Raw genomic sequence first — 57,241 nt, 5'->3', positions numbered from 1 at the left:
CGCTCGGGTGCCAGCGTCGCAATCAGTGACGTCAACACCGAGGGACTGGCACAGACCGAGGAACAGCTGAAAGCAATCGGGGCGCCGTACCTATGCGACCGACTCGACGTGACCGAACGCGAGGCCTTCCTGGCCTACGCTGACGCGGTCAACGCCCACTTCGGCAAGGTGAACCAGATCTACAACAACGCCGGCATCGCGTTCACCGGCGACATCGAGGTCAGCCAATTCAAGGACATCGAACGGGTGATGGACGTCGACTTCTGGGGAGTCGTCAACGGCACCAAGGCATTTCTGCCGCACCTGATCGCTTCCGGTGACGGCCACGTCGTCAACGTGTCGAGTGTGTTCGGGCTGTTCGCCGTGCCGAGTCAGGCGGCGTACAACGCGGCCAAGTTCGCGGTCCGCGGCTTCACCGAAGCGCTGCGCCAGGAGATGTTCGTGGCCGGCCACCCGGTGAAGGTGACCACGGTGCACCCGGGCGGCGTCAAGACCGGGATCGCGCGCAACGCCACCGTCGCCGAAGGACTCGATGCGGCCGAACTGGCCAAGGTATTCGACAAGCGGATGGCCAGCACCACTGCAGAGAAGGCCGCGCGCGTCATCTTGGAGGGGGTTCGCAAGAACAAGGCCCGGGTGCTGGTCGGCACGGACGCCAAGGTGCTGGATGCGCTGGTGCGGCTGATGGGCCCGGCTTATCAGCGGCTGTTTGGAACCGTCACACACCGGCTCACTTCGTTCAGCAACCGCTAGGTCCCTCAGCGGCCCAGCGGGTGTTCGGCGAGCCACCCGCCGGCGACCGCCAATGCATCGGCGCCTGCCGCGACTTGGCGGCGCATGTCAGCTAACGCCGCGGTGTCCAGCACACCCGCTACTTCGTTGATCGCCAGCACCTGCCGATCGCTCAGCACATTGCGGCGGTAGAGCGGCACCACATTCTCCGCCCGGATCAGCGCGGGTGTGCCGTCGGCCAGTGGCACCAGATCACCCGGCATCGCGGGGTCGGCCGTGGTAGTCCATCCCGCCGTCAGCTGTCCGGCCCGCACTGCCGCGAACATCGTTGTGCTATCCGGGAATTCGCGCGGGGCGGGCAGCCGGCAGGTGCCCACCAGCGACGGCGCTTGACGGCCGGTAACGATACCGACGGTCAGCCCGCCGCAGTGTTTTCCCAGCGTGGAAAGATCCGCGCTGCGATCCTGACCACCCCAGGCCTTGGCGGTGGGTTGCGCGACCAGCAGGACGGGTTTGTCCTCGGCGGCCGTCGTGTAGTCGCCGGCGGCGATACCTTCGGGCAGTGCCGACACCATCGCACGGTAGACCGGCGCATCGGAGGTCGCCGTCGCGCCGGGCTGCAAGGTCTGCAAGGTCTGGCCGGTAAAAGCCGGCGTGACGGTGAAGGCGCCGGAGTCCAGTTGCGCCATCGGGTCGTCGCCGCTCTGAGCTTGCGCGGCGAAACCGTACGATCGCAGCGCCGCGAGGTACACGCCGGTCAGCAGCCTCGACATGGCGTCATCGCGGGAACCGACCACCAGGGCGGGGGCGCCACGATGGTCGCCGGTGCCGGCCGCACAGCCGGCGCACAACGGGGCAGCGAGCAGAAACGCCGCGAGCCTGCCGATTTTCACTCCGTGCTGTTCGCAGCCCGCGCCACGGCTTGCGCCACTGCCTCACCGACGCCTGGGTCCAGTGGGCTGGGCACGATCCGGTCGGGTGCCAGGTCGTCGCTCACGACGGAGAAGATCGCCTCGGCCGCGGCCACCATCATCTTTTCGGTGATCCGCCGCGCCCCGGCATCCAGCGCGCCGCGGAACACCCCGGGGAACGCCAGGACATTGTTGATCTGGTTGGGGAAGTCGCTGCGGCCGGTGGCCACCACTGCGGCGTACTTGGCCGCGACGTCGGGCGCGATCTCCGGGTCCGGGTTGGACAGCGCGAACACAACGCAATCGGACGCCATCGTGGCGATGAGCTCCTCGGGGACCACGCCGGCCGACACCCCGAGAAAGACGTCGGCTTCCTTCAGCGCTTCCACCATGCCGCCGGTCAGACCGCGCGGATTACTGCTGCGCGCCAGATCGGTCTTGACGATGTTCATGTCGTTGCGGCCGGTGTGCAGGATGCCCTGCGAGTCGAGCACCGTGATGTCCGAAACGCCCATTGCGAGAAGAAGTTTCGAGCAGGCAACGCCCGCTGCCCCGGCACCCGAGACCACTACTCGCATCGAGCCCATGTCGCGGCCCAGCAGCTTGCTGGCGCCCATCAGCGCGGCCAGCACGACAATCGCGGTGCCGTGCTGGTCGTCGTGCATCACCGGGCAGTCCAGCGCCTCGATGACCCGCCGTTCGATCTCGAAGCAGCGGGGCGCCGAGATGTCTTCGAGGTTTACCGCGCCGAACGTCGGCCGCAGCCGCACCAGCGTCTCGACGATCTCGTCGGGCTCCTTGGTGTCCAGCACGATCGGGATCGCGTCTAGATCGGCGAACTGCTTGAACAGCGCGCTCTTGCCCTCCATCACCGGCAGCGCCGCGGCCGGTCCGATGTCACCCAGGCCCAGGACGGCGCTGCCGTCGCTGACGACGGCCACCAGCCGGTTCGCCCACGTATAGCGGTCGGCCAGAGTGTGGTCCGCGGCGATCGCCCGACTGACCTGTGCGACACCCGGCGTATAGGCAATCGACAATGCGCGCTGCGTGTCCAGCGGAGCCTTCATCTCGACCGAAAGCTTCCCGCCTACATGGGCCTCGAAGATCTCGTCGTCCCCGATGACGATCTGTGACGGCACGATTTCGGACACGGGCCCAGGGTACTTACTACCCATTAGTAGCCCTAATCGACTGCCTCAGATCAGCTTCAGTTCCGTGACGGCGGCGCGCTCGTCGACCAGCTCGGCGGTGGTCTTGTCGATGCGGCCGCGGGAGAACTCGTCGATCTCCAGCCCCTGCACGATCGACCAGTTGCCATCCTTGGTGGTCACCGGGAACGACGACACGATTCCCTCCGGGACGCCGTAGGAGCCGTCGGAGAGGACCGCCATCGACACCCAGTCATCCTTCGGGCTGCCCAGCAGCCAGGAGCGGGCGGCATCGACGGTCGCCGACGCGGCCGACGCGGCCGAGGAGGCGCCGCGTGCGTCGATGATCGCCGCACCGCGCTTGGCGACCGTGGGGATGAAGTCGTTCTCGATCCAGTTCTGGTCGTTGACGACCTCGACCGCGTTCTTGCCGCCGACCTCAGCATGGAAGATGTCGGGGTACTGCGTGGCCGAGTGGTTGCCCCAGATCGTCACCTTCTTGATGTCGGTGACGTCGGCGCCGGTCTTGCGGGCCAGCTGCGAGATCGCCCGGTTGTGGTCCAGGCGGGTCAGCGCGGAGAACCGCTCCGTGGGGATGTCGGGGGCGTTGCTCAGCGCGATCAGCGCGTTCGTGTTGGCCGGGTTGCCGGTCACTCCGATGCGGACGTCGTCGGCGGCGACCGAGTTCAGCGCCTTGCCCTGCGCGGTGAAGATCGCGCCGTTGGCCTCCAGCAGGTCACCGCGTTCCATGCCCGGGCCACGCGGCCGCGCACCGACCAGCAGGGCCAGGTTGACGCCGTCGAAGATCTTGTTCGCGTCCGCGCCGATCTCGACACCCGACAGCAGCGGGAACGCGCAGTCATCGAGCTCCATCACGACGCCCTCGAGCGCCTTGAGCGCGGGCTCGATCTCGAGCAGCCGCAGCTCGATCGGGCGGTCGGGCCCCAGCAGCGAGCCGGATGCCAGGCGGAACAGCAGGCTGTAGCCGATCTGGCCGGCAGCGCCGGTGACGGCCACCTTGAGTGGACTTGCGCTCACGTCGGTTTACTCCTTATGGAGAAGGTCAAGCGGTCGCCCACGAAACTAGCGCACCGCTGGCCGCGCGAAATCTCCGGTCCGAATTCGCCGCGGCGCACCGGGCAACCGTTGCCGGCCGCTGGCCGCGCCATTTCACGCCGTGTTTTACCTGCACGCGTAGCATGAGCACCGCTCTGCGGTGACCTGCGGTGCGATAGGAGGTTGAGGTGTTCGAGGGTTTCGACGCATTGCCGGAAGCGCTTCGGACGATCGCGCACGAGCCGCAACCACAACCCGCTCCCGAACCCCCCGCACCCCACGAGGCCCTGGTCGACTGCGCCGTCTACGTCGGAGGTAACCGGCTGCCCGGCAAGTTCAGCTACCCGGCCGCATGCAGCAAAGTGCACCAGATCGAGATGCTGGGGCACGACGCCTTCGTTTGGGTCGGCTTGCACGAGCCGAACGAGGCCCAGATGAAAGAGGTGGCGGACGTTTTCGGCTTGCACCCGCTGGCCGTTGAAGACGCGGTGTGCGCACATCAGCGACCCAAGCTGGAGCGCTACGACGACACGCTGGTGCTGGTGCTCAAGACGGTCAAATACGTCCCACACGAGTCGGTCGCGCTGGCGCGAGAGATTGTGGAAAGCGGCGAGGTGATGGTCTTCGTCGGCAAGGACTTCGTGGTCACCGTCCGCCACGGCGAGCACAGTGGGCTGGCCGAAGTGCGCAAGAGCATGGAAGCCGATGGTGAGCAGCTGCGACTGGGGCCGTTCGCGGTGATGCACGCGATCGCCGACTACGTCGTGGACCACTACCTCGAGGTGACCCGGCTGATGGAGGGCGATATCGACAGCATCGAGGAGGTGGCGTTCGCCCCGGGCCGCAAGCTCGACGTCGAACCGATCTACCTGCTCAAACGTGAGGTCGTCGAGCTACGCCGCTGCGTCAACCCGCTGTCTGCGGCATTCCATCGAATGCAGATGGAGAACAAGGATCTGATCTCCAAGGAGGTGCGGCGCTACCTGCGCGATGTCGGCGACCACCAGTCCGAGGCCGCGGACCAGATCGCCAGCTACGACGACATGCTCAACTCGCTGATCCAGGCGGCGTTGGCGCGCGTCGGCATGCAGCAGAACAATGACATGCGCAAGATGGCGGCCTGGGCCGGTATCGCGGCGTTGCCCACCGCGGTCGCCGCGATCTACGGGATGAACTTTCATTTCATGCCCGAGCTGGACTGGACGTGGGGCTACCCGGGGGTCATGGCCCTGATGACCCTGGCTTGTTTGGTCCTGTACTTCCAATTCCGCAGGAACAACTGGCTTTAGCCACATTGAGTGTGCGGCCTTGGCTCAGTTAGGTTGTGCCGCACGACGGTTCGGATCCAGCACGTCGACACCGTCGCTCTCCCAGGCCTGCCGCATCGCGTCGGCGCCTTTGAGCCGCACCCACGCCGCCTCGGTCGCGGTGATCGGAGTCGCCGAGAGAAACACCACCGGGTCGCACGGCGGCTGTAGCGACAGGTCCGGAATATCGCTGTCGCTCAACAGAACAGCGGTGAACGGCACTCGTCGCGACGGCCAGGACCACAGTGGCGACCCGAGGTCTACCAGCGCGCCGGGGGCAAGCACCACACCGTCGACAGCCGGCGAGGCCGCCAGCATCGCCAGGCTGCGGGCGATTCCGGTGGCCGGGCCGGGATCTCGCAGGCACAGCGCGACTTCGGCACGCGGGCCGCGCAACGGGTCGACGATGATTTCGCTGGGATCACCCATCGGATGCCGCGAGCACCCCAGCGACACGTACTGCACCACTGAGTCGGTGGCACGGAATCTCAGCATCTCGATCGGTTCGGTACCCAGAAATGTCACGCTCGCCGAATCGGGCTCACCCCACGCCCCCTCACCCGCCTTGGCGAAGTAGTCGCGCAGGTGTGCCCTTACCTGGTCCAGGATTTGTGTCACTGCGCGGCTTGCGCCCCGGCGATGGTCAGGTTCACCCCGGAGTCGGCGTCGAAGACCGCGAGTTTCCCGGTGTCGAAAGCCAATTCGACGGACTCGCCGATGACGGCTTTCGACTCGGCGGGAACCCTTGCCACGAACTGGTTTTCGGCCACCTCCGACTCGGCGGCCAGCTCGTCGAGCTGGACGGAATGGACGTCGCATCCCGCGGTGGTGAAGTACACGTACTTGTCGGCCCCGAGCGATTCGACCAGGTCGACCTTCACCTGGAAGGTTGTCGCCGCGATGCGCTGGAAGCCGTCGATCAAACCGGCATCCAGCAGATGTTCGGGCCGCACCCCGACGATGACGCTCTCGGGCTTCGGATGCGCGGCGATCACCTCCTGGACATCCGGGCTCAGCATCACCTCGCCGAACGGCAGCGTCAGACCGTTCGGCGTCAGTGTGCCGGGGAAGAAGTTCATTGGAGGCGAGCCGATGAACCCCGCCACGAAGAGATTCGCCGGACGCGCGTAGAGCTCCGCGGGGGTTCCGATCTGCTGGGCGACGCCGCCGTGCATCACCACCACGCGATCACCCAGCGTCATCGCCTCGGTCTGGTCGTGGGTGACGTAGACCGTGGTGGTGCCCAACCGGCGCTGCAGCCGGGCGATCTCGCCGCGCATCTGCACGCGCAGCTTGGCGTCCAGGTTGGATAGCGGCTCGTCCATCAAGAACGCCTTGGGATGACGCACGATGGCGCGGCCCATCGCGACCCGCTGACGCTGCCCACCGGACAACTGAGAGGGTTTGCGGTCCAGGAGTTCGCTGAGGTCAAGGATTTTGGCGGTTTCGGCGACCTTCTGCGCGATGTCGGCCTTCGGCATCTTCGCCAGGGTCAGCGGGAAGGCGATGTTCTGCCGAACCGTCATGTGCGGATACAGCGCGTAGGACTGGAACACCATCGCGATGTCGCGGTCCTTGGGCGCCTTCTCGTTGACTCGTTCACCGTCGATTCGCAATTCGCCCGACGAGATATCTTCAAGTCCGGCAATCATATTCAGCGTGGTGGTCTTGCCGCAGCCGGACGGGCCGACCAGGATCAGGAATTCACCGTCGGCGATGGTGAGGTTCAGGTCCTGCACCGCCGTATGACCGTTGGGGTAACTCTTGTTCACGTGTTCCAGCACAATATCGGCCATCGCGCTATCCCTTCACGGCGCCTGAGGTCAACCCGGCGACAATCCGTCGTTGAAAGATTAGAACAAACACGATGATCGGAACCGTAATCACGATGGCACCGGCCGCGATCGATCCGGTTGGTTCCTCGAATTGCGAACTGCCTCCGAAATTCGCAATCGCCACCGGCGCCGTGATCGCCGCCTTGGTGGCAGTCAGCGACAACGCCAGCAGCAGGTCGTTCCAGGCGAATATGAATACCAGGATCGCCGCAGTGACCAATCCGGGCGCCGCCAGCGGGACGACGATCTTTCGGAAGGCCTGCGCCGGGGTGGCGCCGTCCATCTTGGCCGCCTTCTCCAGATCCCACGGGATCTCCCGGAAGAAAGCCGACAACGTGTAAATGGCAAGGGGCAAAGCAAAGGTGATGTAGGGCAGAATCAGCCCGGGCCAGGTATCGAAAAGCCCAATCCAGCGTTCGATTTCGAACAACGGCGTCACCAAAGAGATCGCCGGGAACATGGTAATCAGCAGGGTCGAACCAATCAGCAGTCGCTTGCCGGGAAAGTTCAGCCGGGCGATCGCATAGGCCGCCATCGCGCCCAGCAGCACCGCGATACCGGTGGCGATCAACGCGATCCCGATGGAGTTGATCAGCGCCGAGGCAAACAAGTCGCCACGGAAGATACCGCGATAGTTTTCCAGTGTCACCGCCGACGGAATCAGCTTGCCGTCCTTGACAGTTGACGTCGGCTTGAGCGACAGGCTGAGAATCCAGAGCACCGGCAGCAGGGCGTACACCACGACCGAGGTATTGATGACGGCCCACATCGCCGTGCGCCGTGCGCCCGTCAACTCAGCGTCCATCTACGTCACCACCCGGTGCCGCGGCACCGAATACCTTGATGAAGATCAGCGCGATGATGCCGACGCAGAGAAAGATCAGCACGCTGATCGCCGAGCCCAGCCCAACGTCGAAGCCTTCGAAAAGGTTGTCGTAGCCCAGGATCGACACCGACCCGGTGTTGTTGTTGCCCTCGGTCAGCACGTAGATGTTGTCGAAGATGCGGAAGGCGTCCAGGGTCCGGAATAGCAGCGCGACCACGACCGCCGGCTTGATGATCGGCAACATGATTCTGGTCAGCCGCCGCCAGGCACTGGCCCCGTCGACCTGCGCAGCTTTCAGCAAATCCTCTGGGACCAGCGCTAATCCGGCGAGCAACAACAGGGACATGAACGGCGTCGTCTTCCAGACTTCGGCGATGACGACAATGCCCAACGACGGAATCTGCTCGGTGAGCGGCGCGCTGCCTTGTGGCAGCAGGTTGGCCAGATAGCCGGTGCCCGGCGTCCAGGCGTAGTACCAACTGTAGGAAGCGACCACCGTCACGATGCCGTACGGCACCAGCACCGCGGTGCGAACCAGGCCCCTGCCGAACAGGGTGTGGTGCATCGCCAGCGCCAGCGTCAGGCCCAGCACGAACTCGATCGACACCGAAACCACCGTGATGGCCAGCGTCACCGCCAGCGCCGTCCACCAATACCGGTCGGTCAGGACCGTTTGGTAATTGCCCAGTCCAATGAACCTGGTGTCGTTCGGGGTGGCTAAGTTGTTGTGCTGCAGACTCAGCCAGATGGAGTAGGCGATCGGATAAGCCGTCACCGCCACCATGAGCGTTGCCGCCGGCGCGACGAGGATGAAGGCCAGTCGCTGCTCGGGCGGACGGTTCCAGAATCGGGGCACCGTGGTACTCACGGCAATAGCCCTTTACCGTCGATGGCCTTGCGCACCTGCGTGGTCAGTTCGTCGGCCGTGCGCTCGGGGTCGATGTCGGTGATGGGGCTCAATGTGGTCGCCAGCCGGATCCCCACCGCCTGGTAGGCCGGCGTCACGGGACGCACCGCGGCATCGGTCAGCTGCTGGCGAATGATGGTGTACATCGGATACTTCGCCTGGAATTGCGGGTCGGAGTAGAGCGACGTCCGCACCGCGGGCAGACCGCCGTCGATCGAAATGTACTTCTGATTCTGCAGGCTGCGCAGGCATCTGATCGCTTCGAACGCTTCAGCTTTATGACGGCTCGTGCTGGCCACCGCCAGGTTCAGTCCCCCGATCGTCACCTTGGCCGGCCGGCCCGGCACCACAGGGGGGTAAGGCGCGAAGCCGAACACCGACAGGGCGGCCTGATACGCGATGCGGAACTGCTCGTCGTTGGGCACGAAAGTCCCGAACTGGTTGACGCTGCCGGCCAGCGCCGGATTGCGGTTGAGCGGAAGGAAGTTCACACCACCCTTGACCGCGTTCTGAAGCATCGACGCCAGCACATACGGCCAGTTGACTTCCAGTGCGGCTCTGCCCTGTTCGACCGCCAGCCGCGCCGTGCTCTCGTCGGTGCGGGTGATCGACGGGTCGGCTCCCGGCGCGGTGGCCACCGACTTGAGGATTCGCAGCGCGTTGACGGTGGCGGCCCGGTGCGCGGGAGTGTCGGTCAGGGTGACGTGCTGGCCGTCTTCGGAGAGCACCTGGCCACCGGCGCTGACCAGCAGCGTGTTGAACCACACCACCAAACCCTCGCCCTGATTGGCCTGCACGGCGATCCAGCTGGGCTGTCCGGCGGCGTGCAAGCGGGCCGCCTCGGCGACCATGTCATTCCAGTCGTGCGGCGGTTGATGCACCAAATCTGATCGATACCAAAGCAATTGGGTGTTGGTGGTGAGGGGCGCGCCGTAGAGTTTGTGCTTCCAGCCGGCGGTCGCAAGCGGACCCGGCAAAGTGTCGACGGCCACGTCGGCCTCCGCCCGTCCGGCCGGATCGTCGGAGAGCGGTAGCACCCAGCCCGCTTCGGCGAACTCCGCGGTCCAGATGACGTCCAGCGACATCACGTCCAGCGTGCGGTCATGACCGGCGAGCCGGCGGGCGTATTGCAGCCGTTGCGCACCAGGGGCTCTGGGAAGACTGACGTGTGCGACGGTGTACCGGCCACCGGAGTTTTGACTGCAGCGCCGGGCAACTTCGGCGAACGTCGCCCCATCGGCCGCCGGGGAGTAGAAGGTGATCACCAGCCCGGTGTTCACCGCCCCGCAAGCCGGCAGCATCGACACGACAGTCAGAATCGCCAGCACGACGGCGCCCACTCGGCGCACGCGTGCCCGGCGACTCACCACCAATTCATCCGGCCGTCAGATCGCCAGGCGCGCAAGTAAATCCCGGGCCTTCTCCGCGTTCTGCGGATCGCAGAGTACGTCGTAACGGCCGGCGACCAACTGCATGGTCGAACTGAAATCCCTGGTGCCACGTGCCATTGCATACGGAACAGCGGATGTGATCAAGCCAAAGAACACCCCGGCGACCAACCCGGTCGCCAGCGCACCCCACGGGTTCGGGCTGAAGAAGCCGAGCACCAACCCGATGAACAGCCCGAGCCAGGCCCCGCTGAGCACACCGCCGCCGAGCACCTTGGGCCATGACAGCCGGCCGGTAACCCGTTCAACCTGCATCAGGTCGACGCCGACTATGGTCACCTGCTGCACCGGGAACTGCTGCTCGGATAGGTAGTCCACGGAGCGTTGCGCCTCGGCATAGGTGGGATAAGAGCCCACCGGCCAGCCCTTGGGCGGAGTCGGCAACTGCGGCACCCCGCGGCGCCCGGAGGCCGCGCCCGTGGGCGTCGCGCCGGGGACTTGGCCAGGCTGGAACGGACTAGTCATTTCGGCTCATTCTCCTCTGCCGAGACCATAGTTTCACCTCGGCCCTCCCACCCTATCGAGGCAGCCTGCAGGCTAGGTTGAACACCATGACAGCTCCCGGCGGTGCCAGCGGCGAGGATGCCGCTGAGCCGCACCCGGCCGGCGGGCAGCACCCGCAACAGCCGGGTTGGGCAGGGCCCTGGGATTACCCGGCATCACCGCCACCAGCCGACCATCCGCCCCCGCCGTACTCGCCCGGCGTTCCACTCGACTACCCACCGGGCACCCCGCCCTTCGGATACCAGCAGCCCGGCCATGGCGGCCCGGCCTACCCGCCGGGCCCGCCGCAATTCGGTGGCCCGCCACCCGGCTACGGCGCTGCGCCCTATCCCGGCGGCTATTACCCGGCGCCGGGATATCAGGGCGATTACTGGTCCGCGGAGGTCGCGGCGCCCGGGACGAACGGGATGGCGATCGCGTCGCTGATCGCGTCGTTTACCGGCCTGTTCTGCTGCATCGGCGGAATCGCGGCCATCGTGCTGGGCATTATCGCGATCGACCAGATCAAGCGGACGCGCCAGGACGGCTACGGCACGGCCGTCGCCGGCATTGTGATCGGCGTCGCAACCCTGATCGTGGGTCTGATCGTCATGATTTTTGCGGTGCATTCGCATTAGCGGGGCTCACCAGAGCGGGTTCGCTGCCGTCACGCGCCTAGCTGCCTAGGCTCTTTCCCATGGCATCGGTCAACAGGGTGTACATCGCGCGGCTGGCGCGGATGTTGGTGTTGGGGCCAACGGGCGAGAACTTCGGGCGTATCCGCGATGTCGTGATCAGCATCAGCATTGTTCGCCAGCAACCGCGGGTGTTGGGGCTGGTTGTCGACTTGGCGACCCGCCGCAGCATCTTCATCCCGATTTTGCGGGTCGCCGCGATCGAGCCCAACGCGGTGACGCTCAACACAGGAAGCGTGTCCCTGCGTCACTTCGAACAGCGTCCGGGCGAGGTCCTGGCGATCGGACAGATTCTCGACACCCCGGTCGCGGTCAACGACCCGCAACTACCGGAGCTGGTCGGCCGCGATGTCGTGATCACCGACCTGGGCATCGAGCAATCCCGGACCCGTGACTGGCTGGTGACCAGGATCGCCGTGCGCAGTCACCGTCGACTCCGACGGCGCGGGCCGGCCCACGTGGTCGACTGGCAGAGCGTGCACGGATTGACGCCGTCGGCATTGGCGATGCCCGGTCAGGCGGTGGCCCAGCTGCTCAACCAATTCGAGGGACGCCGCGCCGTCGACGTAGCGGACGCTATCCGTGGGCTGCCGGCCAAGCGGCGCACCGAGGTGTTCCGGGCCCTGACCGACGAGCGGCTGGCCGACATCCTGCAGGAGTTGCCGGAGTCGGACCAGGCCGATGCGCTGTCGCAGCTGGGCACCGAACGCGCCGCCGACGTGCTCGAGGAGATGGACCCCGACGACGCCGCCGACCTGCTCGGCGAGCTGAATCCCACGGATGCCGAGCTGTTGTTGGCCCGGATGGACCCCGACGAATCCGCCCCGGTGCGAAGGCTTTTGAAGCACTCCCCCGACACCGCTGGCGGCTTGATGACGTCGGATCCGGTGGTGCTGACCGCGGACACCACGGTCGCCGAGGCCCTTGCGCTGGTCCGCAATCCCGACCTCACGCCGGCACTGTCGTCGATGGTGTTCGTGGCGCGACCGCCGACGGCCACGCCCACCGGGCGGTACCTGGGCTGCGTTCCGCTTCAGCGGCTGCTTCGCGAACCGCCGAGCGAGCTGATCGGCGGGATCGTCGACAGTGACCTGCTCACCCTGAGCCCGGAGACCACACTGGCAGCTGTGACCCGCTACTTCGCCGCCTACAACCTGGTATGCGGACCCGTCGTGGATGCCGCGAGCCACCTGCTGGGCGCGGTCACCGTGGATGACCTGCTGGATCACCTACTGCCGCACGACTGGCGCGCGGCGGCCCAAGAGGTGAGCGCCGGCATCGCGCGCGCCGAAGCAACTGAGGGGACCTCGTGAGCAAACCGGCGGCACCGCGGCGGCTGTACACCCCGCGGACATCGCGTGGGATCTCACTGCGCTTTGATCCCGAGACGGTCGGGCAGAGCACCGAGGCCATCGCGCGGTTCTTCGGTACCGGCCGTTATCTGCTGATACAGACGCTCATCGTGATCGTGTGGATCGCGATCAACCTGATCGCGGCCGAATGGCGGTTCGACCCGTACCCGTTCATTCTGCTGAATCTGGCCTTCTCGACACAGGCCGCCTATGCCGCGCCGCTGATCCTGCTGGCCCAGAACCGTCAAGAGAACCGGGACCGGGTCACACTAGAAGAAGATCTTCGTCGCGCCGCACAGACCAAGGCCGACACCGAATACCTGTCCCGTGAGCTGGCCGCCCTGCGGCTGGCCATCGGCGAAGTCGTCACCCGTGAATACCTGCGCGATGAGCTGGAGGAACTGCGCGCCTTGCTGACCGGTCTGGACGTGCAGATCCCGGCGGACGAACGCCCGGCGCGCCGGTGAGGGCGTACTGCTGACCAGTAAGAGATCCACGTGAATACCGGATCCACCATTGCGCCACTCCCGTCACAAGAGTTATGTATGGTGATCTAGTTCACGATGCTAAGAAGAGGTTTCCGGCAGCTCACAGGGTTTCTGACGGCGCAAATACTTAGGACGGTGGAGTGCGCATAGGGGGTCGCTCGGGTGCACACCCGGTCGTCGCGTCAGTGCGGAAGCGGAGGCTTCCGGTAAGTCGGGCACAGGCATTCAGCGTGGCGGTGATCAGTCCGTTGGTGTTCGCGGGTGCCGTCGGCGCCACGCCCGAGCCGATACGCGGACACGGAAAGAGCCCCATCCCGTCGGTGCACGCCGTGATCACCCCGGTCGCCGCCGTGTCCCCGACCGTCCCCGACCTGTCCGGACCGGTAGTCATCGCCATCGACCGGGCACCGACCGCCTTCCACGTCGCGGCGGGCGCCGCGTCCGCACCACCACCGCCGAGAGTGGTGAGTGCACCTGGCGCGCTCGGCATTCCGATGATGGCGCTGTCCGCCTATCGCAACGCGGAACAGAAGATGGCCTTCTCCGACCCAGCCTGCGGCGTCAGCTGGAACCTGCTGGCCGGCATCGGGCGCATCGAGTCCGGCCACGCCGGCGGCGGCGCCGTCGACGCCCGCGGCACCGCTGTCAACCCGATCTACGGTCCTGCGCTGGACGGCACGCTGCCCGGCAACGAGGTGATCATCTCCAGCAGCGCCGGCAACCGCGTCACCTACGCCCGCGCGATGGGGCCGATGCAGTTCTTGCCCGGCACCTGGGCCCGCTACGCCGCCGACGGCGATGGCGATGGCATTGCCGACCCACAGAACCTGTTCGACTCCACGCTGACGGCGGCCCGCTACCTGTGCAGCGGCGGGCTGAATCTGCGCGACCCGGCACAGGTCATGGCCGCGATCCTGCGCTACAACAACTCGGCTGCCTACGCACAGAACGTGCTGGGTTGGGCCGCGGCCTACGCCACCGGCGTGGTCCCGGTCGACCTGCCCCCAATCACCGGACCACCGCCGCCGCTCGGCAATGCACACGACGAGCATCCAGAGGGACTCGGACCCGGCCTGCCGATCAACATGATCGGCTTGCCCCAGGACGACCCGATGGCACGGATGCCGCTGATCGACCTGACCGGCCAGCCTGCCCAGGTCAGCCCGACGCAGCCGATGTTCCCCTGGATGACGCCGCCCAGCCCGCCGGTGTCACAGGGGCACATGCCCGGGTGCACGGTGATCTGCATCAGCTCGCAAACCCCGCCGCAGGGCGCACCCGGCATGCCGCCGCAGCCGTTTGGGCCGTTGGCTCCGCCGCCACAGCCGTTCGGACCGCCGGCCCCGCCGCCACAGCCGTTCGGACCGCCGGCCCCGCCGCCACAGCCGTTCGGACCGCTCGCCCCGCCACAGCAGCCGTTTGGGCCGCCGGCGCCGGCGCCGGCTCCGCCCGGCTGACGCCTGCCAGTCGCTCGGTTGCCGAGCCGCCTACACTCGGCGGTGATGTCTCGTCATGACTCCGCTGGTTCGCAAGCCGACCTCAACGCTGCTATCCGCACCGCACTGGGCAAGGTGATCGACCCCGAATTGCGGCGTCCCATCACCGAACTCGGGATGGTCAAGGGCATCGACGTGGAGCCCGACGGCGGCGTACACGTCGGGATCTACCTGACCACCGAGGCCTGCCCGAAGAAGGCCGAAATCAGTGAGCGCGTCCGCGAGGCCGTCGCCGACGTGCCCGGCACCGGGGCGGTGAAAGTCAGCCTGGACGTGATGAACGACGAGCAGCGCACCGAGCTGCGCAAGCAGCTGCGCGGCGACGCTCGCGAGCCCGTCATCCCGTTCGCCCAGCCCAGCTCGCTGACCCGGGTCTATGCGGTTGCGTCCGGCAAGGGCGGCGTCGGCAAGTCCAGCGTCACCGTCAACCTGGCTGCGGCGATGGCGACCCGTGGCCTGTCGGTCGGCGTGCTCGATGCCGACATCCACGGCCACTCCATCCCCCGGATGATGGGCACCACCGACCGGCCCACCCAGGTGGAGTCGATGATCCTGCCGCCGATCGCGCATGAGGTGAAGGTCATTTCGATCGCCCAGTTCACCGAGGGCAACACCCCGGTGGTGTGGCGCGGACCGATGCTGCACCGGGCGTTGCAGCAGTTCCTGGCCGACGTCTACTGGGGCGATCTGGATGTGCTGCTGCTCGATCTGCCACCCGGGACCGGTGATATCGCCATCTCGGTGGCTCAGCTGATTCCCAACGCGGAAATCCTGGTCGTGACCACGCCGCAGCTGGCCGCCGCCGAGGTCGCCGAGCGGGCCGGCAGCATCGCGCTGCAAACCCGCCAGCGCATCGTCGGCGTCGTCGAGAACATGTCGGGGCTCGTCCTGCCGGACGGCTCGACCATGCAGGTATTCGGCGAGGGAGGCGGCGAGCAGGTCGCCGAGCGACTGTCCCGGGCGGTCGGCGCCGATGTGCCGCTGCTGGGGCAGATCCCACTGGACCCGGCGCTGGTCGCGGCCGGCGATTCGGGCGTACCGATCGTGCTGAGCGCACCCGATTCGCCGGTGGGCAAGGAGCTGCGCGGTGTCGCCGACAAGCTGTCGTCGCGAAAGCGTGGGTTGGCAGGCGTGTCGCTCGGGCTCGACCCGACCCGACACTGAGATTCAGGTCGCGTCGGAGTCGAACGGCGCCGGGCCGTGCTGGGGGGTCCCTAGCGCAGGGCTGCCATTCGGCCCCACCGCCGGCCCGGCCGACGACTGCGGCGGCGTTCCATTGACCGGCCGCTCGAAATTGCCGGTGAGGAACGAATCGTCGCCGTCGAGCAGGTGCTTGGTCAGCGCCGCGCGCGGCGTCATCCCGCGCAGTTTCTGCAGCTCGCTGAGCGGGGCACGCAGGTCGTCGAACTCGGGCCCGAGGTCCTGGCGCAGCTGGCTGCTCATCCCACTGAGGTAGTCACGTGCCTGCCGAAGCGAGGTCGACGTCCAACGGATCGCACCCGGAAGCCGCTCGGGCCCGAGGATCACCAGCCCGACCACCACGAGGACCAGGATGTGCTCCCAGCTCAGGTTCCCGAACATCTACCCGCTATCGGGGTCGGGTTTGACGGTCAAAGTGACGTTGCGACCATCGCGGACCACCTGTATCGGCGAGTCCTGCCCGATCGTCAGCTGCCGCACGGCGACGACGAACTCGTCGGAGTCGGCGACCTTACGGCTACCGACCTTGACGATGACGTCGTTCTCCAGGATTCCGCCCTTCTGCGCGGGACTGCCTGCCTTGACGTCGGCGACCTGAGCGCCGGCGGCAATCGAGTTGCTCACCGACCGGGTGCTGACGCCCAGCGTCGGGTGCACGATCTTTCCGTCTTTGATCAGCGTCTGCGCCACCGACTTGACCTCGTTGACCGGGATCGCGAAACCTAGCCCACTTGCACTGTCGGACAACGACTTTCCTGCGGTGTCGATGCCGATCACCTGAGAATCCATGTCGATCAACGGACCACCGGAGTTACCGTGGTTGATCGAGGCGTCCGTCTGCAGGGCGTCGATGACGGTGTCGGTGTCGGACCCCTCCCCCGACAGCGGGACCGGGCGGTGCAGCGCGCTGATGATGCCGTGCGTCACGGTGCTGCGCAGGCCCAGCGGCGCACCCGCCGCGATCACCTCGTCGCCGACGCGCACCTTGTCGGAGTCGCCGAGCCGCGCCACGCTCAGGTTGTCGACGTTGTCGACCTTGAGCACGGCCAGGTCGGTCTTGGGGTCGCGGCCAACCAGGTTGGCGGGCACTTCCTTACCGTCGTTGAACACCACGGTCGTCTTGAACTGACTGGGGTTGTTGGCGGCCTCGGAGATCACGTGGTTGTTGGTGACGATGTAGCCGCGGCCGTCGATGACGACGCCGGAACCCTGCATGCCTTCCTGGTCACTCTTCGATTCGATGGTCACCACCGAATTGGCAGTCGCGGCAGCCACTTTGGCGAAGCGGCCGGCCGGTTCTTCAGTATTGCCGTTGGTCGACAGCGTCACCTTCGAGGTGGTGAACGCGTCGACGACCTCGGCCGTCTTGCGACCGATCAGCCCGCCGATGGCACCGACGGCCAGCGCGATGGCGAGCAGTACCGCCAGCGCGCGGTAGGAGACCTTCCTGCCGAACAGGACGTCACGCACACCGAGCTTGCCGCCATATCCCGACGGGGCGTGCGACGCGGCCCGGGCGACGGCCGGAGTCCCCAGCGCCGCCGCGGCACCGGGGTCCCGCCACGGGTCGTCGGGCTCGTCTTCGCCGAAGCCGTTCTGCTCGGCGGCCAGCGCACTGGCGTCGACGGGATGGCGCTGCAGTGACTCGCCGCCGCCGACCGGCTTGCTGAACGCCTCTTCTAACACCGGGTCGCGGCGTTGATCGTGCGGACTGAACTCGGTCTGTTCCTGGTATTTCGAGGGACGCACTCGCTCGGCGACAAAGGATCCCTGCAGCCCGTCCGGGCGACTGAACGCTTGACGCGAGGCGGGGTCGACCGGTGGCCGGGAAATCGGGCGCGGCGCCAGGCGGTTGCCTCCGTTGTTGCCGCTGTCGTTGCCTTGGTCGGAGGTCACGTTACCCCTTTTGAATCCTCTACTTGAATGCTCGAAACAGGCCTCGCACAGGGCCCCTGTCCAGGGCAAGCACCAGGCACGGCGTTATTCGTGTCCACCCTAGTATCCACGGTTGCTGATCGGCCGCCCTGAACGCACGAACTGGGGCACCCCGGGTGCTACCGGCGCTTGCGCTGGTCGCGGATATTGCGCTCAGCGAAACCGTCGGGTGCCTGCGATGGCGTGTCGTCGGGCGGGTAGTGCGGAATCTCCGACAGCATTCCGAGCAGCGTGCTGGGGATGCGGATCGGATGGGAGTCACGCAGCGCGCTGCGCGCCCGGCTCTGGTCCTCGACTTCGGCCGCGCATTGCGGGCACAGCGAGAGGTGGTGGGCAGCCCGCAAGTGCGCGTTCATCCGCAGCTCACCGTCTACAAACGCGGCGATCGCCTCGACGGACAGATGCTCGGTCGAACCGAATTGGCGGGGAGCGCCGACCGGGGCATCACTCTGGGAGGCGAACTGCGCGGGGAGCCAGGAGAACGCACGACGGAACACATGTCCCCGGTCGGCCATCACCAGTTCCTTTCGCTGCCACGTACCCCTCGAATGTAGCGCGGCAACGTGCCGAGCACCGCTATGCATCCCGCGAAATCGCATGATTATCGGCCCGTGAGCCGCGGTGCAAAACCGGCCTAAGCCGATTTGGCGTGAACTTCCAGCTCGGAGTGTGCAGCCAGGTAGTCGCGCAGCGCCTGACGTCCGCGGTGTATCCGGCTGCGGACGGTGCCCAGCTTGACGCCCAGCGTGGCGCCGATCTCCTCGTAGGACAGGCCTTCGATGTCGCACAGCACCACCGCGGCACGAAACTCCGGCGGCAGCGAATCGAGCGCGGCCTGCAGGTCAGGCCCCAGGCGCGCGTCGTGGTAGATCTGCTCGGGGTTGGGCTCGTCGGCCGGCACCCGGTCGTAGTCGTCCGGCAGCGCTTCCATCCGGATGCGTGCGCGCCGGCGCACCATGTCAAGGAACAGATTCGTGGTGATGCGGTGTAGCCAGCCCTCGAAGGTGCCGGGCTGGTAGTTCTGCACCGACCGAAAGACCCGGATGAAGGTCTCCTGGGTCAGGTCCTCGGCGTCTTGCTGGTTACCCGACAGCCGGTAGGCCAACCGGTAGACCCGGTCGGCGTGCTGACGCACCAACTCGTCCCAGGACGGCATCGTCGTCTTGTCCCCGGTCGCGTCGAATACGGCCGTCCCCTGCGGCCCTTCCGCCGGCTCGACCCATTCGTCGTCGCGACATTCCTGAGCGTGAGACATAGTGCTCGGGCTTAAGAGAGTGGTGTTGATCGAATCCTCCGAAGTATTTGCCCTGCCGAGTAGCGGCAGTTCGTCATCGCCGGCAACGCGAAGTTGCCAATCCGTATTCCCCGTCCAACGTCCTCCACGTTCCATACCGACACCGTCGCGTATCGGCGTATGCGCGGTATAGGAGCAATCTGAGGTTTGGCTGAGAAACCATATCGTTACCTGGCATACGCAGGGCGGATCGGTAGTGGAGTGACTTAGGCCGCGCCGGCCTTCCCGGGCGTGTCGGAAACGGGCCGGCTCAGGCGCGCCTGCCGGACCGCGCCCCGGCATGGAATACGCTGCGGGCATGGACGGCAGCGACGAAGAAACCCCCGGCCAGGCGGCCCCCAGTCGGGCCGAATCGCTCTCCGCGCATGCGGAGGGATCGATATCAGAGGACGCAATCCTGGCGGCTGCCCGCGAACGCTCCGTCGACATCGGCGCCCGGGCGGTCACACCCGCAGTCGGCGCGCTGCTGAGTCTGCTGACCAAGCTCAGCGGCGGCAAAGCGGTCGCGGAGGTCGGAACCGGTGCCGGGGTCAGCGGCCTGTGGTTGCTGTCGGGGATGAGTGACGACGGCGTACTGACCACGATCGACATCGAGCCCGAATATCTGCGGATGGCCAAGCAAGCCTTTTCCGAGGCCGGCATCGGCCCGTCACGCACCCGGCTGATCAGCGGGCGCGCTCAAGAAGTGCTCACCCGCCTCGCCGACGAGTCCTATGACCTGGTGTTCGTCGACGCCGACCCGATCGACCAGCCCGATTACGTCGTCGAGGGCGTGCGGCTGCTTCGATCCGGCGGGATCATCGTCGTGCACGGCTCGGCGCTGGGCGGTCGGGCCGGTGATCCAGCGGCGCGCGACACCGAGGTGGTCGCGGTCCGCGAGGCCGCCCGTCTGATCGCCGAGGATGAGCGCCTAACCCCCGCGCTGGTGCCGCTCGGCGACGGCGTGTTGGCCGCGGTGCGCGACTAGCCGACCAGGCACGCTCGGCGACGGCGTGTTGGCCGCGGTGCGCGACTAGCCGACCAGGCACGCTCGGCGCCGCCGTGCGGTGCTGGCGTGGCCGGACGCGCCAACTGATCCCTCGCGCTGATTTCATTTCCGTATCCGCTCCGGGGTGTCCCCTTGACCTTCGGCTGAACGCGCGTTTAGTCTCCTAAACATGCGTTCAGCCGACCTCACCGCCGCAGCCCGGATCCGGGACGCGGCCATCGAGCAATTCGGCCAGCACGGCTTCGGCGTCGGGCTGCGCACCATCGCGGAGGCCGCTGGTGTGAGCGCCGCACTGGTGATTCACCACTTCGGCTCCAAGGAAGGCCTGCGCAAGGCCTGCGAGGACTACATCGCCGAAGAGATCTACAGCAGCAAGTCGGAGGCGCTGCGGTCCAACGATCCGGCGACCTGGTTCGCGCAGATGGCCGAGATCGAGGAATACGCCCCACTGATGGCGTACCTGGTGCGCAGCATGCAGGCCGGCGGCGAGCTGGCGAACATGTTGTGGCGCAGGATGATCGACAACGCCTTCGATTACATGGAAGAAGGCGTGCGCGCCGGGACGATCAAGCCCAGCCGCGATCCGCAGGCCAGGGCGAGATATCTGGGTATCACCGGCGGTGGAGGCTTCCTGCTCTACATCCAAATGCATGAAACCCCAACAGATCTGCGGGCAGTCCTGCGCGACTACGCCCGAGAGATGGTGCTGCCCGCCCTAGAGATCTACACCGAAGGCCTGATGACGGACCGCACGATGTACGACGCATTCCTGGCCGCCGACGATCAAGGAGAATCCCATGGCAGTTGACAACGCGACGCCCATCGAAATCCGTAACCTCACCAAGAACTTCGGTGCGGTGCGGGCGCTGGATGGCCTCGAGCTGTCGGTACGGCAAGGCGAGGTGCACGGCTTTCTGGGCCCCAACGGCGCCGGCAAGTCCACCACCATCCGCATCCTGTTGGGCCTGGTGAAAGCCGACAGCGGAAGTGTACAGCTGCTGGGCGGCGACCCATGGATCGATGCCGTCGAATTGCACCGCCAAATCGCTTATGTGCCAGGCGATGTGACACTCTGGCCGTCACTGTCAGGCGGCGAGACCATTGATCTGCTGGCGCGCATGCGCGGCGGGATCGACGCCGCACGCCGCGCGGAGCTGATCGAGCGCTTCGACCTCGACCCGACCAAGAAGTCGCGGACCTACTCCAAGGGCAACCGGCAAAAGGTCTCGCTGATCTCCGCCTTCTCGTCGCAAGCCAGTCTGTTGTTGCTGGACGAGCCCAGCAGCGGCCTGGACCCGTTGATGGAGAACATTTTTCAGCAGTGCGTCGCCGAAGCACGCGACCGTGGCGTGACGGTGCTGCTGTCCAGCCACATCCTGGCCGAGACCGAAGCGCTGTGCCAAACGGTGACGATCATCCGGGCCGGCAAGACCATCGAGAGCGGTTCGCTGGACTCGATACGGCATCTCAGCCGCACCTCGATCAAGGCCGAAATGACCGGTGATCCCGGCGATCTCACCCGGATCAAGGGTGTCGAGGACGTCAGCGTCGAGGGCAACACGCTGCGGGCCCAGGTCGACAGCGACAGCCTCGGGGAACTCATCCGGGTGCTCGGCGACGCGGGCGTACGCAGCCTGATCAGCCAGCCGCCGACGCTCGAGGAGCTTTTCCTGCGCCACTACGACACCAGCCGCACCGAGAAGAAGGTCTCAGCGTAATGAGCACCGCAACCATGGATCGACCGAGATACTTTGCCCCGCAACGTAGTTCGAATTTCACCGGAACACTGGGAATGCTGCGCCTCTATCTGCGCCGCGACCGGGTCTCGCTGCCGTTGTGGGTTCTGCTGCTTTCGCTGCCGTTGGCGACGGTGTATGTCGGAAGCATCGAGAAGGTCTACCCCACCCAAGCCGCCCGCGCCGGGTTCGCGGCGTCGATCATGGCCAGCCCGGCCCAACGCGCGCTCTACGGACAGGTCTACAACGACAGCCTTGGCGCGGTGGGCATTTGGAAAGCCGGGATGTTTCACGTGCTGATCGCGGTCGCCGTCATTCTCACGGTGATCCGGTACACCCGCGCCGACGAGGAAAGCGGTCGGACCGAGCTGGTGGACTCGACCGGGGTCGGACGGTACGCCAGCCTCACCGCGGCGCTGATCCTCTCGTTCGGGGCCTCGATTGCCACCGGGGCGATCGGCGCGGCGGGATTGCTGACCACCAAGGTCCCCACCGGCGGATCGCTGGCGTTCGGCGCCGCGCTGGCCGGCTCCGGTGTGGTGTTCACGGCGGTGGCCGCGGTGACCGCGCAGCTGTCGGCGAGCGCGCGGTTCGCCCGCGGCGCTGCCTTCTCGGTGCTGGGGGCCGCGTTCACGCTGCGCGCCATCGGTGATGCCAGCTCGGGCACGCTGTCGTGGTTTTCGCCGCTGGGATGGTCGCTGCAGGTGCGGCCGTACGCGGGTGATCACTTTTGGGTGCTGCTGCTGCACCTGGTCACCGCCGCCGTACTCACCGCCGCGGCGTATCGGCTGCTGGCCGGGCGCGACGTCGGCGCGGGACTCGTCGCCGAGCGTGCCGGCCCGGCCGCCGCCGCACCGGGTTTGAGCAACGTCTTCGGGCTGGCATGGCGGCTGGACCGCGGCGCGCTGCTGCTGTGGACCGTGGGCATGTGCCTGTATGGCCTCGTGATGGGCAGCGTCGCGCAGGGCATCGGTGACGAGATCGGCGACGGCGTGGCACGCGACATCGTCGCGCGGATGGGCGGCACCACCGCTTTGGAGGAGGCCTTCCTCGCGGTGGCGTTCGCGATGATGGGCATGGTGGCTTCCGCCTTCGCCATCTCGCTGACGCTGCGACTGCATCAGGAAGAAGCCGGCCTGCGAGCCGAGACGGCATTGGCCGGCGCTGTCTCTCGGACACGTTGGCTGGCAAGCCATTTGGTGGCTGCGCTGGTTGGCTCCGCGGTGGCGATGCTGCTCGCCGGGGTGACGGGCGGGCTCGTCTACGGCGTCGCGGCCGGGGACGTCGGCGGCAAGTTGGCGATGGTCGTCGGCACCGCGGCCGTACAGTTACCGGCGGTCTGGCTGGCGACGGCCGTGACGGTCGGACTGTTCGGCCTCGCGCCACGGTTCGCCCCGGTGGCGTGGGGCGTGCTGATCGGGTTCATCGCCTTGTATCTGATCGGTTCGTTGGCGGGTTTCCCGCAGTGGGTACTTGATCTCGAGCCCTTCGCGCATGTTCCGCGGGTCGGCGGCAGCTTCACCGCAGTGCCCCTGCTGTGGCTGCTGGCCGTCGATGCGGCATTGATCACGTTGGGCGCCATGGCATTCCGGCGGCGGGATCTGCGCTCATGAACACCGCTGTTCGCGCGACCGCGTCATCGGTCATCGGGATGGCCGTAATATGCTTGCTGCTGTTCCTCCCGGCCGGCACGCTCGACTGTTGGCAGGCATGGCTTTTCGTCGCCACTTTCGTCGCGGTGACGGTCTTCCCGACTGTCTACCTGGCCCGGACGAACCCCGCTGCGCTGCAGCGCCGCATGCACGGTGGTCCACTCGCCGAAGGCAGGGCCCTGCAGAAGGTGGTGATCACTGGCGCGTTTGCGAGTCTGACCGCGATGCTGGTGTTCAGTGCCTACGACCACCGGATGGACTGGTCGTCGGTGCCCGGCTGGGTGTCGGTGCTCGGTGATGTCCTGGTCGCGATCGGCCTCGGTATCGCCATGGTGGTGGTCATCCAGAATTCCTACGCGGCAGCCACGGTCACGGTGGAATCGGGCCAGACGCTGGTATCCGCCGGGGTCTACAAGCTGGTGCGACACCCGATGTACGCCGGCAACTTCGTCATGATGATCGGCATCCCGCTTGCGCTCGGCTCGTATTGGGGACTTTTATTCGTCATCCCGGGGCAGGCGGTGATCGTCTTGCGCATCCTCGACGAAGAGAAACTGCTGACCGAACAATTGCCCGGCTACCGCGAGTATGCGCAGCAGGTGCGATACCGGCTGCTGCCCTACGTCTGGTAGCGCGATTACAACCAGACGCCCTTGCCCACCGCGACCACGCCGCCCGCACTGATCGCGAAGCGTTCCCGGTCCTTTTCCAGATCCACCCCGACCATTTCGCCGGGTCCGATCACGACGTTTTTGTCCAGGATCGCGTGGCGTACCACGGCGCCTCGGCCGACCCGGGTGCCCGGCATGATCACGCTGCCCTCGACGATCGCCCCGTCGTCGACCACCACGTTCGACGACAGCACCGAGTTGCGCACCGAGGCCGCCGAGATGATGCTGCCCGCGCCGACCACCGACTCCTGGGCCGAGCCGCCGTTGACGAACTTCGCCGGCGCCAGGTTCTCGGTCGCGCCGCGAATCGGCCAGCGCCGGTTGTACAGGTTGAAGACCGGGTGCACCGACACCAGGTCCATGTGCGCGTCGTAGAACGCGTCCAGCGTCCCGACGTCGCGCCAGTAGGCCCGGTCGCGGTCGGTGGCACCGGGCACCTCGTTGTCGTTGAAGTCGTAGACAGCGGCCAGCCCGTCGTCCACCAAACGCGGAATGATGTCGCCACCCATGTCATGATCGGAGTGGTCGTCGTCGGCGTCGGCACGAATCGCGTCGACGAGCACCTTGGTGGTGAAGATGTAGTTGCCCATCGAGACGAATGTGGTATCCGGGTCGTCGGGCGTGCCCGGCGGCTCCAGCGGCTTCTCGACGAAGCTGTGGATCTGGCCGGACTCGTCGCAGTCGATACAGCCGAATGCGGAGGCCTCGGCCCGCGGAACCCGGATGCCGGCCACCGTCGCGCCGGCTCCGCTGTCGATGTGGAAGCGGACCATCTGCTCGGGGTCCATCCGGTACACGTGGTCGGCGCCGAAAACCACTATGTAGTCGGGATCTTCGTCGTAGATCAGGTTGAGGGACTGATAAATCGCGTCGGCGGAGCCGGTGTACCAGCGCGGGCCGAGGCGCTGCTGCGCGGGCACCGGGGTGATGTACTCCCCGGCCAGACCCGACAACCGCCAGTTCTGCGAAATGTGACGGTCGAGTGAATGCGACTTGTATTGCGTGAGAACGCAGATCCGCAGATAGCGGGCGTTGACCAGGTTGGAAAGCACAAAGTCGATCAGCCGATAGGCGCCGCCGAAGGGAACTGCGGGCTTGGCCCGGTCCGCGGTCAGCGGATACAGCCGCTTGCCCTCACCGCCGGCCAGGACGATGCCCAGCACGTGTGGTGCTTCCCTCATGGCTCCAAACCTATCGGCCGTCGCGAACCGCTGCCAGGGGGAATCCCCCCGGCCGGTGTTCTGACGGGCTGTCCGTCAAGGTATTTGGCAAACTTGATGCGTCGCTCACCGTAATCGATCTTGGTGCCCGGCGCGCGGCGGCGTCGCCGAATCACCAGCCGCTTTCCCATCCGACTCGCGGGCGGTGTCACGCGCGAACTACGGTGCGGTATATGCGGTTGGCGATGATGACTCGGGAGTATCCACCAGACGTGTACGGGGGAGCAGGCGTCCACGTCACCGAGCTCGTCGCCCAACTGCGCCGACTATGCATGGTCGACGTGCACTGCATGGGTGCACCCCGCCCGGGCGCCATTGCGCACGAGCCCGACCCCCGCTTGCTCGATGCCAACGCCGCGCTGTCCACCCTGTCCGCGGACCTGGTGATGGCCGAAGCCGCGGCGCAGGCCACGGTCGTGCATTCGCACACCTGGTACTCCGGCATGGCCGGGCACCTGACCGCGATGCTCTACGACATTCCCCACATTCTGACCGCGCACTCGCTGGAACCGCTGCGGCCGTGGAAGGCCGAACAACTCGGCGGTGGCTACCGGGTGTCGACGTGGGTGGAGCGCACCGCGGTGCTGGCGGCCGACGCCGTCATCGCGGTGAGCGCCGGAATGCGCGAGGACGTGCTGCGGGTCTACCCCACTCTGGATCCAAGCCAGGTGCACGTCGTCCGCAATGGCGTCGACAGCGACGTCTGGTTCCCGGCCGGGCCGGCGCAGACCGGCTCGGTGCTCGCCGAGCTCGGCGTCGACCCGAATCGGCCGATGGTGGCATTCGTCGGGCGGATCACCCGGCAGAAGGGCGTTGGCCACCTGGTGGCCGCCGCACACCAGTTCAGCCCGGATGTGCAACTGGTGCTGTGCGCGGGCGCCCCCGACACCCCGGAGATCGCCGACGAAGTACGTACCGCGGTCGAAGAACTCGCCCGTACCCGCACCGGAGTGTTCTGGATCCGGGAAATGCTTCCCGTCGGGGAGCTACGCGAAATACTCTCGGCGGCGACAGTTTTCGTGTGCTCGTCGGTATACGAGCCGCTGGGAATCGTGAACCTGGAGGCGATGGCCTGTGCCACCGCGGTGGTGGCCTCCGATGTCGGCGGGATACCGGAGGTGGTCGTCGACGGAGTCACCGGCTCGCTGGTGCACTACGACGCCGACGACCCGATCGGATATCAGACGGGATTGGCAAAAGCAGTCAATGAACTCGTCGCGGACCCGGCGAAAGCCGAGCGCTACGGGGGCGCCGGACGCGGGCGGTGCATAGAGGAATTCTCCTGGGCGCACGTCGCCGAGCAGACCCTGGAGATCTACCGGAAGGTGTGTTCGTAGTTGCCGACACCTTCGGTGTGACGGACTTAGCTGGTGACGCCCTTGAGTTCGTCGCCCAGAGCAGCGGCTTCGTCGGGTGTTAACTCGACGACGAGACGGCCACCACCTTCAAGTGGTACCCGCATTACGATGCCGCGCCCCTCCTTAGTTGCTTCCAGAGGACCGTCTCCGGTCCGGGGCTTCATCGCCGCCATCGAGTGCTCCCTCCAGATTCGAGTTGGCTCGTCCACGCGAGCCTGGACGGCGGCGAGCTAGCCCCGCCAGCAGACTTCCAGCCATACCCGACATTGAACTGCCAATTCACCCCTCCATTGTTCACTATTAGGGTCACTAAATGCACAAGACCCGTCCCTAGCACCTTCTCGAGCGCTGCCGCCCTGGTTTGCCGGGCCGGATCGCCCGGGCCCTCACCTGGGCGAGGGGACCCAGCAATCGCGGATGTGGTCGTCGACCATTCCGGTCGCCTGCATCAGTGCGTAGGCGGTGGTCGGGCCGACGAAGCGGAATCCGCACTGTTTGAGTTCCTTGGCCATGGCCTTGGATTCGGCTGTGGTGGAAGGAATTTGGGACAGGTCGGCTGGACGGGGCCGCGCCGGCGGCGCGAACGACCACAGCAGGTCGGACAGGTCTTCCGATGTTCCCAACTCGGCCACCGCGCGTGCGTTGGCTATCGTCGCGTCAATCTTCGCCCGGTTGCGGACGATGCCTGCGTCGGCCATCAGCCGTTGCACATCAGCGTCGCTAAAGCGAGCAACTTTCTCGATGTCGAACCCGCAGAAGGCGCTGCGGAAATTCTCCCTTTTGCGCAGGATCGTTAACCACGACAGGCCGCTCTGAAACGCCTCCAGGCTCATCCGCTCGAACAGCGCCACCCGGCCGCGCAACGGGCGGCCCCACTCCTCATCGTGATAGTCGCGGTACAGGTCGAAGTCGGGTCCGGGCTTACCCACCGCCCAGCTGCAGCGAATCCGCCCGTCATCGGTCACGCCAGATCCTCGCTGTGGGCCGCATCCTCGCTTTTCAGCGCGTCGACGACATCGCCTGCTTCGTTGGCGGCCGGGGCGGCGTCGACCGCCGCAAGCTGACCCCGCAGCGCCTCGAGCTCGCGGGCCAGCCGGTCCAGCACCCAGTCCACCTCGCTGGTCTTGTAGCCGCGCAGCACCTGGGTGAACTTGACCGCGTCGACGTCGGTGCCCGTGACGCCGTATGCGGGCAGCACTGTCGCCGTCGTCCCCCGCGGCAGGGGCGGTAACTGCTCGCCGCGTCCGAACAGCAGGCTTGCCGCACCGAACAGCACGATCGCCACCAGCACCAACACCACGAGGTAGAGCAAAACCAACGCCACGGAATCGATAGTGCCCTATGCCGCCGACAGGACAGCGAGCGTGGGTCCTATCGGGGCCTAACCCCGTTCATCGGCGGCCGGTCGGCCAGCGACACCGGAGAGGTGTGCGGTGTGTACCCGTCGGCATCGGCGACGAACTGGGTCAGTCCGACGCCGGAGTCGGGAATTCCGCACCGCGACAGCAGGGTCGCGATGACCTGGCGGCTCATCGCGCCCAGCTCGCCCAGCGGCCGGTTGCGGTGCGCCCGCACGCCGAGATTGACCTGGGCGATCGCGTCCAGGCCCAACCGGTCAAAGGTGTCGACCAGCAGCCCGATCTCCACGCCGTAGCCCGGCGCGAACGGCAGCGAGGTCAGCAGTTCCCGGCTGGCCGCGTATTCGCCGCCCAGTGGCTGCAGCACGCAGCCGAGTTCCGGTCGCAGCGCCGCCAGCAACGGCCGGGCCACCAGCTCGGTGACCCGCCCGCCGCCGGTCGGTGCCACGCCGCTGCCCGCATCGCAGCCGTCGCCGACCTCGCTGACCTTCAGGGGCCGCCGGTAGAAGCTCTTGACGAGGTGAATGCCGTCGCCAAGCAGCAGCGGGCCGACCAGCCAGGGCACGAACATCGGGTGCGGGTCAACCAGGTCGGAGTCGACGAACACCACGATGTCGCCGCTGGTAACCGCCAGCGAGCGCCACAGCGCCTCGCCCTTGCCGGGCCGGGTCGGCACCTCGGGCAGGGCCTGTTCCCGGCTGACCACCCGGGCCCCGGCCGCGATGGCCCGGATCTCGGTGTCGTCGGTGGAGCCAGAGTCCAGCACGACCAGCTCGTCGACCAATCCGTCAACCAGCGGTGAAATGCTGTTCACCACCGACGCGACGGTCTCTTCCTCGTCGAGTGCCGGCAGCACCACCGAAATGGTGCGACCCGCCTTGGCTTCCGCTAGCTGTGCCAGGGTCGCGCCGGGACGACTCGAGCTGCAGGCTGATAGCCAAATGTCACCGGGCCGGGCCGCGATGGCACCGCGGGCGAGATCGCGGGCGACCAGCTCCGACGCCGTCATGCGAGTCCTCTCACGGTGCGCGTCGGCGGGCGGGTGCCCTGGATCGAGGCCACCATCTCCAGCACCCGCCGGGTGGCCGCGACCTGGTGTACCCGGAACATCCGCACGCCGGCGGCGGCCGCCAGCGCGGTGGCAGCCAGGGTTCCCTCGAGACGTTCGGTCAATTCCACCCCCAGAGTCTCCCCGACGAAGTCCTTGTTGCTCAAAGCCATCAGCACGGGCCACCCGGTATTAACAAGTTCGCTCACGTGGCGCAACAGGACCAGCCCGTGAAAGGTGTTCTTGCCGAAATCGTGCGCCGGGTCGATCAGTATCCCCTCGGCTGCCACCCCGGCCGCGACCGCCCGCTCGGCAGCACCGGTGACCTGGCGAATCACGTCGTCAACCACGCCGCGGGTGGTGGTGCCGAAGCTCACCCGGAACGGGCGCGTGCGCGGCTGCGCGCCGCCGGTGTGCGAACACACCAGGCCGACGCCCAGCTCCGCGGCGACCTCCGGCAAGGCCGGGTCGACGCCGGCCCAGGTGTCGTTGATCAAGTCGGCGCCGGCCGCGCAGGCCAGTCTGGCCACCTCGGAGCGCCACGTGTCGACGCTGATCAGCTGGTCCGGATAGGCGCCGCGCAGCCATTCGATGAATGGCACCAGCCGGGCAATCTCCATGTTCGCGTCAACATTGTCGCCCGGGCCCGCCTTGACGCCGCCCACGTCGATGACGTCGGCGCCATCCTCGACGGCCTTATGCACCGCGGCCCGGGCGGCGTCATCGCTGAAGGTCGCGCCCTTGTCGTAGAACGAGTCGGGTGTGCGGTTGACGATCGCCATGACCAACGCGCGATCCGCGGCGACGGGTCGGCCGCACAGAGTTGACTGCACCCGTCCATAGTGCCCGGTCACCGCGGGGGCTTCAGCCTTGCGGTCGCTTACCGGCCGCCACCTCTTCGGGGTATCCGTCGTAGAACGGCACATAGCCCTCGTCACGCCCGGCCAGCACGTACAACGGGTCCTTCACGTCCGGGCTGTAGGCCTGCTCGCGCAGCTCCACCTTGCGGCTCTTGAACGTCGTGGTGTGCTCCAGCGTCTTGACCACCCGCACGAACAGCGGCAGCGCGTAGCCGGGCAGCTGGGAGTACACCGCGCGGCCCAGCGCCTTGCCGTCGAACTGAGCGCCTTCGCGCAACTGAACCGCGGCCATCCCGGCGCGTCCGCCGGTGCGGGGCACCTCGACGCCGAACACCGTGCACTCCTCGACGGCCTTGTCCGACGCCAGCGCCGCCTCGACCTGGGTGGTGGCGACGTTCTCCCCCTTCCACCGGAAGGTGTCGCCGAGCCGGTCGACGAACGCGGCGTGCCGCATGCCCTGCGGACTCATCACGTCGCCGGAATTGAAATAGCAGTCGCCGTCACGAAAAGCGTTGCGCACCAACTTCTTTTCGCTCGACGATTTGTCGGTGTAGCCGTCGAACGGCTGCAGCCGGTTGACCGGGCTGAGCAGCAGACCGGGTTGATCGGCCGGCACCCGGCGCACCCGGCCGTTGTCGTCGCGCCGCGGAGCACCGGTGTCGGGGTCGTATTCCACGTACACCAGCGGCATCGGCGCGATACCCGTCGACCCGGGCACGTTGAAGATGTTGATAAAGGCCGTGTTGCCCTCGCTGGAGGCATAGAACTCGCACACCCGCGTGATGCCGAACCGCTTGGTGAATTCCTTCCAGATCTCCGGACGCAATCCGTTGCCGGCGATCACACGCACCTGGTGCTTGCGGTCGGTGTCCTTGGCCGGCTGGTTGAGCAGATAGCGGCAGATCTCGCCGATGTAGATGAAGGCCGTGGCCCGGCTCTCGATGACTTCGTCCCAGAACCGGGACGCCGAAAACGACTTGCCCAGCGCCAGCGTCGCCCCGGAGTTGATCACCGACGACAGCGCGACCGTCAGCGCGTTGTTGTGGTAAAGCGGCAGGCAGCTGTACAGGGTGTCGGAGCTCTTCAGCCGCAGCCCCAGCCCGCCGAACGCCGCGAGCGCTTTGAGCCAGCGCAGATGCGTCATCACGCTGGCCTTGGGGAAGCCGGTGGTGCCCGACGTGAAGATATAGAAGGCAGTGTCTCGGGCCTGGACGGCCGCCACCGAATCCGGGTTGGTGGCCGGCGCGCCCGCCGCGAAGCGCTCCAGATCTTCGATGGTCAGGGTGCTGGCGGTGCCCACCGAACCAGACTCGGCGACGGCGCTGACCAAGTCGGTCTCCGCGATCAGCACCTTGGCGTCGAGCAGGCCCAGGCTGTGCGCCAGCACCTCGCCGCGCTGGTGGTAATTGAGCATGCCGGCGACAGCGCCACACTTGACGGTGGCCAGCATCGCCAGCACGGTCTGGGGCGAGTTGCGCAGCATGATCGCGACGACGTCGCCGTGGCCGACGCCGCGCGCGGCCAGCACGGCGGCGTACCGGTTGGCGGCTGCGTTGGCCTCGCGATAGGTCAGCTGCTGGTCGCCGAACTTGAGGAAAGCCTTGTCGCCGTAGCGAGCAGCCCGCTCCTGGAAGACGCTGCCGATCGACTTGTTGGAGTTGGGCTGGGCGAACAGCCCGGTCAGCGTGCCACGCACTATCACCGGCAGGTCGGCCAGTACGCCCGGCAGCCCCGACGCAATATCGGTCAGGCCGATCCGTCTACGTGTTCCCCTGGCGTGGTCGGACACGTGCTCCCTCGATTCCCCTAGACGCTGCCAACCTCAGTCAGGGGCGCACGCCTCGATTGCGGCACCCACCTTATCGACCAGCACCAGCCGGTCCATCGCTACCTGCGAGATGTAGCCGCTGTCGAGCAATCCGTTCAACCACAGCCACAGGCCCTCGTAATGCCCCCACGAGTCCAGCATCACCACGGGCTTGTCGTGCATACCCAGATAGCCCGTCGTCCACGCCTCGAACAGCTCGTCGAGGGTGCCGATACCGCCTGGCAGCACGATGAACGCGTCGGCGCGGTCCTCCATGATCCGCTTCCGTTCGCGCATCGTGTCAGTGACGATCAGCTCGTCGGCATTTTTGTCGGCGAGCTCGCGACGGACCAACTGTTCGGGGATCGCGCCGACGGTCCGGCCGCCGCGTGCGCGCGCCGCACTGGCCACCGCTCCCATCGCCGAAACGTGGCCGCCACCCCACACCAAAGTCCAGCCCCGCTCGGCTATCGCTTCGCCGAGTTCGCCAGCCAGGTCAAGCAATTCGGGATGCGTCGGTCCCGACGCGCAGTACACACAAACCGCCCATTCGGTCGGGGACTTGCCTTGCCGCCGCATAACCGCCAAAGGTAGACCAAAGCCCCCCGGATCGTGCACGTATGGGGCATTCGTGCTAGCTAGTCACCAGCGGGACACCGCGCCGCAATAAAATTCGGCGATGCCGATTCGATGGAACGTCCCGCAGCACGCGTCCACCCTGGAACAGCTGGATGCAGCCCTGGGTGACGGGACGCTGCGCGGTGCCGTAGTGCTCGGTCCCGACGGTGTCGGTAAGTCCACGCTGGCGCGGTTGGCCGCCGAGCATTTCGGTAGCCGGAACCCGGACACTTTCATCCGATGGGTCACCGGAACCCCAACCGAACGAGTGGTCCCGTTCGGTGCCTTCAGCCACGTCGTCGATATCGCCGACATCGGAAAGCCGGCCGCGTTGTTACGGGCGGCCCGGGCGTCGCTGAGCCGTGACCGACAGGGCGATCTGCTGCTGATCGTGGACGACGCCCACGATCTGGACATCCTGTCGGCAACGCTCGTCTACCAGCTGGCGCTGGCCGGCACCGCCCGGATGATCGTCACCGCCCGTGCGGACGCGGCACCCGAAGCCATCGCCGCGCTGTGGACCGACGGTCTGCTCGACCGCATCGACGTCGACGCGCCCGGCGAGGCCACCAGCCCCGCGGAGGTGGACACCTTCATCACCGAGTTGCCTGCCGCGGCGCGGGCGGTGCTCGACTACCTCGCCGTCGAGGAGCCGCTGTCGCTGGCCGATCTCACCGTGCTGGCCGGCGACGGCGCGGTCGCCGAGGCCCAGGAGTGGGGCGCGGCGGAAACCCGGGTGCGCGATGAGCGCGCAGACGATCCGGTGGTGTACACCGCTCACCCGCTGTTCTCCGAACGCGCGCGTACCGCGCTGGGCGCCGACGGTGCCCGACAGCGGCGTACCGAGTTGGTCACGCTGCAGTCCCAGCAGCCAATGGATCACCTCAGCGACCGGCTGCGGCTGGCGTCCCTGGCCCTGGACAGCGATGCCCCGCAGCCGGTGGCCGACGTCGTCGACGCGGCACAACAGGCGCTGCGGCTCGGCGATCTCACGCTCGGCGAGCGACTGGCGCGCTCCGCGACGGATCGCTCCGACGCACTGGCGGCGCGGCTGCCGCTGGCGAATTCCCTGGCGTTCCAGGGCCGCGGCAGGGAGGCGGAGGCGCTGCTGGCCGCGGTCGACTCCGCGGCGTTGTCCGACGCAGAGCTGATGACCTGGACGCTGCTGCGGGCAGCCAATCAGTTCTTCATGCTCAGCGAGCCGGAGCGGGCCACCGCGTTCCTGCAGACCATCCGCAATCGCGTCCCCGATGTCGGCCCGCGCCTCACGCTCGACGCGCTGAGCTCAACCTTCGCGATGAACGCGGGCAACATCGAGCGGGCGGTCGAGATCGCGCATGCAGTGCTGGCCTCGCCGGCCGCCGACGACCAGGCGGTGGCCTGGGCGGCCAGCGCCGCCACGCTGTGCTCGGCACGCCAGGGCCGGTTCGCCGACGTCGAGCCGGCCGCGCAGCGCGCGCTGGGCGCTGAGCACCCGGGGCTGCTGCGGTTCACGGTCGGCCTGGGCGAGACCACGACCCTGCTGATGGCGGGTCGGCTCGACACCGCGACCGAACTCGCCCAGCAGTTCACCGATTTCGCCGAATTGCAGCAGCCGGGCCGCGCGATCGGCGAGGTGCTGCTGGCGCACGTGCTGATCGCCGCCGGCAGATTCGGTGAAGCCACCGCCCTGCTGGGCCCGGCGGCGACCGCGCTAGAACGCACCGGCTACTCGTGGGGTCCGCTGTCGCTGATGCTGCTGGCCACCGCGCTGGCCCAGCAGGGCGATATCGCCGGTGCGGCAAAAGCCTTGAGCAGGGCGGAATCTCGGCATGGAACCAAGTCGGCGCTGTTCAGTCCCGAGCTGGGTGTGGCGCGGGCCTGGCGGCTGGCCGCCGAGCGCGACTCGCACGGGGCGATCGCCGCGGCCCGCGACGCGGCGCGGATGGCCGAACGCCGCGGGCAGTCGGCGGTGGCGCTGCGCGTCTGGCACGAGGCCGTCCGCCTGGGCGACATCCGCGCGGTGGATCCGCTGGCCCGGCTCTGCGACGAGGTGGACTGCGAGCTGGGACGGCTTGCCCTGGCTCATGCGAAAGCATTGGCGACCAGCGACGGGGCGGCACTGGGCGCGGTGGCCGAGGAGCTGACGGCGGCGGGTTTGCATGCCGCGGCCGCCACTGCAGCCGCGCAGGCGCAGCAGGGCGGTTAGCCGCCCAGGTAGGGCCGCAGCATGTCCACCGCGGCGGTGATCGCGGCGACGGGTACCCGCTCGTCGCGGGTGTGGGCCAGGTTGGGGTCACCGGGTCCGAAGTTGACCGCCGGGATGCCCAATGCGGCGAACCGGGCTACGTCGGTCCAGCCGTATTTCGCCCGAACCTGTCCACCGGCCGCCTCGACCAGAGCCTTGGCGGCGGGCTGCGACAGGCCGGGTAGCGCGCCGGCCGCGCCGTCGGTCTGCTCGATGCGCACGTCGATCCCGTCGAACACCTCGTGCACGTGCCGCAGCGCCTGGGCCGGCGACCGGTCGGGCGCAAACCGGTAGTTGACCGTGAGGCAGGCGGCGTCGGGAATGACGTTGCCCGCGACCCCGCCGTCGATGCGCACTGCCGACAGGCCTTCGCGGTACTCACAGCCGTCGATGTCGACGGTGCGAGCCTGGTATCGGGCCAACCGGTCGAGCACCTCACCCAGTTTGTGAATTGCGTTGTCGCCCAACCAGGCCCGCGCCGAGTGTGCGCGAGTTCCACTGGCGCTGAGCATGACTCGCAGCGTGCCCTGGCAGCCCGCCTCGATGTAACCCGCGGTGGGCTCGCCCAGGATCGCGACGTCGGCGGACAACCAATCCGGCAGCTCACGCTCGATGCGGCCTAAACCGTTTGCGGCAGCGTCGATTTCCTCGCAGTCGTAGAGCACCAGCGTCAGGTCGTGCACCGGTGCGGTCACCGTGGCGGCCAGATGCAGAAAGACGGCGTCGCCGGATTTCATGTCCGCGGTGCCGCAGCCGTACAGCACGTCGCCCTCGGGGCCGTTCGAGCGGCGGCTGGGCAGGTTTTCGGCTACCGGGACGGTGTCGAGATGACCCGCCAGCAGCACCCGCGACGGCAGGTTCCGCCGGGTACGCGCCAGCACGGCGTCGCCGTTGCGGATGATCTCGAAACCGGATGTCTGGGCCCGCAGCGCGGCCTCCACCTCGTCGGCGATGCGCGCTTCGTGCCTCGACTCGCTAGGGATGTCGACCAACGACGCGGTCAACTCGATCGGATCCCCATGCAAGTCCAGCACGCAACCAGCGTAGTGGTCGGCGAGCTGGGGGCACCTCCCGCTTGCCGGGGGAACGCAGAATCACGCTTGCGGCCACCTTGGGGTGCGATTCTGCGTCTGCTCGGCATAGGAAGTAACCTGACCGCCGTGACTGGAGCTGCAGGTATCGGGTTGGCGACGCTGGCCTCCGACGGATCGATCCTCGACACTTGGTTTCCCTCACCGGAACTGACGGAATCGGACGCCAGCGCCACGTCGCGCCTGGCGCTGTCCGACGTTCCGCCGGAACTGGCCGCACTGGTGGGACGAGACGACGATCGCAACACCGAGACCGTCGCCGTTCGCACGGTCATCGGCTCACTCGACGAGGTGGCCGCCGACGCCTACGACGCCTACCTGCGGCTGCACTTACTGTCTCACCGACTGGTCGCGCCGCAGGGGCTGAACGCCGGCGGCTTGTTCGGGGTATTGACCAATGTGGTGTGGACTAATCACGGACCGTGCGCGGTCGAGGGCTTCGAGGCGGTTCGGGCACGGCTGCGCCGCAAGGGACAGGTGAGTGTTTACGGCGTCGACAAGTTCCCGCGGATGGTCGACTACGTGATGCCGACCGGGGTCCGCATCGCCGACGCCGACCGGGTGCGCCTCGGCGCGCACCTGGCGGCCGGCACCACCGTGATGCATGAGGGTTTCGTCAACTACAACGCCGGCACCTTGGGCACCTCGATGGTGGAAGGGCGCATCTCGGCCGGGGTGGTCGTCGGCGACGGCTCCGACATCGGCGGCGGTGCCTCGATCATGGGCACGCTGTCCGGCGGCGGCACCGAAGTCATATCGATCGGCAAGCGGTGTCTGCTCGGCGCCAATGCCGGCTTGGGCATCTCGCTGGGTGACGACTGCGTCGTCGAGGCCGGCCTGTATATCACCGCGGGTACCAAAGTCCTCACGCCCGAGAGCAAAACGATGAAGGCACTCGAACTCTCCGGCGGCAATAACCTGTTGTTCCGCCGCAATTCGGTGAGCGGGGCCGTGGAAGTGGTGGCCCGCGGCGGTCAGGGCATCGCCCTCAACGAGGAGCTGCACGCCAACTGAGCCAGTGCCTACAGCTGGGTGCCGTGGGTTTCGGGCAGCAGGTAGGTGCAGACCAGGCTGGTCAGCGCGAGCGCGCCGAGCATTGCACCGATCGACCAACTGCCGTAGGTCGTCAGCAGGGTTCCGGCGATCAGCGGCGGCAGGGCCCCACCGAGGACGCCAGCCAGGTTGATCGAAAGCGCCGAGCCGCTGTAGCGGTAGCGGGTGGCGAAAAGCTCCGGGATGAAGGCTGCCGTCGGCCCGCTGCCGAACCCGGTGACCGCGAAGGTGCCGGCGATCGCGACCGCGTACAGCGAGCGATTGCCGGTGTCGATCAGCGGAATCACCACGAACGCCCACGGCACCGAGGCCGCCCAGCCCATCAACATGATCCGGCGCCGGCCGAGCCGATCGCACATGCTGGCCGAGATCACCACGGACACGATGCTCATCACGCCGCTGAGCACGCCGACCGACCAGATGAAGCTGCGGGTGTAGCCCAAGTGGGTGTGGGCGTACATCGCCAGATAGGTGTTGCCCATATAGCAGAACGCCATGGTGCCCAGCACGCTGCCCGCAGCGAGAAAAATCTCCCGCCCCTGCAGGCGAAACACCTCGGTCAGCGGCGCTTTGGGCACCAGGTTGCGGGATTTCTCCTCGGCGAACACCGGAGTCTCGTCGATGTTGAGTCGCACGTACAGGGCCAGCGCGATCAAGACCGAGCTGATCAGAAACGGCACCCGCCATCCCCACTGCAGGAACTCGGGGCTGTATTCGCCGATGGTGACGTTCACGCCCAGAAAGGTCAGGCTGCTCAGCACTCCGGCGATGCCGCCGCCCAGCAGGGTGAACATGCCGTACAGGCCACGGCGGCCACCGGGTGCGTACTCGGCGCTCAGCAACGCCGACCCGGCCCATTCGCCGCCCACCGCGAACCCCTGCAGCAGCCGCAGTCCCATTAGGAGCAACGGCGCGGCCATCCCGATGGATGCGGTGGTGGGAACCAGGCCCACGCCCACAGTGGCCACGGCCATGATCATCAGCGTGGAAACCAGCGTCTTCTTGCGGCCCAGCCGGTCACCGAAGTAGCCGAAAACGGCCGCACCGATGGGCCGGGACAAAAACGCTGTGGCGAATGTCCCCATCGAGGCGACCATCGCGACGCCGGGAGTGAGGCTCGGGAAGAACACGGCGGGAAACACCAGCGCTGCCGCGGTGCCGTAGATCAGGAAGTCGTAGAACTCGATTGCCGAGCCGACCAGGCACGAGACCGCAACACGCGTCATCGGTGTGGCGCGCGGTTTGTCCGCGATCGTCGTCACAAGGTCCGCTGGGCGGATCGACTCACCCATGGCACATTCCTAACTGTCCCCTTGGTGTGTTTGCCTGCATGTCACAAACGAAATTAGGCGAAGGGGTGGGCTCTTGCTCGTCCGAAAGCCTGTCAATATCCTGCGTGTCACTCAAAGTTCCAGCTGACAAGCCATTCTGTGACCGGTTTGTTACCCGGCCGGTATGACGCCCCCTAAACCTGCTTACCAGAAATGGCTCGGCGTCTCATCCCTCGGACAGCAGCTGCTTTTTGACGACCTTGCCCATCGCATTGCGTGGCAACGCCTCCACCAGGCGGACCTCACGCGGTCGCTTGTGTATCGAAAGGTCTTGGGCGACAAAGTTAATCAGTTCGTCGGTGTTGAGATCGGACGAGCCGACCACGAATGCGACGATCCGTTGGCCCAGGTCGTCGTCGGGCATGCCGACAACGGCCGCTTCCTGCACACCCGGATGCCCGAGCAGCGACGTTTCGATTTCGCCCGCGCCTATCCGATATCCGCCCGACTTGATCAGGTCAACCGATTCGCGGCCCACGATGCGATGCATGCCGTCGGCACCGATGACCGCGACGTCGCCGGTGCGGTACCAACCATCGGCATCGAAGGACTCGGCGGTGGCGTCCGGCCGATTCAGGTAGCCGTCGAACATCGTCGCGCCACGAACCTGAAGCTTTCCAACGGTTTCCCCGTCGTGCGCGACGAGTTCGCCGGCGTCGTCGAGCAATCTGGTCTCGATGCCGGCCAGTGGCAGGCCGACCCAGCCGGGGCGGCGCTCGCCGTCGGCTCGCGTCGACACCGTGATCAACGACTCCGAGGCGCCGTAGCGCTCGATGGGCCGGTGCCCGGTGAGTTGTTCCAGCCGGTCGAACACCGGCACCGGCAGCGCCGCGCTCCCGGACACCAATAGCCGCGCTCCTCGTAGCGTCTCGGCGGCCGCCTGATCGGCCACCACGCGCGACCACACCGTCGGCACCGCGAAATAAAGCGTGCCACCGAATTCCGAACGGGCCTGGGCGTAGCCCGCCGGTGTCGGTTTTCCGGTGTGCACGAAGCGATTTCCGACCCGCAACGACCCGAGCAGGCCGAGCACCAACCCGTGGATGTGGAACAGCGGCAAGCCGTGCACCAGCACGTCGTCTGGTGTCCACTGCCACGCCTGCGCCAGTGCGTCCAGATCGGCGGCGATCGCGGAGCGGCTCACCACCACACCCTTGGGCAGACCCGTGGTGCCCGAGGTGTAGATGACCATGGCGGTGGCCTCGGGCGGCGGCTCGGGATAGCGGTGCCAGGAGCGGGCGTGCAATCGGACCGGGATGTGCGGCAGACCCTCTAGGTCGTCCGGCTCCGGTCCCAACCAGGCGTGCGCGCCGGAGTCAGTCAGCATGTGCCGGCGTTCGGCCACCCCGACGTCGGAGGGCACCGGGACGAACGGGACGCCGGCGATCAAGCAGCCGGTGACCGCCAGCACGGTCGAGACGGTTGGGGTGGCCAGGATCGCAACCAGGCCCGCGCCGCCGACGCGTTCCGCCACCGACGTCGCACCACCGACCAGGTCGCTGCGACTCAATACAGCGCCGTCGATCCTGACCGCATCAGGGATGTCGGTCGCGGTAACAGCGGCGGGGTCCAGCGATGCCAGCAGCACGTCAGCACACTACCTAGACAATCCGGCAACGCGGCGTCAGGCCTGCTCGTCCCAGATTTTCGTCAGTGTGGAGAGGATCTCTTCGCCGCGGCCCAACCCGGCGAGATGGCTTTCACCCGGCAGCACGAACAGCTCGCAGTCGGGCAGCAGGGACACCACGTGCTCGCCGTGCGCGAAGGGCACGATGTGGTCGTGGTCGCCGTGCCACCAGCGGACCGGGACCGCGACCTCGTCGAGCCGGAATCCCCAGTCGCGGGTGAACAGGATGACGTCGTTGAAGGGGGCCGCCAGCTGCTTGCGGCTGCCGTTGAGCAGGTCGTCGAGGAACATGGCGCCGAACTCGGGCCGGGTGAGCAGGCGCCGATCAGCTTCGGGCGAGATCGCGGCATACAGAGACAGGGCGGTGTTCGCGACCGGGCGGATCGAGCGGACCAGCAGGCTGGCGCCGATCCGCAACGGATCACCGCCCAGCTGCAGCAGCGGTGCCACCCGCTTGCCCAGGTTCATCAGGCCGCTGGTGATGCCTTCGTCACCGAGGAACGGCGCGACGCCGCCAAGAATCCCGGCCGCCACCACCCGATCGGGCAGCCGCGCGGCTGACGCGAGGGCGTACGGACCGCCGCCGGACAGGCCGATGACGGCCATTTTGTCGATGCCCAGAATGTCCGCAATCGTGCGCAGGTCGTCGGCGAAGGCGGCGATGTTCTGGTACCGGTGCGGCGTCGACGAGCCGATCCCGGGGCGGTCCAGGCCGATCAGCCGGATGCCGTGCTCTTCGGCGTAGACGCGGGCCTCGGTCGGAATCTGCCGGCGGGCGCCCGGTGTGCCGTGCAGCCAGAACACCGCCCGCCCCTGCGGGTCACCGAATTCGGCGAACCCGATTTGGCGGTCTACGCCGACCGCGACGTTTCCTTCTAGTTTGGGGCGGGCGATTTCGAAGACCATGTCAGCAGCTTGGCACGTCAGGTGTCGCCCACGGAAGGCGCACCGGCCCGGGCGGGCTAGGCGCCCAGCACCCGCTCACCGATCACCCGTTCGTTCCGCAGGGTCGCCAGCTCGTCGTCGGAAAGGCCGAGACCGCGCAGCACCTCGTCGTTGTGCTGCCCGAGGGTGGGCGGGGCGCTGCGGTGGTGGCGGTCCGGCCCGGGGGTGATGCGAAACGGCCAGCCGGGATAGCGGTGGCCGCCGGTGATCGGGTGTTCGAACTCTTCGTAGTATCCGCGCGCGTCGAGCTGGCCACCGATCAGCCCGGGGTCATACATCTGCTCGCCGGTGATCACCTGCTCAGCCGGAATGCCTTGCGCTCGAAAGGTTTCGACGATAGCGTCCGGCTGCTGGGTCCTGGTCCAGCCGGCGACCAGCTCGTCGAAGACGTCGTGGTCGAGCGTCGAATCGTCGGGGACGGACAATGCGACCCACACACCGTCCTCGGCGGTCGGATACACCCCCTGCAGGTAACCGCGCCGGCGATTCCCTTCCCGTTGCTGCACAACACCATTCATCGAATACTCGATCACCGGCTCGGCGGTCACGCACGCGGCGACCTCGATCTGGGCGACCTCGACCAGCTGACCCTCACCGGTACGGCGCCGGTGCTCGAGTGCGGCCAACAGCGCGACGCCGGCGTGCACACCGACGACGGGATCGGCGGGTCCTTGCGGGTTGCAGGGCGGCCCGTCGGGGTATCCGGTGACCGCCGACATCCCGGCTGTCTGCTCGAAGTTCAACGCCCACCCGACGTAGTCGCGCCAAGGGCCGTGCAAGCCGAAACCCGGCATACGGACGAAGATCACGTCGGGCTTCAGCGCCGCCAGGGATTCGTAGTCCAGACCGAACTGCTCCACCACTCGCGGTGAGAAGTTCTCCAAGACGACGTCAGCCTGCGCGGCCAGCCGCTTGGCGATCTCTAGGCCGCGCACCGACGTCAGGTCCAGGGTCAGGTCTTTCTTATTGAGGTTGGTGGCCTGCCATAGCCCGCTGCGCTCGTACCAGTCGTCGCCCTCGAAGGGAAACGCGCCCGAATAGCGGAATCCGTCGGGCCGCTGCATGGACTCCACCTTGACGATGTCGGCCCCGAACGCACCCAGGTAACAGGTCAGATAGGCTCCCGCCCAGAAGGTGGTCAGGTCAAGGACTTTCAGTCCCGCGAACGGAAGGGTTCCCGACGTTCGAGGGGGCACCGGATGCTGCCGTACCACCGGGCCTTTAGTGAACCGGAACGGCGCCCCGGGGCGTTGGAATCCCCCGCCATCAACGAAGAACTCGCGCTTGGCGTATTGCGGACATTCCAGCACGGTGGCGCCGTCGTTGACCGGAGCGGCCGGAATGCGTAACGCCTGGCTCAGGTCGACGATCTGCGCGACGGTTTGCTGCGCGAGCAACGGCTCTGCGCGAGCGTAGAATTCGGCGCGCTCGGGGCCGCCCATCATGATCGCGATCTGCTGCTCGGCGAACTCCGACAGGCCGAGCATCGCGCACACGTCGAGCCAATGCTGGCCCGTCAGACAGTTGATCCCCACCCAGCCGTCGGCGGCGCGAACGACGCCCAGCATCGGGGCCCCGCGAGCGTTGGTGGGCAAGCCGAGACTTCCCATCTTCTGCGCCATCAGCATTGGATACGGCAGCGTCGACAGCAGCGACTCGAGTTCGGAAACGTCGACTTCCCGCACGTGGCCCGCAGGTGGTAGGCGCAGCGCGGTCAACGCGCCCAACGCGCCATAGGCGCCCGCAACGTATTCGGCGATGCGGGCGCCCACCTGCACCGGTGGCCGGTCGGGATCTCGGGCGCTGACCCAGCCCGACGCCGCCTGCAGGGTCAGCGACGTGGCCGGCCGGCCCCGCCACGGCCCAGACTGCCCGAACGCGGATATGCGGAGCAACAACAGGTTCGGGTTGATCTTGCCCAGGGTGTCGTTGTCGAATCCCCAACCTTCCAGCGTTCCGGGTCCGAGATTCTCGACCAGCAGGTCCGCATGCGCGATCAGCTCACTGGCATCGTCCAGAGTCGTGACGCGCTTGCCGGCATTCAGGTACTCGAACAAGCCGCCGCATTGTCGGTCGGCATTCCCGGCCGAAAAGGGGCCCCAACGCCGCAGCGGATCCCCTTCAGGCGGCTCGATTTTGGTGACCTCGGCGCCCAGGTCGGCAAGTTGCTTGGCGGCGTAGGGGCCTGAGATTTCGGTTGCGATTTCGACGACGGACAGCCCCGCGAGGGGTCCCGTCACCCGGGAACCCCGATGGCCATCGGTTCCATGTACTGGTGTAACCCGACGATGCCACCGCCCTCACGCCCCAGCCCGCTGAGTTTGAAGCCGCCGAACGGCGCGCCGCCCGGACTGATGCCGTTGACCGCGACCTGGCCGCTACGGATGCGGCGCGCGATCCCGACAGCACGGTCCACGTCGCCGCCCCACACCGCACCGGAAAGCCCGTACTGCGAGTTGTTCGCGATCGCGACCGCGTCGTCGTCGTCGCGGTAGCGCAGCACCGTCAACACCGGACCGAATACTTCTTCCTGGGCGATGGCCGAATCCTGTTGCACGTCAGTCAGAATCGTCGGCTCGAAGTAGAAGCCGGCATCGAGGTCGGGCGGGCGGCGGCCACCGGTCGCCAGTTTCGCTCCGTCGCCCAGCGCCCGCGAGACGTGGTCCTCGACGCGATTGCGCTGCGCCCAACTGATCAGCGGTCCCATCTGCACGTCCGGATCAGTGGGGTCGCCGACTTTGACCTTGCGGGCCAGCGCCACCAGCCGGTCGACGACATCGTCGTGCAGCGAATCGGGAAGCAGCAGCCGGCTGTGCAGGATGCACGCCTGACCAGCGTGCAGCGAACAGCAGTCGAACAGCATCTTTTCCAGCATTTCGTCGGTGACCTGCGTGTCGTCGAGGACGATGCTCGCCGACTTGCCGCCCAACTCCAGCAGGATCCGCTTCATCGTGTCCGCGGCGGCGGACATCACCTCGCGACCGACGACCGAGCTGCCGGTGAAGCTCACCATGTCGATGCGCTGGTCGGTGGTCAGCAACTTGGCCGCCTCGACGCCCGACGGCGTGACCACGTTGACCACCCCGGGCGGGATGTCGGTGTGCTCGTCGATGAGTCGCGCCAGCGCCAAACCGGCCAGCGGTGTCAACGGCGAGGGCTTGAGTACGACGGTATTGCCTGCTGCCAGAGCATGATTGAGCTTCATCACGTTCAAACAGTGCGGGAAGTTCCACGGTGTCAACACCGATACCACACCCAACGGCGCGTGCCGCAGCAACGTGGTTCCGGCGCTGATACCAGTGACCTCTTGGTCGGTGAGCTGGGTAGCGAGCTGGGCGGCATGCATGGACATGAACCCGGCGCCGTCGATCTGCATCATCCGCTCATTGGCGATGCAGCCCCATTCCAGCTGGGATAGCGCGAAGAACTCGTCGGCATGCTTGGTCAGCGCCTCGCCCAACTGGTTCAGGCACCCGGCGCGCTGCTCGGCGCTCATCGTGCCCCACGGTCCGCTGTCGAAAGCCCGGCGCGCGGCCGCGATCGCGTCGCCAACCTGGCTGACGCTCGCGTCGGGAGCGGTAGCGATGGTCTGCTCACTGGCCGGCGAGATGTCGTCGAAGCGACCATCGTCCGGCGCTACCCTCTGGCCATCGATGTAGAGCTGGTAAGTGTCGACAAGAGTTCCCGGAGTTGGTAGCTCGGTCATCTGCATCCTCACCCGAAAGTCGGTCACCTAAACACCTGGTGTACACCCCAGCACCTATGGCGTCAATCACCGATCCCCTGAATTCCGGGCTATTGCACCGCGTTGCGGGCGTATTGACAGGGTTGGGCAGCCCAGAGTAGACACGACCTCGCAGGACACATTAAGGCAATCTGTCCGATGGTGATCCTGCCGGAGCCCTAGGGAGGCATGGCCGTGCAGACCACCTTTGAACTGCACTCCCCCGACTTCTATGCGGGCGATCCCTACCCGGCGTACCGGGAACTGCGTGCGGCGTCGCCGGTGTGCTGGAACGACGTCACCAAGTTCTGGGCGCTGCTCAAGTACGAGGACATCCGCTTCGTGTCGAGTAACCCGGCCCTGTTCACCTCCACGCAGGGCGTCACCATCCCCGATCCGCATCTGCCCAACCCGGTGCAGCAGGGCAGTCTCATCTTCACCGATCCGCCGCGCCACCGGCAGATGCGCAAGCTGATCAACTCGGGATTCACCAGGCGCCGGGTATCGGTGCTCGAGCCGAAGATCCGCGAGATCGTGGCGGGCATCCTCGACGGCATCGAGCCGGGTTCGGTGCACGAGTTCGCCGAACAGATCGCGGCTCCGCTGCCCACCCGCCTGATCGCCGAACTCATCGGCGCCCCGCCGGACGACTGGGAGCAATTCCGGGCCTGGTCGGATGCGGCCACCGGAACGGCCGATCCGGAGATCGAGCTCGACCCGTTGGTCGCGGCCGGGCAGCTCTACGAGTACTTCCAGCAGCTGATCGCCGCGCGGCGCATCCAACCACGCGACGACTTGCTGTCGGTGCTGGCCGGCGCCGAGATCGATGACCAGCGGCTCACCGACGAAGACCTGCTCAACTTCGCGTTCCTGCTGCTGGTCGCCGGAAACGAAACCACCCGCAATCTGATCGCGCTGGGCACGCTGGCGCTGATCGCACATCCCGACCAGCGCCGGTTACTCGTCGAGGACCCGGCGCTGATCCCACTCGCCGTCGAAGAGATGCTGCGGTGGAACAGTCCGGTGGTCCACATGGCCCGCACCGCCACTGCCGACGTCGAGATTCGTGGTCGGCCGATCGCCGCAGGCGAGGTGGTGGTGATGTTGTACGGATCGGCCAACCGGGACGAGGACGTATTCGGTGCCGACTCAGAGGAATTCAAAGTGACCCGGCATCCGAATCCGCACATCGCGTTCGGCTGCGGCGAACATTCGTGCATCGGTGCGCAATTGGCGCGCCTGGAGGCGACGGTGATGTTCGACGAGTTGCTGCGGCGCTTCCCCGCCATCGAGCTGGCGGGTGAGGTCGACCGAATGCGCGCCACGATGGTGCCCGGAGTGAAACGCATGCCGGTGCGGCTCGGAACGGGCGGCTGAGCAATGCAACTCGAGTACACCCCCGAGCAGGAGCAGTTGCGCGCCGAGTTCCGCAGCAAGCTGGAACAGGTGATGACACCCGAGCGCACCGACGCGATCAAGGACCGCATCGAGGGCGGTCCCCAGGTGCGGGAGTGCGTCCGCGCTCTGGCCGCGGCCGACCTGCTCGGCGTCGGCTGGCCCAAAGAATATGGCGGACGCGGTTTCTCGGCGATCGAACAATTCATCTTCTCCGAAGAGGCGCGCCGGGTCGACGCTCCGATCCCGCTGGTGACGCTCGGCACCGTCGGGCCGACCCTGATGCAGTGCGGCACCGAGGAGCAGAAGCAGAAGTTTCTACCGTCGATTCTCGACGGCAGCGTCGAGTTCGCGATCGGCTATTCCGAGCCCGGCGCCGGAAGCGACCTGGCGTCGGTACGCACCACCGCGGTTCGCGACGGCGACGAGTACGTGATCAACGGGCAGAAGATGTTCACCAGCGGCGCCGCCTACGCCGACTACATCTGGCTCGCCGCACGTACCGATCCGAATGCCAAGAAGCACAAGGGGATTTCCATCCTCATCGTCCCCACCTCGTCGCCCGGCTTCTCCTGGCAGCCGCTGCACACCATGCCGGGCATCTCCACCTTCTACACGTTCTACGACGACGTGCGAGTCCCGGCGAGCGCCCTGGTGGGCGGCGAGAATCAGGGCTGGCAACTGATCACCACGCAGCTGAACTTCGAACGCGCGGCGCTGGGCAATCTCGGAGCGCTCGAGCCGCTGTTCGAAAAGACACTGGAGTGGGCACGTAGCACTCCGCTCGACGACGGGCGCGTCATCGACCAGCCGTGGGTTCAGCAGGTGCTGGCCCGGGTCGAGGCGCAGGTCGCCGCGTACAAGCTGATCAATCTGCGGGTCAATGCGGCGATGACCAAGGGCGTGCTCAATATGGGCGAAGCCTCGGCCGCGAAGGTGTTCGGGACCGAACTCACCCAGCAGGTCGCCCGTCAATTGCTGGAAGTGCTCGACCACAACGGATTACGCCGCGGCAACGACGCGCCACTGCGGGGGGCGTGCGAATCCGCGTACCGGTTCGCGGTCATCAATACGTTCGGCGGGGGCGCCAACGAAATTCAACGTGACATCATCGCCATGGCGGGATTGGGCATGCCACGGGCACCTCGTGACCTTCGGGCCACGGAAAAGTCAGGAGGATCCATCCAGTGACCGACCAAGATCCCGAGTTCCGCACCAAGTTGCGGGGGCTCGTCAATCAGCCCACCGGCGGCAGCGGAAAGCCAACCCTTGCACCGGATCCGGTGAACCAGCCGATGATCCGGCATTGGGCTTACGCGCTCGACGACATGAACCCGGTCTACCTCGACCCGGAGTTCGCGGCCGCGTCGCGGTTCGGCGGCATCGTGTCACCGCCGGTCATGCTGCAAACGTGGACGATGCCGTCACCTAAGCTGGAGGGCATCGGCGAGCGCGGCGGCGCCCCGATGGAGATCAAGGACAACCCCACGGCGTTCCTGGACGAAGCCGGCTACAGCAGCACGGTGGCGACCAACTCGGAATTCGAGATCGAACGCTATCCCGCACTCGGCGACGTGATCAGCGCGACGTCGGTGTTCGAGGAAGTCTCCGACGAGAAGAAGACGGCGAAGGGATCCGGATTCTTCTTGACCTGGGTGATCACCTACACCGACCAGAACGGCGAAGTGCTGGGCCGCCAGCGATTCCGGGTGCTGCGCTTCAAGCCGGAGAACTCATGACCGCCAGACTGGCACCGGCGATCAGTCCGGACACCGAGTTCTTCTGGAACGGGCTGCGCGAGCACAAGCTGCTGATCCAGCGCTGTAAGGGGTGCGCAACGCTGCGCAATCCGGCGCGGCCGATGTGTCCGGGCTGCCGTTCCCTGGATTGGGAGCCCATCGAGTCCTGCGGCCGCGGCACCGTCTACAGCTACGTAATGCCGCACGAACCCAAGTTTCCGTTCTTCGAGTATCCCTACATCGTGGTGCTGGTGGAGCTCGCCGAGGGGGTGCGGTTGGTGTCGAACCTGTGCGAAATCGACCCGGCGGACGTCACGGTCGGGATGCCGGTCGAGGTTTTTTACCAAGCCTTCGACAACGACCTTGTGCTGCATCAGTTCCGGCCGAGCAGCTAGGTAATGCCGCATGGACTTCACCTTCACCGAAGAGCAAGAGACCATCAGCAAGCTGGCCCGCGATCTCTTTGACCGCCGCGCCACCCCTGAGCGGCGCACCGAACTCGAAGCCGGCCAGACCCGTTACGACGCCGCACTCTGGAAAGAACTCGCGTCCGTCGACCTGCTCGGCACCGGGTTGCCGGAATCGTTGGGCGGCAACGGCGGCGGCTTCGTGGAACTCGGCGTGCTGCTGGCCGAGGTCGGATGGAGCGTCGCGCCGGTGCCGGCCTACGCGACCCTGGTGCTGGGCGCGGATCCCATTGCCCGGCACGGAACTCGCGAGCAGCAACAACGGTTCCTGCCCGACGTCGTCGCCGGAACCCGCATCCTGACCGCGGGGCTACAAGAACCCGGCCGGTCCAACCCGATGAGCCCCGTCACCAAGGCCCGCCGAGACGGCCAGAACTGGCGGCTCGAGGGGATCAAGGAACTGGTGCCGGCCGCCCAGCTCGCCGATACCGTCGTGGTGCCCGCCAGCACCGACGACGGCCAGGTGAGCCTGTTCCTGCTGCCATGTGGCGCATCCGGTGTTGAGGTCCGGCCGGTGGCGACCACCAACCGCGAACCGCACGCCGACGTATTCCTCGATGGTGCAACTGTTTCCGCGGCCGACCGGCTCGACGGCGGAATAGAATCGCTCTACACCCGCGCGTTGGTCGGGCTGTGCGCGATCCAGCTCGGTGTCGCCGAGCGGGCTTTGCGAATCGCCGCGGAATACACCAGCGGACGTGAGCAATTCGGCCGTCCGATCGGCAGCTTCCAGGCCGTGCAACAGCGACTGGCCGACGCCTTTATCGACGTCGAAGCGATCCGATGGACCACCTGGCATGCGGCCTGGCTGATCGCCAACGGACGTCCCGCGCAGCGGGCTGCGCGCATCGCGAAGTTCTGGGCCGCCGACGCCGGCGCGCGCGTCGCCTCCACTACTCAGCATGTGCACGGCGGGATCGGGATCGACGTCACCTATCCCCTGCACCGCTATTTCCTCTGGGCCAAGCACAACGAGCTCACTCAAGGCTGCGCCACCGCGCAGCTGGCCGCTATCGGCAGCACCTATCAAGAAGGAAACCGATGACGACGACCGCAAACCGCACCACCACGCTGAAGTGGGCCGACATCAATGTCGGTGACGAGGCCACCCCGCTCGAAATCCCGATCACCACAACGATGATCGTTGCCGGCGCGATCGCGTCGCGTGACTTCATGCCGGTGCACCACGATGTTGAATACGCCAAGAAGCAGGGATCGCCCAACCTGTTCATGAACATCCTGACCACCAACGGATATTGCGTGCGCTTCCTGACCGACTGGGCCGGCCCCGAAGCGATGGTCAAGAATCTCTCGATCCGGCTTGGCGTGCCGTGTTTTCCCGACGATCCGCTGCGCTTCACCGGGAGCGTGACCGGCAAGACCGAAGGGACGGGCGGCGAGAACTTCGTCGAGGTCACCTTCAGGGGTTCCAACAGCCTTGGTGACCATGTCTCGGGTACCGCGATCCTCAGCCTGCTCGACGGAGCCTTAATAAGGGGTGGAGCATGAGCGCCCTACCCGGCAGCTGCGCGATCGCCGGAATCGGTCAAACCGAGTTCTCCAAGGAATCCGGGCGCAGTGAACTGCAATTGGCGTGCGAAGCGGTCAGCGCCGCGCTCGACGATGCCGGCTTGGCCCCCAGTGACGTCGACGGCATGGTCACCTTCACGATGGACTCCAGCGACGAGATCGACATCGCCCGCAACGTGGGCATCGGCGATCTCAGCTTCTTCTCCCGGGTGCATCACGGCGGCGGCGCGGCGTCCGGCACGGTCGTGCACGCGGCCATGGCCGTCGCGAGTGGCGTCGCCGATGTGGTGGTGTGCTGGCGGGCCTTCAACGAACGCTCCGGGTTCCGGTTCGGCGGCAGCGGACGCACCAGTGCGGAGACCCCGTTGTTCATGGCGCACTACGCGCCATTCGGATTGCTCACTCCCGCAGCGTGGGTCGCGATGCACGCGCAGCGCTACATGTCGACCTATGGCGTCACCAACGAGGACTTCGGCCGCATCGCGGTCGTCGACCGCAAGCACGCCGCTACCAACCCCGACGCGTGGTTCTACCAGCGGCCGATCACGCTGGAAGACCATCAGAATTCCCGCTGGATCGTCGAACCCGTACTGCGACTGCTGGATTGCTGTCAGGAGAGCGACGGCGGAGTCGCGCTGGTGGTGACCAGCGCCGAACGCGCTCGCGACCTGAGGCAGCCGCCGGCGATCATCAGCGCGGCCGCCCAGGGCGCGGCGGCCAACGGCGAAATGATGACCAGCTATTACCGCAACGACATCACCGGGCTCCCGGAGATGGGCGTGGTCGCCGACCGGCTGTGGCGTGACTCCGGCCTCAAGCCCCAAGACATCCAAACCGCGTTCATCTATGACCATTTCACGCCTTTCGTGTTCACCCAGCTCGAAGAACTCGGGTTCTGCGGACGTGGCGAAGCCAAAGACTTCGCCACCGTCGAACGGCTCTCGCTAGGCGGGCAATTCCCGATCAACACCAATGGCGGACTGCTCGGCGAGGCCTACATCCACGGGATGAACGGCATCACCGAAGGCGTGCGCCAGATTCGCGGAACGTCACATAACCAGGTCGACAATGTCGAACACGTGTTGGTCACCTCCGGAACCGGAGTGCCGACCAGTGGCCTGATTCTCGCGCCGGCCGGGTAAGCGCGTCGTAGAGGGGAGGACACCATGACGGCTTCCGAGTTGACTCAGACGGCCGATACCCGCGAGCTCATCGTCGAGTCCGCGTTCTGGTGTTTCGGCAAGCAGGGTTTGCAGAAGGCGACGATCGTCGACATCGCCAAGCGGGCCGGGGTGTCACGCAGCACCATCTACGAGTACTTTTCCGACAAGGCCGCCATCGTCGAGGCGTGCGCCGAGCATGCGTCCGAGTGGTTCTATCGCGAGATGTCCATGGCGATGGATGGGGGCGGCACGCTTGAGGACAAGCTTTGTGCGGCAGCGGTATTCGTGATGCAGGCGCGACGGGTGATGGCCTCCGAGGAGTACTTCGACGAAGACGCGATCAGTCTGCTGCTGACCAAGGATGCGGCCGTACTGCTGCGCGAATGCGTGGACTTCCTGGCGCCCTACCTGTCCGCCGCCAAGCTGACCGGTGAGGTCCGCAAGGACCTGGACGTCGAAGCCGCGGGTGAATGGTTCGCGCGAATCCTGTTCTCGCTGTTCAGCACACCGTCGCCGATCCGGGACATGGACAACCCCGACGTCGTCACCGAATTCGTCTGCGCGCACGTGGTGCGCGGGTTCGCCAGCGAACGCCCGCGGCCGCGACGCGCTCAGTAGCGTTGGGCCGGTCGCCGTTCACCCGCCGCGTCCAGTGTGCGTTGACGGCTTTTAGTGTGCGTCTACGGCGGCGACACGCCGACAATCGGCACCCTGAACGCACACTCAACGCCAACGACGCATACTCAGTGGCCCGCTAGCGCCCGCAGGAAGAACGTCAGGTTGGCGGGGCGTTCGGCCAGCCTGCGCATAAAGTATCCGTACCACTGCGTGCCGAAGGGCACATACGTCCGGACCTGATTGCCGGCGTCGGCCAGTCGGCGCTGTTCGTCGTCGCGGATGCCGTACAGCATTTGGTACTCGAAACCGTCAGTGTGACGCCCTGATTGACTGACCATGGCCGGTACCGCCTCGATGATCACGGGGTCGTGCGAGGCGATCATCGGATAACCCGACCCTGCCATCAACGCCCGAAGGCAGGTCAGATATGACTCGGTGACCTCGTCGCGGTCCCGGTAGGCCACTGAGGCCGGCTCGTCGTACGCACCTTTGCACAGCCGGATCCGGGCTCCCGAGGCGGCGAATTCCTCGCAGTCGCCCAGCGTGCGCCTCAGATAGGCCTGCAAAACGGTTCCTAGCCAAGGAAATTCGGCCTGCAGATCGCGCACGATGGACAGCGTCGAATCGGTCGTGGTGTGGTTCTCGGCGTCCACCGTTACCCACACGCCGGCCCGCCCGGCGGCATCGCAGATGGACCACGCGTTTTCCCGGGCGATCTTCTCGCCGTCGCGCTCCAGCGATTGGCCCAGCGCCGACAACTTGACCGACACCTCCAGCGGCCGGACATCTCCGCCGACGGCATCGCCGAGACGGCCCAGGTTCTCGATCAGTTCCAGGTAGGTCTGCGCGGCAGCATCGGCGTCGTCGGCATCACAGACGTCCTCGCCCAGATAGTCCACGCTGACCAGGCGGCTCGACGCACGCAGGGCCACAACACTATTGAGCGCGGAATCGATCGTCTCGCCCGGGACGAAGCGGTGCACCACCCTACGGGTGACCGGCAGCCCTTCGGCGGCGCGGCGCAATCCGTGGCGCCGGCTGGCGGCCATGATGGCCGGCCGAAGCGTGTTGGCGAACACGCCGGCCATCAGTCGGACCCCATGTGCGGATAGGTGTACTGCGTGGCCGGGACGAACGTCTCCTTGATGGTGCGTGCCGAGGTCCAGCGAAGCAGATTCAGCACCGAACCGGCCTTGTCGTTGGTCCCCGAACCGCGGGAACCGCCGAACGGCTGGCGCCCGACGACCGCCCCGGTCGGCTTGTCGTTGACGTAGAAGTTCCCGGCCGCGAATCGCAACCGGTCCTGCGCGGTGAGTACGGCCTGGCGGTCGTCGGCGATCACCGCGCCGGTCAGCGCGTAACGCGACCCGGTGTCGATCACGTCGAGGATGCGCTCGTAGGAATCGTCGGGGTAGACGTGCACCGACAGCAGCGGGCCGAAGTACTCGGTCGAGAAAGACTCGTCGGTAGGGTCGTCGGACAGCAGAACGGTTGGGCGGACGAAATAGCCGACGCTGTCGTCGTATTCGCCGCCGGCCGCGATGGTGACGCCGCGTGCGCCCTTGGCCCGCTCGATGGCGTTGACGTTCTTGGTGAACGCCCGGCGGTCGATCAGTGCGCCGCCGTAGTTGGTCAGGTCAGTGATGTCGCCGTAGCTCAGCGCGGCCGCCGCGCCCAGGAAGTCGTCACCCATGTGCTGCCACACCGAATGCGGGATGAATGCCCGCGAAGCCGCCGAGCACTTCTGGCCCTGGTAGTCGAACGCCCCGCGAATCAGCGCCGTGCACAACACATCCGGGCGCGCCGAGGCGTGTGCGACCACGAAGTCCTTGCCACCGGTCTCGCCGACCAGCCGCGGATAGCTATGGTAGTGGCCGATGTTGGTGCCCACCTGCTGCCACAGATGCTGGAAGGTGGCCGTCGATCCGGTGAAGTGGATGCCGGCCAGCCGCGGATCGGCCAGTGCCACATCGGAAACCGCGAGGCCGTCGCCGGTGACCAGGTTGATCACGCCGGGCGGAAGGCCGGCGGCCTCGAGCAGCTGCAGGGTCAGGTATGCCGACAGGGTCTGGGTGATCGACGGCTTCCACACCACGGTGTTGCCCATCAGCGCGGGTGCCGTCGGCAGGTTGCCGGCGATCGAGGTGAAGTTGAACGGCGTGATCGCGTAGACGAAGCCGTCCAGCGGGCGGTACTCGCTGCGGTTCCATTCGCCCGGCCCGCTGACTGGCTGTTGCGCCATGATCTGACGGGCGAAGGCCACGTTGAACCGCCAGAAATCGATCTGCTCGCACGGGGAATCGATCTCGGCCTGGTATACGGACTTGGACTGGCCGAGCATCGTCGCGGCGGCGATCTTCTCCCGCCACGGACCCGCCAGCAGGTCGGCGGCCCGCAGGAACACGGCGGCGCGCTCGTCGAAAGGCATTGCCGACCAGTCCTTCTTCGCGGCCATCGCCGCTTCGATGGCCGCGACCGCGTCGGCGTGGCCGGCGTTGGTCAGGGTGCCCAGCGTGGCGGCGTGCCGGTGCGGCTGGACGACATCGATGCGTTCACCGTCCCCCATCCGGTGCGAACCGGCGATGACATGCGGGAGGTCGATCGGATGATCCGCCAGCTCGGCCAGTTCGACGTGCAGGCGGGCGCGTTCGGGAGAGTGCGGGGCGTAGTCGTGGACCGGCTCGTTGACCGGTGTCGGCACCTGGGTGATCGCATCCATGCTGCCAGGATCCTCGGCGCGGCCCCGCATACTGTTAGCTGATCAGACAAGATCATCCAGACTTTGTAGTAAAATCGGACAACATGCGGGTGCCTGGGGTTGGACTGGGCCAGCTGCTGTTGGCGCTGGATGCGACGCTGGTCAGCCTGGTCGACGCCCCGCGCGGCCTGGACCTGTCGGTGGGGTCGGCGGCGCTGATCGATTCCGACGACGTCCGTCTGGGCCTGGCGGCGGCCGCCGGGTCGGCCGACGTGTTCTTTCTGCTCGGCGTCAGCGACGACGAGGCGCTGCGATGGATCGACAAGCAGGCTCGCGAGCGCGCCCCGGTGGCGATCTTCGCCAAGGAGCCGTCGAACGCACTGGTGATCAAGGCCGTCGCGGTGGGGTCGGCGGTGGCGGCCGTGGAACCGCAGGCCCGCTGGGAGCGGATCTATCAATTGGTCAACCACGTCTTGGAGCACCACGGCGATCGGGCCGATCCGATGGACGACTCCGGCACCGACCTGTTCGGCTTGGCGCAGTCACTGGCCGACCGCATCCACGGCATGGTCAGCATCGAAAACGCGCAGTCGCAAGTGCTCGCCTACTCGGCCTCCAACGACGAAGCCGACGAGCTGCGCCGGCTGTCCATCCTGGGCCGGGCCGGGCCGCCCGAACATCTCGAGTGGATCGGCCAGTGGGGCATCTTCGACGCGCTGCGGGCCAGCGGCGAGGTGGTCCGCGTCGACGAACGTCCGGAGTTGCGCCTGCGGCCGCGGCTGGCGATCGGCATCTATCAGCCGCCGGCCGGGCCGCGGCGACCGCCGGTGTTCGCCGGGACTATCTGGGTGCAGCAGGGGTCGGCGCCGCTGGCCGACGACGCCGAGGAGATATTGCGCGGCGCGGCGGTGCTGGCCGCCCGGATCATGTTCCGGCTGGCGGCCCGGCCATCGACGCATGCGCGACGGGTGCAACAACTGCTCGGCCTCACCGACGGCGAACCGCCCGATGTGGCGGGGATCGCCCGCGAACTGGGCCTGGCCACTGACGGTACCGCCGCGCTGATCGCCTGGGACGCGACGGACGCCGGTCCCCGTCACCCGCGGCTGACCGACGTTTTGGCGTTGAGCGCCAGCGCTTTTCGCCGAGACTCCCAGGTAGCCTCGGATGGCGCGCGCATCTATGTGTTGCTGCCCCAGACCTCGGCGGCCCGGTCGGTCACCTCGTGGGTCCGCGGCACGATCAACGCATTGCGCACCGAACTCGGAGTTGAGCTGCGGGCCGCCATCGCCGCGCCGGTCGCCGGTTTGGCCGGCGTTGCCGCGGCGCGCAGCGAGGTCGATCGCGTGCTCGATAGCGCTGAGCGACACCCGATTTCGATCGGACAAGTGACCTCGCTGGCCGAGGCACGCACTACCGTCCTGCTCGACGAGATCGTCACGTTGGTCGGATCCGACGAGCGGTTGGTCGATCCCCGGATACGCGACCTGCGGACCCACGACCCGGTGCTGGCCGAGACTCTTCGGGTCTACCTGGATAGCTTCGGCGACTTCGCGGCGGCCGCGCAGTGGCTGCAGGTCCATCCCAACACGGTTCGCTATCGCGTGCGCCGGATCGAGAAGCGGCTGTCGACCTCACTGGGCGATCCCGAGGTGCGGCTGCTGTTTTCCCTGGGGCTGCGGCTGCTGGAACGCTCGGCGTGATCCGCGCTTCCTCTCGCCCGATTCGGCCCTCGTCCGCTTGGGCGCAACGGATGCGACAATGTCACCCGTAAGGTGATGACGATGTAGGAAGCCGGTGCGAATCCGGCGCGGTCCCGCCACTGTCATCGGGGAGCGACCCTCAACTGCCACGACCAGCAGGCCGGAAGGCGAGGCGAGCAGCGATCCGAGAGCCAGGACACTCGCGTCATTGCGTCCTGCGACCCGGGGCGGAGTACCCCGAGAGAGCTGTCAAACGTAGATGTCACGTTCTGCATGGGTGGACTTTGTCGTCCCCACCCGCCATTTGATCATTCCCGCAAGGGTTTTCGTTATAGCGCAGGGCGCCGATCGATGACCGCGCCGATCTGGATGGCCGAACCTCCGGAGGTGCATTCGGCGCTGCTCAGCAGCGGGCCAGGGCCCGGCCCCTTGCTGGCCGTCGCGTTGACGTGGGGCGCATTGAGCGTCGAATATGCGCAGACGGCGGCCGAGCTGACCGCACTGTTGGGCGCCGTGCAGGCCGGAACCTGGGACGGCCCGACCGCCGCGACATACGTGGACGCGCACGCGCCGTATCTGGCCTGGCTGGAACAGGCCAGCGCCGTCAGCGCGGCAATCGCGGCCGAGCACGAACTCACGGCCACCGCCTACACGGCGGCATTGGCGACGATGCCGTCCCTGCCGGAGCTGGCCGCCAACCACGCCACCCACGGCGCCTTGACGGCAACCAACTTCTTCGGCCTCAACACCATTCCGATCGCGCTGAACGAAGCCGACTATGCGCGCAAGTGGGTCCAGGCCGCCACCGTGATGAGCACCTACCAGGGTGTTGCGACAGCAGCGGTGGCCGCCGCACCGGAAATCGAACCGGCGCCACAGGTCATGGCAGCCGACACGCCGGCGGCCGCGTCGTCCCTACCGCCCAATCGGCAGAGCCAGATCCTGGAATGGTTGGACCGGATCGGGTTCGGCGACTTCTACAGGAAGTACATCCAGCCGCTCATAGATTTGCTGAAGGACAACCCGTTCTTTCGGGCCCTGTTCTCCGGATTCAACCCGTGGCGGCCCGTCCTCGGTAATCCGCTGAGCTTCCTCAGCCCATTCAACATCGCGTTTGCGCTCGGCTATCCGATGGATTTCGGATCGTATTTCGCCTTTCTGGCGCAGACCTTTTCGTTCATCGCGGCCGACCTGGCGGCGGCGTTCGCGTCGGGCAATCCGGCGACCATCTTCTGGACTCTGTTGTTCGCCGCCATCGAAGCCATCGGCACGATCATCACCGACACCATCGCATTGCTCAAGACGTTGCTCGAACAGACGCTGGTGCTGATCCCGATCATCCTGCCGCTCCTGACCGTGTCCATGGTGCCGCTGGCGGTCCCCGCGCTGGCGGGCGGCTTGGCAGCCTTGACGGGTTTGGCAGGGCTGCCCGCCATCCCGGTGGTGCCGATCGTCGTGGCCCCCGCATTCGTCCCGGCGGCATTGGCACCCACCCCGCCTC

Annotated in this window: 53 protein-coding genes, 1 pseudogene and 1 riboswitch (1 of these 55 cut by a window edge); of the genes and pseudogenes, 25 read left to right on the top strand and 29 right to left on the bottom strand. The window is 66.8% G+C overall.

Features of this window, described 5'->3' with window-relative positions:
- Positions 1-753 carry the 3' portion of an SDR family NAD(P)-dependent oxidoreductase gene (locus tag DB708_RS09690; protein ID WP_108921738.1) on the top strand. 81 nt of this gene lie to the left of the window's left edge, so the window shows 753 of its 834 coding nt (coding positions 82-834); the start codon falls outside the window, past its left edge; the stop codon is at positions 751-753.
- A gap of 5 nt (positions 754-758) precedes the next feature.
- On the opposite strand, the gene DB708_RS09685 is transcribed toward DB708_RS09690, so the two are convergent.
- From DB708_RS09685 to DB708_RS09675, 3 genes are read right to left on the bottom strand one after another with little or no spacing between them, the layout of a single operon-like run.
- The gene (locus DB708_RS09685; protein WP_108921737.1) at positions 759-1,625 is read right to left on the bottom strand and encodes a glycine betaine ABC transporter substrate-binding protein; all 867 of its coding nucleotides are present in this window, start codon (positions 1,623-1,625) and stop codon (positions 759-761) included.
- Entirely contained in the window at positions 1,622-2,794 is a 1,173-nt protein-coding gene (locus DB708_RS09680) for an NAD(P)-dependent malic enzyme (RefSeq protein ID WP_235616708.1), read from the bottom strand. Before DB708_RS09680 ends, DB708_RS09685 begins: the two co-directional genes overlap by 4 nt.
- Before the next feature lie 45 nt (positions 2,795-2,839).
- Entirely contained in the window at positions 2,840-3,829 is a 990-nt protein-coding gene (locus DB708_RS09675) for a malate dehydrogenase (protein WP_108921735.1), read from the bottom strand.
- Between the two features lie 206 nt (positions 3,830-4,035).
- Here DB708_RS09675 and corA point away from each other — a divergent pair, with 206 nt between their 5' ends.
- Complete coding sequence (corA, locus tag DB708_RS09670) at positions 4,036-5,136, top strand: magnesium/cobalt transporter CorA (RefSeq protein ID WP_108921734.1); 1,101 nt, start codon at positions 4,036-4,038, stop codon at positions 5,134-5,136.
- Positions 5,137-5,160: 24 nt separating this feature from the next.
- Here the strand turns inward: corA and DB708_RS09665 are convergent, their stop codons facing one another.
- The 6 genes from DB708_RS09665 to DB708_RS09640 form a co-directional block, all read right to left on the bottom strand.
- Positions 5,161-5,772, bottom strand: coding sequence for a suppressor of fused domain protein (locus DB708_RS09665; protein ID WP_108921733.1), 612 nt, complete (start codon positions 5,770-5,772; stop codon positions 5,161-5,163).
- Positions 5,769-6,950, bottom strand: coding sequence for an ABC transporter ATP-binding protein (locus tag DB708_RS09660; RefSeq protein WP_108921732.1), 1,182 nt, complete (start codon positions 6,948-6,950; stop codon positions 5,769-5,771). Before DB708_RS09660 ends, DB708_RS09665 begins: the two co-directional genes overlap by 4 nt.
- A 4-nt stretch (positions 6,951-6,954) precedes the next feature.
- Positions 6,955-7,794 (bottom strand): carbohydrate ABC transporter permease, encoded by an 840-nt coding sequence (locus DB708_RS09655; protein ID WP_108921731.1) that lies wholly within the window; start codon positions 7,792-7,794, stop codon positions 6,955-6,957.
- Positions 7,784-8,683 carry a carbohydrate ABC transporter permease gene (locus tag DB708_RS09650; protein WP_235616707.1) on the bottom strand — a complete coding sequence of 300 codons (900 nt, stop codon included), beginning with the start codon at positions 8,681-8,683 and terminating at the stop codon, positions 7,784-7,786. The genes DB708_RS09655 and DB708_RS09650 overlap by 11 nt, the downstream gene beginning before the upstream one ends.
- Positions 8,680-10,023: an extracellular solute-binding protein gene (locus DB708_RS09645; protein ID WP_409347581.1), complete on the bottom strand. Its 1,344-nt coding sequence runs from the start codon at positions 10,021-10,023 to the stop codon at positions 8,680-8,682. Before DB708_RS09645 ends, DB708_RS09650 begins: the two co-directional genes overlap by 4 nt.
- An 84-nt stretch (positions 10,024-10,107) precedes the next feature.
- Positions 10,108-10,635, bottom strand: a complete 528-nt coding sequence (locus DB708_RS09640; RefSeq protein WP_108921729.1) for a general stress protein — start codon at positions 10,633-10,635, stop codon at positions 10,108-10,110.
- Positions 10,636-10,721: 86 nt separating this feature from the next.
- On the opposite strand from DB708_RS09640, the gene DB708_RS09635 reads away from it, so the two are divergent.
- The 5 genes and pseudogenes from DB708_RS09635 to DB708_RS09615 all read left to right on the top strand — a co-directional run bounded on the left by DB708_RS09635 (position 10,722) and on the right by DB708_RS09615 (position 15,848).
- Positions 10,722-11,291, top strand: coding sequence for a DUF4190 domain-containing protein (locus DB708_RS09635; RefSeq protein WP_108921728.1), 570 nt, complete (start codon positions 10,722-10,724; stop codon positions 11,289-11,291).
- A gap of 59 nt (positions 11,292-11,350) precedes the next feature.
- Positions 11,351-12,659, top strand: a pseudogene (locus DB708_RS09630) (magnesium transporter MgtE N-terminal domain-containing protein); the annotation flags it as partial.
- Entirely contained in the window at positions 12,658-13,167 is a 510-nt protein-coding gene (locus DB708_RS09625; RefSeq protein WP_108921726.1) for a DUF1003 domain-containing protein, read from the top strand. The pseudogene DB708_RS09630 and the gene DB708_RS09625, both read left to right, overlap by 2 nt.
- Before the next feature lie 161 nt (positions 13,168-13,328).
- Complete coding sequence (locus DB708_RS09620) at positions 13,329-14,645, top strand: lytic transglycosylase domain-containing protein (protein WP_108921725.1); 1,317 nt, start codon at positions 13,329-13,331, stop codon at positions 14,643-14,645.
- Positions 14,646-14,663: 18 nt separating this feature from the next.
- Positions 14,664-15,848: an Mrp/NBP35 family ATP-binding protein gene (locus DB708_RS09615; RefSeq protein ID WP_108921724.1), complete on the top strand. Its 1,185-nt coding sequence runs from the start codon at positions 14,664-14,666 to the stop codon at positions 15,846-15,848.
- Between the two features lie 3 nt (positions 15,849-15,851).
- Here DB708_RS09615 and tatB read toward each other — a convergent pair whose 3' ends face one another.
- The 4 genes from tatB to sigE all read right to left on the bottom strand — a co-directional run bounded on the left by tatB (position 15,852) and on the right by sigE (position 19,209).
- Positions 15,852-16,265: a Sec-independent protein translocase protein TatB gene (gene tatB, locus DB708_RS09610; RefSeq protein WP_108921723.1), complete on the bottom strand. Its 414-nt coding sequence runs from the start codon at positions 16,263-16,265 to the stop codon at positions 15,852-15,854.
- On the bottom strand, positions 16,266-17,780 hold the full coding sequence (gene htrA / locus DB708_RS09605; RefSeq protein ID WP_108921722.1) for a serine protease HtrA: 1,515 nt from the start codon (positions 17,778-17,780) through the stop codon (positions 16,266-16,268).
- A 158-nt stretch (positions 17,781-17,938) separates the two neighbouring features.
- Positions 17,939-18,334: an anti-sigma E factor RseA gene (gene rseA, locus DB708_RS09600; protein WP_108921721.1), complete on the bottom strand. Its 396-nt coding sequence runs from the start codon at positions 18,332-18,334 to the stop codon at positions 17,939-17,941.
- Positions 18,335-18,453: 119 nt separating this feature from the next.
- Entirely contained in the window at positions 18,454-19,209 is a 756-nt protein-coding gene (gene sigE / locus DB708_RS09595) for an RNA polymerase sigma factor SigE (protein WP_108921720.1), read from the bottom strand.
- A 202-nt stretch (positions 19,210-19,411) separates the two neighbouring features.
- Between sigE and DB708_RS09590 the strand changes: the two genes are divergently transcribed.
- From DB708_RS09590 to DB708_RS09570, 5 genes are all read left to right on the top strand, one after another.
- On the top strand, positions 19,412-20,080 hold the full coding sequence (locus tag DB708_RS09590) for an O-methyltransferase (RefSeq protein ID WP_108921746.1): 669 nt from the start codon (positions 19,412-19,414) through the stop codon (positions 20,078-20,080).
- A 190-nt stretch (positions 20,081-20,270) separates the two neighbouring features.
- Entirely contained in the window at positions 20,271-20,909 is a 639-nt protein-coding gene (locus DB708_RS09585) for a TetR/AcrR family transcriptional regulator (protein ID WP_108921719.1), read from the top strand.
- Positions 20,899-21,819, top strand: coding sequence for an ABC transporter ATP-binding protein (locus DB708_RS09580; protein WP_108921718.1), 921 nt, complete (start codon positions 20,899-20,901; stop codon positions 21,817-21,819). Before DB708_RS09585 ends, DB708_RS09580 begins: the two co-directional genes overlap by 11 nt.
- Complete coding sequence (locus DB708_RS09575) at positions 21,819-23,450, top strand: ABC transporter permease (protein ID WP_108921717.1); 1,632 nt, start codon at positions 21,819-21,821, stop codon at positions 23,448-23,450. The genes DB708_RS09580 and DB708_RS09575 overlap by 1 nt, the downstream gene beginning before the upstream one ends.
- Complete coding sequence (locus DB708_RS09570; RefSeq protein ID WP_108921716.1) at positions 23,447-24,121, top strand: methyltransferase family protein; 675 nt, start codon at positions 23,447-23,449, stop codon at positions 24,119-24,121. Before DB708_RS09575 ends, DB708_RS09570 begins: the two co-directional genes overlap by 4 nt.
- Before the next feature lie 5 nt (positions 24,122-24,126).
- Here DB708_RS09570 and glgC read toward each other — a convergent pair whose 3' ends face one another.
- Positions 24,127-25,341: a glucose-1-phosphate adenylyltransferase gene (gene glgC, locus DB708_RS09565; protein WP_108921715.1), complete on the bottom strand. Its 1,215-nt coding sequence runs from the start codon at positions 25,339-25,341 to the stop codon at positions 24,127-24,129.
- 212 nt (positions 25,342-25,553) lie between these two features.
- On the opposite strand from glgC, the gene glgA reads away from it, so the two are divergent.
- Positions 25,554-26,717, top strand: a complete 1,164-nt coding sequence (gene glgA, locus DB708_RS09560; protein ID WP_108921714.1) for a glycogen synthase — start codon at positions 25,554-25,556, stop codon at positions 26,715-26,717.
- A gap of 26 nt (positions 26,718-26,743) precedes the next feature.
- Here the strand turns inward: glgA and DB708_RS09555 are convergent, their stop codons facing one another.
- From DB708_RS09555 to DB708_RS09525, 7 genes are all read right to left on the bottom strand, one after another.
- Complete coding sequence (locus tag DB708_RS09555) at positions 26,744-26,911, bottom strand: DUF3117 domain-containing protein (protein ID WP_003406247.1); 168 nt, start codon at positions 26,909-26,911, stop codon at positions 26,744-26,746.
- Positions 26,912-27,124: 213 nt separating this feature from the next.
- The gene (locus tag DB708_RS09550; protein WP_108921713.1) at positions 27,125-27,703 is read right to left on the bottom strand and encodes a DNA-3-methyladenine glycosylase I; all 579 of its coding nucleotides are present in this window, start codon (positions 27,701-27,703) and stop codon (positions 27,125-27,127) included.
- A complete protein-coding gene (locus tag DB708_RS09545; RefSeq protein ID WP_108921712.1) occupies positions 27,700-28,062 on the bottom strand; it encodes a DivIVA domain-containing protein in 363 nt (120 codons plus the stop codon). Before DB708_RS09545 ends, DB708_RS09550 begins: the two co-directional genes overlap by 4 nt.
- A gap of 47 nt (positions 28,063-28,109) precedes the next feature.
- Positions 28,110-29,105 carry a glucosyl-3-phosphoglycerate synthase gene (locus tag DB708_RS09540; RefSeq protein WP_108921711.1) on the bottom strand — a complete coding sequence of 332 codons (996 nt, stop codon included), beginning with the start codon at positions 29,103-29,105 and terminating at the stop codon, positions 28,110-28,112.
- Positions 29,102-30,070, bottom strand: a complete 969-nt coding sequence (gene folP, locus DB708_RS09535; protein ID WP_108921710.1) for a dihydropteroate synthase — start codon at positions 30,068-30,070, stop codon at positions 29,102-29,104. Before folP ends, DB708_RS09540 begins: the two co-directional genes overlap by 4 nt.
- Positions 30,009-31,793: a long-chain-acyl-CoA synthetase FadD6 gene (fadD6, locus tag DB708_RS09530; RefSeq protein ID WP_108921709.1), complete on the bottom strand. Its 1,785-nt coding sequence runs from the start codon at positions 31,791-31,793 to the stop codon at positions 30,009-30,011. The genes folP and fadD6 overlap by 62 nt, the downstream gene beginning before the upstream one ends.
- A 33-nt stretch (positions 31,794-31,826) precedes the next feature.
- On the bottom strand, positions 31,827-32,390 hold the full coding sequence (locus DB708_RS09525; protein ID WP_108921708.1) for a TIGR00730 family Rossman fold protein: 564 nt from the start codon (positions 32,388-32,390) through the stop codon (positions 31,827-31,829).
- Between the two features lie 100 nt (positions 32,391-32,490).
- On the opposite strand from DB708_RS09525, the gene DB708_RS09520 reads away from it, so the two are divergent.
- Positions 32,491-34,617, top strand: coding sequence for an AAA family ATPase (locus tag DB708_RS09520; RefSeq protein ID WP_165839789.1), 2,127 nt, complete (start codon positions 32,491-32,493; stop codon positions 34,615-34,617).
- On the opposite strand, the gene dapE is transcribed toward DB708_RS09520, so the two are convergent.
- Positions 34,614-35,690: a succinyl-diaminopimelate desuccinylase gene (gene dapE, locus DB708_RS09515; protein ID WP_108921707.1), complete on the bottom strand. Its 1,077-nt coding sequence runs from the start codon at positions 35,688-35,690 to the stop codon at positions 34,614-34,616. The genes DB708_RS09520 and dapE overlap by 4 nt on opposite strands.
- Positions 35,691-35,807: 117 nt before the next feature.
- Here dapE and dapD point away from each other — a divergent pair, with 117 nt between their 5' ends.
- Entirely contained in the window at positions 35,808-36,761 is a 954-nt protein-coding gene (gene dapD, locus DB708_RS09510) for a 2,3,4,5-tetrahydropyridine-2,6-dicarboxylate N-succinyltransferase (RefSeq protein WP_108921743.1), read from the top strand.
- A gap of 8 nt (positions 36,762-36,769) precedes the next feature.
- Here the strand turns inward: dapD and DB708_RS09505 are convergent, their stop codons facing one another.
- From DB708_RS09505 to DB708_RS09485, 5 genes are all read right to left on the bottom strand, one after another.
- Positions 36,770-38,026, bottom strand: coding sequence for an MFS transporter (locus DB708_RS09505; protein ID WP_108921744.1), 1,257 nt, complete (start codon positions 38,024-38,026; stop codon positions 36,770-36,772).
- A 271-nt stretch (positions 38,027-38,297) separates the two neighbouring features.
- Positions 38,298-39,719, bottom strand: coding sequence for an acyl-CoA synthetase (locus tag DB708_RS09500; RefSeq protein ID WP_108921706.1), 1,422 nt, complete (start codon positions 39,717-39,719; stop codon positions 38,298-38,300).
- Between the two features lie 36 nt (positions 39,720-39,755).
- Positions 39,756-40,664: an alpha/beta fold hydrolase gene (locus DB708_RS09495; protein WP_108921705.1), complete on the bottom strand. Its 909-nt coding sequence runs from the start codon at positions 40,662-40,664 to the stop codon at positions 39,756-39,758.
- Positions 40,665-40,720: 56 nt separating this feature from the next.
- Complete coding sequence (locus DB708_RS09490; protein WP_108921704.1) at positions 40,721-42,943, bottom strand: CaiB/BaiF CoA transferase family protein; 2,223 nt, start codon at positions 42,941-42,943, stop codon at positions 40,721-40,723.
- Positions 42,940-44,409 carry an aldehyde dehydrogenase family protein gene (locus DB708_RS09485; protein ID WP_108921742.1) on the bottom strand — a complete coding sequence of 490 codons (1,470 nt, stop codon included), beginning with the start codon at positions 44,407-44,409 and terminating at the stop codon, positions 42,940-42,942. Before DB708_RS09485 ends, DB708_RS09490 begins: the two co-directional genes overlap by 4 nt.
- Before the next feature lie 207 nt (positions 44,410-44,616).
- Between DB708_RS09485 and DB708_RS09480 the strand changes: the two genes are divergently transcribed.
- From DB708_RS09480 to DB708_RS09445, 8 genes are read left to right on the top strand one after another with little or no spacing between them, the layout of a single operon-like run.
- The gene (locus DB708_RS09480) at positions 44,617-45,804 is read left to right on the top strand and encodes a cytochrome P450 (protein ID WP_108921703.1); all 1,188 of its coding nucleotides are present in this window, start codon (positions 44,617-44,619) and stop codon (positions 45,802-45,804) included.
- A gap of 3 nt (positions 45,805-45,807) precedes the next feature.
- Positions 45,808-47,013, top strand: a complete 1,206-nt coding sequence (locus DB708_RS09475; protein WP_108921702.1) for an acyl-CoA dehydrogenase family protein — start codon at positions 45,808-45,810, stop codon at positions 47,011-47,013.
- Positions 47,010-47,561, top strand: coding sequence for a MaoC family dehydratase (locus DB708_RS09470; protein WP_108921701.1), 552 nt, complete (start codon positions 47,010-47,012; stop codon positions 47,559-47,561). Before DB708_RS09475 ends, DB708_RS09470 begins: the two co-directional genes overlap by 4 nt.
- On the top strand, positions 47,558-47,956 hold the full coding sequence (locus tag DB708_RS09465) for a Zn-ribbon domain-containing OB-fold protein (protein WP_108921700.1): 399 nt from the start codon (positions 47,558-47,560) through the stop codon (positions 47,954-47,956). Before DB708_RS09470 ends, DB708_RS09465 begins: the two co-directional genes overlap by 4 nt.
- 10 nt (positions 47,957-47,966) lie before the next feature.
- A complete protein-coding gene (locus tag DB708_RS09460; protein WP_108921699.1) occupies positions 47,967-49,073 on the top strand; it encodes an acyl-CoA dehydrogenase family protein in 1,107 nt (368 codons plus the stop codon).
- Positions 49,070-49,537, top strand: a complete 468-nt coding sequence (locus tag DB708_RS09455; RefSeq protein ID WP_108921698.1) for a MaoC family dehydratase — start codon at positions 49,070-49,072, stop codon at positions 49,535-49,537. The genes DB708_RS09460 and DB708_RS09455 overlap by 4 nt, the downstream gene beginning before the upstream one ends.
- Positions 49,534-50,700: a lipid-transfer protein gene (locus DB708_RS09450; protein ID WP_108921697.1), complete on the top strand. Its 1,167-nt coding sequence runs from the start codon at positions 49,534-49,536 to the stop codon at positions 50,698-50,700. The genes DB708_RS09455 and DB708_RS09450 overlap by 4 nt, the downstream gene beginning before the upstream one ends.
- Before the next feature lie 24 nt (positions 50,701-50,724).
- Positions 50,725-51,339, top strand: a complete 615-nt coding sequence (locus DB708_RS09445; RefSeq protein WP_108921696.1) for a TetR/AcrR family transcriptional regulator — start codon at positions 50,725-50,727, stop codon at positions 51,337-51,339.
- 125 nt (positions 51,340-51,464) lie between these two features.
- Here DB708_RS09445 and DB708_RS09440 read toward each other — a convergent pair whose 3' ends face one another.
- Positions 51,465-52,427 (bottom strand): proline dehydrogenase family protein, encoded by a 963-nt coding sequence (locus tag DB708_RS09440; protein ID WP_108921695.1) that lies wholly within the window; start codon positions 52,425-52,427, stop codon positions 51,465-51,467.
- Positions 52,427-54,058 (bottom strand): L-glutamate gamma-semialdehyde dehydrogenase, encoded by a 1,632-nt coding sequence (gene pruA / locus DB708_RS09435; RefSeq protein ID WP_108921741.1) that lies wholly within the window; start codon positions 54,056-54,058, stop codon positions 52,427-52,429. The genes DB708_RS09440 and pruA overlap by 1 nt, the downstream gene beginning before the upstream one ends.
- Before the next feature lie 83 nt (positions 54,059-54,141).
- Here pruA and DB708_RS09430 point away from each other — a divergent pair, with 83 nt between their 5' ends.
- Together DB708_RS09430 and DB708_RS09425 are read left to right on the top strand one after the other, a co-directional pair.
- Positions 54,142-55,740, top strand: coding sequence for a PucR family transcriptional regulator (locus DB708_RS09430; RefSeq protein ID WP_108921694.1), 1,599 nt, complete (start codon positions 54,142-54,144; stop codon positions 55,738-55,740).
- A gap of 41 nt (positions 55,741-55,781) precedes the next feature.
- Positions 55,782-55,962, top strand: a riboswitch (cobalamin riboswitch).
- Between the two features lie 129 nt (positions 55,963-56,091).
- On the top strand, positions 56,092-57,241 hold a 1,150-nt coding region (locus DB708_RS09425), incomplete at its 3' end, for a PPE family protein (RefSeq protein ID WP_108921740.1).

Origin of the sequence: Mycobacterium montefiorense, assembly GCF_003112775.1 — a bacterium.
In the GTDB taxonomy this organism is placed as follows: Bacteria; Actinomycetota; Actinomycetes; order Mycobacteriales; family Mycobacteriaceae; genus Mycobacterium; species Mycobacterium montefiorense.
Note: the sequence above shows the minus strand (reverse complement) of the source record. Positions and strands in the feature narration are given on the sequence as shown.

Excerpts from the sequence above, each read along its gene's own strand:
- DB708_RS09660 (WP_108921732.1), bottom strand. The coding sequence starts at position 6,950 with ATGGCCGATATTGTGCTGGAACACGTGAACAAGAGTTACCCCAACGGT.
- DB708_RS09655 (WP_108921731.1), bottom strand. The coding sequence starts at position 7,794 with ATGGACGCTGAGTTGACGGGCGCACGGCGCACGGCGATGTGGGCCGTC.
- DB708_RS09645 (WP_409347581.1), bottom strand. The coding sequence starts at position 10,023 with ATGCTGCCGGCTTGCGGGGCGGTGAACACCGGGCTGGTGATCACCTTC.
- DB708_RS09640 (WP_108921729.1), bottom strand. The coding sequence starts at position 10,635 with ATGACTAGTCCGTTCCAGCCTGGCCAAGTCCCCGGCGCGACGCCCACG.
- DB708_RS09635 (WP_108921728.1), top strand. The coding sequence starts at position 10,722 with ATGACAGCTCCCGGCGGTGCCAGCGGCGAGGATGCCGCTGAGCCGCAC.
- tatB (WP_108921723.1), bottom strand. The coding sequence starts at position 16,265 with ATGTTCGGGAACCTGAGCTGGGAGCACATCCTGGTCCTCGTGGTGGTC.
- rseA (WP_108921721.1), bottom strand. The coding sequence starts at position 18,334 with ATGGCCGACCGGGGACATGTGTTCCGTCGTGCGTTCTCCTGGCTCCCC.
- sigE (WP_108921720.1), bottom strand. The coding sequence starts at position 19,209 with ATGGAACGTGGAGGACGTTGGACGGGGAATACGGATTGGCAACTTCGC.
- DB708_RS09590 (WP_108921746.1), top strand. The coding sequence starts at position 19,412 with ATGGACGGCAGCGACGAAGAAACCCCCGGCCAGGCGGCCCCCAGTCGG.
- DB708_RS09585 (WP_108921719.1), top strand. The coding sequence starts at position 20,271 with ATGCGTTCAGCCGACCTCACCGCCGCAGCCCGGATCCGGGACGCGGCC.
- DB708_RS09580 (WP_108921718.1), top strand. The coding sequence starts at position 20,899 with ATGGCAGTTGACAACGCGACGCCCATCGAAATCCGTAACCTCACCAAG.
- DB708_RS09575 (WP_108921717.1), top strand. The coding sequence starts at position 21,819 with ATGAGCACCGCAACCATGGATCGACCGAGATACTTTGCCCCGCAACGT.
- DB708_RS09570 (WP_108921716.1), top strand. The coding sequence starts at position 23,447 with ATGAACACCGCTGTTCGCGCGACCGCGTCATCGGTCATCGGGATGGCC.
- glgC (WP_108921715.1), bottom strand. The coding sequence starts at position 25,341 with ATGAGGGAAGCACCACACGTGCTGGGCATCGTCCTGGCCGGCGGTGAG.
- glgA (WP_108921714.1), top strand. The coding sequence starts at position 25,554 with ATGCGGTTGGCGATGATGACTCGGGAGTATCCACCAGACGTGTACGGG.
- DB708_RS09555 (WP_003406247.1), bottom strand. The coding sequence starts at position 26,911 with ATGGCGGCGATGAAGCCCCGGACCGGAGACGGTCCTCTGGAAGCAACT.
- DB708_RS09540 (WP_108921711.1), bottom strand. The coding sequence starts at position 29,105 with ATGACGGCGTCGGAGCTGGTCGCCCGCGATCTCGCCCGCGGTGCCATC.
- folP (WP_108921710.1), bottom strand. The coding sequence starts at position 30,070 with ATGTGCCGTTCTACGACGGATACCCCGAAGAGGTGGCGGCCGGTAAGC.
- DB708_RS09525 (WP_108921708.1), bottom strand. The coding sequence starts at position 32,390 with ATGCGGCGGCAAGGCAAGTCCCCGACCGAATGGGCGGTTTGTGTGTAC.
- DB708_RS09520 (WP_165839789.1), top strand. The coding sequence starts at position 32,491 with ATGCCGATTCGATGGAACGTCCCGCAGCACGCGTCCACCCTGGAACAG.
- DB708_RS09505 (WP_108921744.1), bottom strand. The coding sequence starts at position 38,026 with ATGACGCGTGTTGCGGTCTCGTGCCTGGTCGGCTCGGCAATCGAGTTC.
- DB708_RS09495 (WP_108921705.1), bottom strand. The coding sequence starts at position 40,664 with ATGGTCTTCGAAATCGCCCGCCCCAAACTAGAAGGAAACGTCGCGGTC.
- DB708_RS09485 (WP_108921742.1), bottom strand. The coding sequence starts at position 44,409 with ATGACCGAGCTACCAACTCCGGGAACTCTTGTCGACACTTACCAGCTC.
- DB708_RS09480 (WP_108921703.1), top strand. The coding sequence starts at position 44,617 with ATGGCCGTGCAGACCACCTTTGAACTGCACTCCCCCGACTTCTATGCG.
- DB708_RS09475 (WP_108921702.1), top strand. The coding sequence starts at position 45,808 with ATGCAACTCGAGTACACCCCCGAGCAGGAGCAGTTGCGCGCCGAGTTC.
- DB708_RS09465 (WP_108921700.1), top strand. The coding sequence starts at position 47,558 with ATGACCGCCAGACTGGCACCGGCGATCAGTCCGGACACCGAGTTCTTC.
- DB708_RS09460 (WP_108921699.1), top strand. The coding sequence starts at position 47,967 with ATGGACTTCACCTTCACCGAAGAGCAAGAGACCATCAGCAAGCTGGCC.
- DB708_RS09455 (WP_108921698.1), top strand. The coding sequence starts at position 49,070 with ATGACGACGACCGCAAACCGCACCACCACGCTGAAGTGGGCCGACATC.
- DB708_RS09450 (WP_108921697.1), top strand. The coding sequence starts at position 49,534 with ATGAGCGCCCTACCCGGCAGCTGCGCGATCGCCGGAATCGGTCAAACC.
- DB708_RS09445 (WP_108921696.1), top strand. The coding sequence starts at position 50,725 with ATGACGGCTTCCGAGTTGACTCAGACGGCCGATACCCGCGAGCTCATC.
- DB708_RS09440 (WP_108921695.1), bottom strand. The coding sequence starts at position 52,427 with ATGGCCGGCGTGTTCGCCAACACGCTTCGGCCGGCCATCATGGCCGCC.
- pruA (WP_108921741.1), bottom strand. The coding sequence starts at position 54,058 with ATGGATGCGATCACCCAGGTGCCGACACCGGTCAACGAGCCGGTCCAC.
- DB708_RS09430 (WP_108921694.1), top strand. The coding sequence starts at position 54,142 with ATGCGGGTGCCTGGGGTTGGACTGGGCCAGCTGCTGTTGGCGCTGGAT.